This is a genomic window from Flavobacterium xylosi, assembly GCF_042787345.1.
Classification (GTDB): Bacteria; Bacteroidota; Bacteroidia; order Flavobacteriales; family Flavobacteriaceae; genus Flavobacterium; species Flavobacterium xylosi.
Genome location: NZ_JBHZPZ010000016.1, coordinates 1 through 57,671, shown reverse-complemented (window position 1 = coordinate 57,671; position 57,671 = coordinate 1). Strand labels below are relative to the sequence as shown.

Here is a 57,671-nt window from a genome sequence, read left to right as displayed (position 1 = left end):
AATTTATCGAACTGAAATCTGAACATGAGCAAGTAATCCTTTCTCGTGATAAAAAAGTAGCTGAAATTGAAAAAAGAATTAGAGACAAAGAATCTCAAATTTCTAATGAATTATCAAAAGCAAAAAAGGTTAATGATGATTTCGAATCAAAAACTTTAGAATACAACTCTAAAATAGAAATTCTAGACAAAAGACAAACTGAAGTTGACAAATTACACAAAAGCCAATTGCAGCAGCTGGAAGTTATTTCTGGTTTATCTGCCGAGGATGCTAAAAATCAACTGGTAGAAGGTTTGAAAGCGGAAGCTAAAAGCAAAGCAATGTCGCATATTCAAGACACTATTGAAGAAGCGAAATTGACAGCCCAACAAGAAGCGAAGAAAATCATTATCAATACTATCCAAAGAGTTGGAACTGAAGAAGCAGTAGAAAACTGCGTTTCAGTATTCAACATTGAATCTGATGATGTAAAAGGTAGAATTATTGGTCGTGAAGGTAGAAATATTAGAGCATTAGAAGCTGCAACTGGAGTTGAAATCATCGTAGATGACACACCGGAAGCAATAATCCTTTCTTGTTTCGATCCAGTTCGTAGAGAAATTGCACGTTTGGCATTGCACAAATTAGTAACTGACGGAAGAATTCACCCAGCTCGTATTGAAGAAGTTGTTGCAAAAACAGCCAAACAAATTGATGACGAAATTATAGAAGTTGGTAAACGTACCGTTATTGATTTAGGAATACATGGATTGCATCCTGAATTGATAAAAGTCGTTGGACGTATGAAATACCGTTCTTCTTACGGACAAAATTTATTACAACACTCCCGCGAAGTTTCTAAACTTTGTGGAATCATGGCAGCTGAATTAGGTTTGAATGTAAAATTGGCCAAAAGAGCCGGTTTATTGCACGATATTGGTAAAGTTCCAGATGCAGAAAGTGATTTACCTCACGCTTTATTAGGAATGCAATGGGCCGAAAAATATGGTGAAAAAGAAGAAGTTTGTAATGCAATTGGAGCTCACCATGATGAGATAGAAATGAAATCTTTATTATCTCCGATTATTCAGGTTTGTGATGCTATTTCAGGAGCCAGACCGGGTGCAAGAAGACAAGTATTAGATTCTTATATCCAACGTTTAAAAGATCTTGAAGAAGTAGCTTACGGATTCAGTGGAGTGAAAAATGCTTATGCTATTCAAGCCGGTAGAGAACTTCGTGTTATCGTAGAAAGCGAAAAAGTTTCAGATGATAATGCTGCTACTTTATCTTTTGAGATATCACAAAAAATACAAACAGAAATGACCTATCCAGGTCAAGTCAAAGTAACTGTAATTAGAGAAACCAGAGCGGTAAATATTGCGAAGTAAATCCCCTCCCGGCCTCCCCGAAGGGAAGGAGCCTAAATGATTAAAAAAAAAATGATTAGCTTGAGCTAATCATTTTTTTTTATCCCTCCACTTCGGGGAGATCAGAGTGCGGATTCTTTCTGGGATGAAAAGTATTAAGTACTTCCGTTAAAAATTTCCTGTCAAGATGCACATAAATCTCAGTGGTAGTTATCGACTCATGACCCAGCATTAATTGAATAGAACGCAAGTCAGCACCATTTTCCAGTAGATGAGTCGCAAAAGAATGCCGCAAAGTATGTGGACTAATATTTTTATTCAAATTTATTTTGAAAGCTAAATTTTTAATAATTGTAAAAATCATTGCCCGAGTCAATTGTTTTCCTCTTCTGTTTAAGAATAAAGTATCTTCAAATCCTTTTTGAACACTAAGCTGGGTTCTATTATTGTTTTTATAAATTTCAATGAATTTTTTAGTCAAATCCCCAATAGGCACAAAACGCTGCTTATTTCCTTTACCCGTGACTTTTACGAATCCTTCTTCAAAAAACAAATCAGAAATTTTCAAAGAGGCCAATTCCGAAACTCGAAGTCCGCAACCATAAAGCGTTTCCAAAATAGCCCGATTGCGTTCTCCCTCGTTCGAGGTTAAGTCAATAGCCGCAATGAGGGTGTCAATTTCATCCGTAGTTAAGGTATCCGGAAGCTTTCTACCGGTTTTGGGTGTTTCAATCAATTCAAGAGGATTTGTAGTACGGTAATCTTCAAATATCAAATAGCTAAAAAAGCTTTTTAATCCTGAAATAATTCTGGCTTGAGAACGGGGATTAACTTGTTTTGAAACACTATAAATAAATTGTTGCAGCGTTTCTTCTCCTATTTGTATTGGAGAAACTGCAATTTCATTTTCAGTAAGAAATAAACGCAATCTATCAATATCAAAAGAATAATTTTCGATAGTATTCGTTGACAAACCGCGCTCGATTTTCAGATACGATTGATAGTTTTTGATGTATGAATTCCAATCCATGTTCACAAAGTAAAGCTTTTTAAGACATAAAAAAACCTCTTAAATAAGAGGTTTTAAAATATTTTATAAAATAGAATTAGAATCTATAACCAAGACCAACATACAAACCGTTGAGTTTACTGCTAGAATTATCATCGCTTAACTTTAAAAAATTAGTCAAACCCAAATTATATTTTGCATCTATTGATACATTTTCTGTTAAATTATATGAAACTCCGAAATCTAAGCCAACATTGACTGCATTATTTTGATCAGCACTTGTAAAAAAACCTAAATTGGGTCCTGAAAAGATTTTGACACTATCAAAAATTTCATATTTAGCATTAATCAATACTTGTACTTGATTAAAGTCTTTAAGGGAAACATACAGTATTTCAGGTTGCAGATGAAATTTTTCTGAGATTTCTGCATCAGCAAATACCCCTATATAAACACCCTTTTTTGTTTCGGTTCCTGAAACATTTGCATATTTAAATTTAATTGAAGCGAAATCAACTCCTGCCTTTACTCCATATCTAGTGTCTTGGGCATTTGCAAATCCAAAAGCAAATACTGCCGCAGCAGTTAATATAATTTTTTTCATATATTATTCTTATGGTTATTGAATTCAAAAACAAGAGATATATAATCCTACGAATAAATTTTATTTACCCCATTTACCACCACCAATATAAAATCCTAAATGGATTCCCACGTATGTATTTGAAACTGTCCCTCTATTGTTACCATTCATATCTTGTAAAGTAGATTCAGGCACTAGATTATATTCTAGTCCCATTCTAAATTTTCCCCACTCAAAGCCACCTCTTACTAATGCTCCCATTTTACCGCTTGCAGCTATATTTACATTTTCAGTATTACTTGTATCATCAAATTCAACATTTGCAATACTGTAATATCCAACACCACCACCAAGGTAAGGAACAAAAGATTTTCCAGATTTATTAAAATAATAATCATAAGTAGCAACATAAGACCCATTAGCAGAAACTTTGGCGCTTGTGTTAATACCAGAATCATTTACATCTCTGACTATTCCTGCAGCGCCTATCCGTAAACCCACATTCATGTTGTCTTTAATATTGTATTTTGGCTCAATAGAGACGAACAGACCAGCTCCACCTTTTGCAGGAACAAATCCAAAATCTAAACCAACTCTGAATCCACCTTCTTTTTGAGAATATCCATTTGTAAAAACCAAGAATACAGCAACTGCTAAAATTATTTTTTTCATTTTCTGATATAATTAAAATTTAAAATTTTTACTACAAAAATAACAATAAATGTTAAAAATCAAAATGTATTAAAAAAATGTTTTATCCATAAAAAAACCTCCCGAATTGGGAGGTTTATAAATTTATTTCTAAAAATATTAGAATTTATATCCTAAAGAAACTTGAAAAACAGAATTTTTTGATTCCGATTCTCCAAGAAATAGATCTTCTTGTATTCGTGTTAAGCCTAAATTATAACGTGCGCCAAGCATAAATTTTTCAGCAAAATAATAGCTGGCGCCAAACCCCAAACTTACATCAGTTGACTTCACCTGATCTTTAATGTCCTCAGATACTCCGCCAGACTTTGCTTTAGCAGATACCAGAAAACCAATTTGAGGTCCAAATTCAAGACTAAAGGTATTAGCCACATAATACTTGGCCATAATTGGAATATTGATATAGTCTAATTTCAAATCTCCATCATCGCCACCAGATTCCAATTTTACTCCTTGGGCAGAATATAGCAATTCAGGCTGAATGGCAAATTTATCACTTATCATAAATTCTCCAAAAAAACCTAAGTTAAATCCTATTAAAGATTTTGAATTTAAACCATCTTGATCGGTATTAGTAACTGAGGAAACATTCAAACCTCCCTTAACTCCAAAAGACATATCTTCTTTGTCTTGAGCGTTCACAGAACCAAATGTAAAAACTGTTACTAATAATAAAGTAATTTTTTTCATGATTAATTATTTAAAATTTATACATGCAAAGGTAAAAAAAACCAACCTTTGATTTATTGTTAATGACTTAAACTCGTTGACTATCAATATATTAAGATTAAAAACTTACTAAATAACAAAAAGTAAGATTTAATTTTCATTTTTTGGCATGAAAAATGTAATAACACAAGAAACAATTATGATATTTGGTGTTAGTAAATAGCAATTAATAAAAAAAATACTGCCTCAAAATTTTACCAAATAAACTCATTTTCTGTTTATATATATTTCTGACAATTGTTATGTTTCATAAAAATGCGCAATAATTGTCTTAATAGAGAGTTTTAAGTTTAAATAATTAATACAAATTAAATACCATTTTATGAAAAAGACAATCTTATTTACCGTTTTACTTGTTGCAATATCAATGAATATGCAAGCACAATTAGTTAAATTTGGAATTAAAGGTGGAGTAAATTATGCCAATCAGAATGGCTCTGATATCACCGTAAACAGTACGAATTACCAAACAGATGCTATTACAAGTTATCATGCCGGTTTAATTGCTGAAATCAAACTTGTGGATAGTTTCTCTATACAGCCTGAATTGCTGTACTCTACACAAGGTGCTACTTACAAAACTGCAGTGGAAGAATTTCGAAACGAATTAGGCTATTTATCAATTCCTGTATTAGCAAAAATCAATTTGAATAAATTTGTCAGCCTTGAACTAGGACCACAAGCTTCCTTTTTGTTGAGCGAAAGAAACAATGTCAATTTTAAAGACCCTGAAACTTTTGAGTTTGCAGTAGTTGGAGGATTGGGTCTAAATATTACTAAGAATTTATTTATACAAGGACGTTATGGTTTAGGATTGACAGATGCCTCAAAAGATGCACAAGTTAAAAACTCTGTTGTTCAAATTTCAGCAGGTATTAAGTTCTAAGAAAATTAAAATAAATATATTTATTAAAACCGTTCCATAAATTGGAACGGTTTTTTTATTTTTACAAAAACAACCGCAATGAAAATCAGTATCATTAATGGGCCAAATCTCAATCTTTTAGGGAAACGTGAGCCCGAAGTATATGGAAATCTAACTTTTGAAGAGTATTTCACTACTTTACAAATTAAATTTCCTGCGATAGAATTCACCTATTATCAAAGCAACATAGAAGGAGAGTTAATTGATAAAATTCAAGAATTTGGTTTTTCTTTTGATGGAATTATTCTAAATGCCGGTGCTTATACACATACGTCTATAGGTATTGGTGACGCTGTAAAAGCCATAACCACACCCGTTGTTGAAGTGCATATTTCAAATACTTTTTCTCGCGAAAGCTTCAGACATCAATCTTATATTTCGGGTAATGCAAAAGGAGTTATTCTTGGATTTGGTTTGAAAAGTTATGAATTGGCAATACTGTCTTTTTGTAGTTAGGCAACTTAATGCACAATTAATAGGTTTAGGAATTTAACAAAACTTTAGGGGGCTACTTTTTTACTTCGTGTATTTTTGTGAAAGAAAAAACCTTCATGAAAAAAATTACTTCTCTCTTATTTTTATTCTTATCCATTTATTCCAATGCGCAAATCAAAGGAATCATTTCCGACGAAAATGGAAATCCGTTACCATTTGTAACTGTTTTTGAAGAAAACACCTATAACGGAACAACTTCAAACGAGCAGGGAAAATACGAATTGAAGATCCGAAAAACGGGCAGCTATATTCTTATTTTTAAATTTTTAGGTTACCAAACCAAAAGAGAAACCGTCAACATTAAAGAATTCCCATTTCTTTTAAATATAACTTTATCAGAAGAAAACTTCACTTTAAATGAAGTCATAATCAACAAAAAAAATAATCCTGCCATAGCAATTATAAAAAGTGCCATTGCAGCTAAAAAAGAAAATTCGGAAAAAACAGCGCGATACACAGCCGATTTTTATTCTAGGGGATTATTCAAGATCAAGGATTTACCCAAGAAAATAATGGGAATGAAGGTTGATATAGGCGATAACATGGCTTCGAATCTTGATTCAACGGGAAGTGGTATTTTATATTTGTCGGAAACGGTTTCGAAAATAGCTTTTGAAAAGCCCAATAATTTAAAAGAGAAGGTTGTTGCTTCCAAAATTTCAGGAAATAACAAAGGATATAGTTATAATACAGCAAAATCATCTACCTATGATTTTTATAATAATGCTTTAGAGTTTGGAATCAGCATGATTTCACCCATTGCAGATAATGCTTTCAATTATTATAAATACAAACTTGAAGGCACTTTTTTTGAAAACAACCAGCAAATCAACAAAATAAAAGTTATTCCAAAGCGTGATATAGAACCCGTTTTTGAAGGATATATTTATATTGTCGATGATAGTTTTGCAATTTATGCCATAGACCTTGACATAAAAGGATACAGAATGAAAAATGAATTTACCGAGGCAATGACTTTAAAACAAAACTTCAGTTACAATTCTAAAAACAAAATTTGGTCAAAAAACTCTCAAAGTCTGGCTTTTAATGCCGGAGCATTTGGAATAAAGTTTTCTGGAAAATTCAATTATGTGTATACCAATTATGAATTTCCTCTTTCTTTCGAAAAGAAAAATTTTGGAAATGAAATTTTGAGTTTCGAGACAAATGCCAATAAAAAAGAGGATGCCTTTTGGAATACCATTCGGCCAATTCCATTGACAATAGAAGAAAGTAACGATTATATAAAGAAAGACAGCCTTCAAACCATCAGAAAATCCCAAAAGTATATGGATTCAATTGATGCGAAAAACAATAAATTCAAATTTATGGATTTAATAATGGGTTACGATTACAAAAACACTTTCAAAAAACATTCCTTTAAATACAATGGATTATTGGATTTGAGTTCGTTAAGTTTCAATACCGTTCAAGGTTATAGTCTTAATTCCGGTTTTGCTTTCAAAAATTGGGATGAAGAAAAGGGAAAAAACACTTCGATAAGTACCACTATCAATTATGGTTTTTCAGAAGATCGACTGCGAGTTATCGGTGAATACAGACATCAATTTAACAATCAGAATTATGCTGTTTTATCTGTAGCTGGAGGAACAAAAGTAAATCAATTCAATAGCAGTGAGCCTATTAGCAATTTAATCAACTCGATTAGTACATTGTTCTTTAGAAATAATTTCATGAAATTATACAATAAAGAATTTCTACAAATAACCTACAGTCAGGACATTGCAAACGGATTGAACCTTAACGGAAAACTGGAATATTCGCAACGAAAACCGTTATTTAACACCACCGATTATTCTTATTTTAAAAGAAATGAATTATTTTCTTCTAACAATCCATTAAACCCAACCGATTTTATAAATGCTGGATTTGACCAGCATCACTTGACAAAATTTACTTTGAATGCCAAAATCAATTTTGGAAACAAATACATATCACGTCCCGATGGAAAATTCAATATTAGAAATAATAAATATCCAACTCTTTATTTGGGTTATGAAAAAGCATTTGCCGGAAGCGAAAAAAAATATGAATTGGATCATCTGAGCACAAGATTGTTTTATGATGTGACAATAGGAAACAAAGGAAATTTTGCAATGAATCTAAAAGCGGGTAAATTCTTTAATGCTGAGAATATCTCTTTTGTAGATTACAAACATTTCAACGGGAATCAAACGCACATTGGTGGAACAGCACGTTATTTGAATGTTTTTAATTTATTGCCTCATTACTCTAACAGTACAAATGACAGTTATTTTGAAGCGCACATGGAGCATAGTGATAAAGGATATATTATGAATAAAATCCCTTTATTGAATAAACTGAAATCTACAATGGCATTAGGATTCCATACCCTTTCGATACCCAATTCAAAACCTTATTCAGAGGTCTCTATTGGTCTTGATAATCTTGGTTTTGGAAAATTCAAACTGTTTAGAGTTGATTATGTTCGTTCTTACCAAAACGGCTACAAAGGTGATGGTGTTGTTTTTGGTTTAAAAGTCTTAAATGTTCTGGAGTAAATTTACAGATTATTTTATAAATAAAAAACGGAGCAGGTTTTTGAATCTGCTCCATTTTTTTATATTTTATAATTAATAATTAGGTTCAACATGAATCAAAACATGCCCCAATTCCGGCAGTTTTTCTCTTAAGGTGTCTTTCAATTTATGAGCTAAATCGTGCCCTTCTTTCACAGTGATATTGCCATTTACAATAGCATGCAGATCCACATGAAATTTCATACCCGCTTTTCTGATGAAACATTTTTCGGTATCGATAATTCCTTCTACCTGAAGAGATACTTCTCTAATACTATCAATTAAATCATCATAAACATGCTCGTCCATAATTTCTCCAAGAGCAGGCCTAAAAATCAAATAGCTGTTAAACAAAATAAAACCAGCGGCAAAAAGTGCAGCCCAATCATCAGAAGACTCATAGCCTTTTCCTAAAATTAAAGCGACAGAAATTCCAATGAATGCAGCAACAGAAGTTATAGCATCGCTTCTGTGATGCCAAGCATCAGCCTTCAAAGAGGAACTATTGGTCTCTATACTTCTTTTCATTACCACTCGAAAGGAATATTCTTTCCAAATAATTATTGCTCCAAGTACATAAAGAGTCCATGATTTAGGCAAATCATGCGCTGTCCCAATATTATTAATACTTTCATACGCTATGATTGTAGCTGAAGTAATTAAAAAGCCAACGACCAAAAAAGTAATTAACGGTTCCGCTCGACCATGGCCGTAAGGGTGATTTTTATCGGCTGGTCTATTTGAATATTTTATCCCGAACAACACTAAAAATGAAGCAAAAATATCAGTTGTGGATTCAATCGCATCCGCTATCAACGCATAAGAATTTCCGAAAAAACCCGCTAAACCCTTTATAATTGCCAAACATATATTTCCAACGATACTAAAATAAGTAGCCTTTATTGCTGTTTGTTCGTTTGACATGATTGTTGTTAAAATTAGAAAAATTAAAATCGTTTAAATAAACCTAATTGAATGTTTCTATTCAGAATCTCTTAGGTTTACTTAAACAATTTTTATAATGATTTTGAGTTTATGCTCGAATAATGTTAGCTCCAATGGCTCTCAATCGTTCGTCTATACGTTCGTATCCTCTATCTATTTGTTCAATATTTTGAATAGTACTTGTTCCTTTTGCCGAAAGCGCTGCAATCAATAACGAGATTCCAGCACGAATATCCGGTGAAGACATTGTGGTAGCTTTCAACTGTGATTTAAAATCGTGTCCCATAACAACCGCTCTATGCGGATCACACAACATGATTTTTGCTCCCATGTCGATCAATTTATCAACGAAAAACAATCGGCTTTCAAACATTTTTTGATGAATCAAAATATCTCCTCTTGCTTGTGTGGCAACTACTAAAACTATACTCAATAAATCGGGAGTAAATCCAGGCCAAGGTGCATCTGCAATGGTAAGTATGGAACCATCAATATCTGTTTTTACTTCATATCCATCAAGGTGAGCAGGTATGAATATATCATCCCCTCTTTTTTCTAAAGTGATTCCCAATTTTCTAAAAGTATTTGGAATAACACCCAGATTTTCCCAGCTTACATCTTTTATGGTAATTTCGCTTCTGGTCATGGCCGCTAACCCAATCCATGATCCAATTTCGATCATATCAGGAAGAATTCTATGCTCACAACCACCTAAACTATCAACTCCTTCAATAGTCAATAAATTAGAACCAACACCCGTAATATTTGCTCCCATAGAGTTCAACATCTTGCAAAGCTGTTGTAAATAAGGTTCGCATGCTGCATTATATATCGTTGTTCTTCCTTTTGCTAAAACAGCTGCCATCACAATATTAGCGGTCCCGGTTACGGACGCCTCATCAAGTAGCATATCAGTTCCTGTTAATCCATCCGTAGCTTCAACGCCATAAAAATGATCTTCTCTGTTGTAACGGAATTTTGCTCCTAAATTAATAAAGCCTTCAAAATGCGTATCTAATCTTCTACGGCCTATTTTATCTCCGCCAGGTTTTGGAATGTATCCTCTGCCAAAACGAGCCAATAATGGTCCAACAATCATAATAGATCCACGTAGCGATCCTCCCTCTTTCTTAAAAGCTTCTGTTTCTAAATACTGAACGTTTACTTCATCTGCTTGAAAAGTATATGACCCAGACCCAATTTTCTGAATTTTAACTCCTAGATTTCCTAAAAGCGTGATCAGTTTATTGATATCAATAATATCAGGAATATTATTGATTGTAACTTTTTCCGGAGTTAAAAGAACTGCACACAAAATTTGCAATGCTTCATTTTTGGCTCCTTGTGGAGTGATTTCTCCCTTTAGAGGAATGCCACCTTCTATTTTGAAAATTCCCATTTTTTAAAGTTATGAGTTATAAATTATTAGTTATGAGTTAAAAAGTTACGAGTTAAAAGTTAATGCAAAAAAAATTCATAACTGATACTCCTAATTTATAACTGACTTACAAAGGTTTTCTGTTTTGATTTTTGTGAATCGGGTTGGGTTTCCCAGTTTTTAAATTCTTGTTACTCAGAATTTTTGGCTGTCCAACAGGTAAAATTTTATTCGACACCCGTTTATTGGTTCGTAATAAATCTGTAGTATTCAATAGTTCCTCTGTACTTTGAATTAAATTCAATTTTCCATCGGATAGTTCATATAAATGTTCAAAAATAACATCATCCTTTACGGTGTCTTTGTTCCAACTCAAATAGGATTTTTTCATGTGATTCGCAATAACTTTCACTAATGCATTTTTCATTTCGCCTTCCTCCCATTTATTGGCCACATCAATCATGTACTTTATGTTGTTGCCATAATATCTGTATTTTGGGAAATTTTGAGGATATTGCAAGACATCTGGTTTCAGTTGTAAAACTTCACGTGAAGGAATTGGATACGGAGAATCAGCAACTAATTTAAAATCAGACATAATAAAAATCTGATCCCATAACTTATGTTGAAAATCAGGAACATCTCGCAAATGAGGATTTAAACTTCCCATAACCTGAATAATGTATTTTGCGGCTTTGTTCCGCTCCACATCATCTTCAATTATAGTTGCCTGATCGATTAGCTTTTGCAAATGACGTCCGTATTCCGGAATAATCAAATGAGATCGCTCCGCATTGTATTCCAAATGGTGAACAACATCGTTCGAGTTTTCTTTTATATATTTTGAATTCATATTCGAATGTATGTATTTTTGATTTTGTATGCTACTATTCCCGAAGATATATAATCCTTAGAGTGTATCATATAAAATTAATTTCTTATTTTAAAGAGAAACAATACCTTTGATTGTAGAAACTTCCAGGTATTTATCTACTATTTCTTGCGCATCTTTCACAGTGACGTCAACAGATAGACTGGTAAATTTTCCAGTTTTGGATTTAGTGGTTTTTATAACCGCACCCATGCAATCAAATGCCAATTCAACGCGTTCCACGTTATCATCTACAGTTGGCACAATAAATTTAAATAAGTACAATGCTGGCCATGTATTACTCATATCCAACTCCACTTTTAATCTATCGTAAAATTCTTCGGTCTCTTTGTCCATTTTCTTTTAAAAAATAAAGGCAAATATACGGTTTCAAAAGTAAATTATGAATTTTGAATTATGATTTTTTGTCTAATATTATTTTAACAGCAATCAATTTTTTAAATCCCGATAAGTTTAAGTAAATTTGCGCCTTATTTTTTAAAGGTGCAGAAAGAAATCATAGTTATCATTGGCGGTCCTGGAACAGGAAAAAGTACTATCATAGACGGATTGATAGCTAACGGATATTGTTGTTACCCCGAAATTTCTCGGGAAGTAACCTTGGAAGCTAAAAAACAAGGAATCGAACAATTGTTCCTGGAAAAACCGTTGTTATTCAGCGAATTACTTCTGGAAGGAAGAAAAAAACAATTCCAAGATGCGTCCCAGGAACCTCATGATATTGTATTTATCGACAGAGGAATTCCGGATGTTCTAGCCTATATGCACTACATCGGGGACAGTTATCCTGATTTTTTTGATGCTGCCTGCCGGGAACATACCTACTCAAAAATCTTCATTCTTCCGCCTTGGGAAGACATATACATTAGCGATGGCGAACGTTACGAAAACTTCGAACAAGCCAAAATCATCTATACGCATCTTGCTGAAACCTATCAAAATTACGGGTACGAACTCATAGAAGTGCCCAAAGACACCTTAGATAACAGAATTCTTTTTATCTTAGATGAAATTTCTAAATAAATTTCGAATTACAAATTGGGATTTACGATTTTTTTTCATCTAGTATAACTTAAAATCTGATCCCGAAGTTTCGGGACTGTAATCTATGCAAGAAGCAGTAGCTATCCTTCGAAAATATTGGAAACATGATAAATTCAGGTCACTGCAAAACGAAATTATTAATTCTGTTTTAAGCGGTCAAGACACTTTTGCATTGATGCCAACCGGCGGTGGAAAATCGGTATGTTTTCAGATTCCAGCGATGATGAATGAAGGCATTTGCCTGGTAATTTCGCCTTTGGTAGCTTTGATGAAAGATCAAGTCGCTAATTTACAAAAGCGAGACATAAAAGCGATTGCTCTAACGGGGGGTATTCGATCTGAGGAAATGATTGACCTGCTGGATAACTGCCAATTCGGAAATTATAAATTCCTTTATTTATCACCAGAACGACTTCAATCAGACTGGATATTGGAAAGAATAAAAAACCTTCCCATAAACTTAATTACCATAGATGAAGCACATTGTGTTTCGCAATGGGGACACGATTTTCGTCCTGCCTTTTTAAAAATTTCCTCCCTAAAAACACATTTTCCAAAAATACCTTTCTTGGCTTTGACCGCAACGGCAACGCCGAAAGTAAAGGAAGATATCATCAACGAATTAGGATTGCATGAACCACAAATTTTCGAAAAATCATTTGCACGGGAAAATATCGCCTATATGGTTTTTGATGTAGAAGATAAACTTTTCAGAATCGAACAAATACTGAAGAAAAATCCACAGCCTTCAATCATCTATGTTCGAAATAGGAAATCGTGTTTAGATGTTTCCGCGCAACTTCAGTCTTTAGGTTTTAAAGCAACTTATTATCACGGCGGACTTTCGTCCAAAGAAAAAGATAAGAACATGCAGTTGTGGATGAATGAAGACGTACAGGTAATTATTGCCACGAATGCCTTTGGAATGGGAATTGATAAAGCCAATGTAAAAACGGTAATTCACATTCAACTACCGGAGAATTTGGAAAATTATTATCAGGAAGCCGGTCGTGCAGGAAGAAATGGTGAAAAAGCATATGCTGTTTTATTGACAAGTCCTTCCGATATCCTTCAAACGGAGAGCCAGTTTATAAACATCCTCCCCGACAAAAAGTTTCTGAATCAAATGTATGTCAAGCTTTGCAATTATTTTCAAATCGCTTACGGAGAAGGAATCAACGAACAATTCACTTTCAATTTGAATCATTTTTGTTTAAAATATGGTTTTCCTATATTAAAAACATACAATGCTATGCAATTTCTGGACAGACAAGGCATAATTACGCTGTCTCAGGAATTTTCCGAAAAAATCACCATGCAATTTTTAATTCCTTCAAAAGAAGTAATTCGGTATATGAGTTTGAATCCAAATGATGAGGAAATTATCTTGGCAATATTGCGAACGTATCCGGGAATTTATGAGATGCAAACTGCTTTTAATTTAGAACTGATTGCCAAAAAATCGCATCATGCAGCCGCAGAAATACATGCCGTTTTAAAAAAATTGAAAGAGAAAGACATTATTGAATATTATTCGAAAAATAATGATGCCACATTAATTTTCAATGAAGTTCGGGAAGATGAACGAACCATCAGTAGAGTTTCTAAATATTTAGAAAATCAAAATCAATTAAAAAAGGAACAACTCAAAGCCGTAGTTGGCTATATCAGTGAGAAAAAAGTTTGCAAGAGCAAATTAATTTTGAATTATTTTGGGGAAAAAGCCAATACCAATTGTGGTATTTGTTCGTATTGCATCACCAAGAAACAACGAAAACCAGATGTCATTTCACTTTCAAAAGAAATAATAACTTTATTGCAAGCCGAAGATTTAAACTCCAGAGACATTCAAAACAAAACTAAAAATAGTCCGGACGAAGTTATCTTTGTATTGCAACATTTACTGGAAAATAATGCAATACTTGTAAAACCAAACAATAAATATACTTTAAAATCATAATGGAAAAATTACGAATTGTTTTCATGGGAACACCTGAATTTGCAGTAGGAATTCTGGACACCATAATCAAAAACAACTATGAGGTTGTTGGCGTCATTACCGCTGCGGACAAACCGGCCGGTCGTGGACAAAAATTGAAATATTCAGCAGTAAAAGAATTTGCATTAGCAAACAACCTTACTTTATTACAACCTACAAATCTAAAAGACGAAACTTTTTTATCCAAATTAAAATCCCTAGATGCTAATTTACAGATTGTGGTTGCTTTTAGAATGCTGCCAAAAGTAGTTTGGGAAATGCCTTCACTGGGTACATTCAATCTCCACGCTTCCCTCCTTCCTAATTATCGTGGTGCCGCACCCATAAATTGGGCAATCATAAATGGAGAAACTAAAACGGGTGTGACTACCTTTTTTATCGATGATAAAATTGACACGGGAGCTATGATTCTAAGTTCAGAAATCGAAATTAGAGAAACCGAAAATGCAGGACAACTACACGATCGATTAATGGACTTAGGCAGTAAAACAGTTAATGATACTTTGAAACTTATAGAAGAAGGAAATGTGTGTGCTGTTATTCAAGCTGAAAATGCAGACATAAAAACGGCATACAAACTGAATAAAGAAAACTGCAAAATAGATTGGACAAAACCAGCTGCGGAAATAAATAATTTAATACGAGGACTGAGTCCTTATCCGGCAGCCTGGTGTTTCTTTGGAGACAAAAATGAAGAGTGGAATTTGAAAATTTATGATGCAAAAGTTATTTCGGAAGGTCATTCCTATGCAATAGGTCAATTGATTTGTACCAAAAAAGAAATGAAAATTGCGGTAGCAAATGGATTTATTCAAGTATTAAATTTACAATTTCCTGGAAAAAAAAGGATGACGACGGCCGAATTACTGAACGGAATCTCTTTTACTGAAAATGCAAAAGCCTATTAACCTCAGTAAAATGGGAGTTTATCGATGATTTTAGCACTTAAAATAGTGCTTTATGAACAAAAAAAATAAGTTATCAACAAAACGAGCTAAAAATAGAGAAAACACTTGCAAGGAACGTATTTCCTACTAAATTTGTGTATTAACAATTTTTTTTAACCAACAATTAATAACTATTCATTATGAACAAATCAGAATTAATCGATGCTATGGCTGCTGATGCAGGAATTACAAAAGCTGCTGCAAAATTAGCTTTAGAGTCATTTTTAGGAAATGTAGGCGGTACTTTGAAAAAAGGTGGAAGAGTATCTTTAGTAGGTTTCGGATCTTGGTCAGTTTCAGCTAGAGCTGCTAGAGACGGTAGAAATCCTCAAACAGGAAATACGATTCAAATCGCTGCTAAAAATGTTGTGAAATTTAAAGCTGGTGCAGAATTAGAAGGAGCAGTAAACTAGTTTAAGTTTTCCAATATAATAAAACCTTCCACAGGAAGGTTTTTTTATGCACTTTAACGACTTTATTTGGTGTTTTGACAAATTTATTCTTAAATTTAAGTAACAAAAAATAGCGTCATGATCTCAGAAAAGTTAAGAAAAGGACATCTACTTATTGCAGAGCCTTCTATAGTGGGCGATCTATCATTCAATAGATCCGTAATCTTATTAGCAGATCATAATAAAGAAGGATCTGTTGGTTTTATTATAAATAAGCCATTGAAATATACCATAAATGATTTGATTCCAGAAATATGCGCACGGTTTAAAATTTATAATGGAGGTCCGGTAGAACAAGATAATCTGTATTTTATACACAATATTCCTAATTTAATCCCAAACAGTATTGAGATATCAAATGGGATCTATTGGGGAGGTGATTTTGAATCTACCAAAGCACTAATCAACGACGGAAAAATCAATAAAGATAACATCCGTTTTTTCCTTGGTTATACCGGTTGGGATGAAAACCAATTAGAAAACGAAATGTTAGAAAATTCATGGATTATTACTGAAAACAATTACGAAAATAAAATCATCGGAAAATCCGCAACTCATTTCTGGCAGGAACAAATAAAAGAATTAGGTGGTGAATACCTTATATGGTCAAATGCCCCTGAAAACCCTTATTTGAATTAATTTACGCTTATCATTTCATTAAGCATTTGCACTAATTCACTTGCCACTCTGGTAGTAAAAGTCTTCTTGCGGTATTTTGTAATAGGCTGTATACCCTTTATTACATTTGTTATAAACAATTCATCTGCTTTCTGAAGGTCAAATGGAGAAATTGCCTCTTCAACCACTTCTAAGTGATCCATTTTTTTTGCCAATCCCAAAATTTGTTTTCGCATAACACCATTCAAACAACCTTCTGAAACTGGCGGAGTAATTAGTCTATTTCCAATTAGCATAAAAATATTCCCTTGTAATGCTTCAACGACATTTTTACTGTCATTCAATAAAACACAATTATCCAAGCCATTTTCATTAGCATAAATACTTCCTGTAATATTGATGATTTTATTGGTTGTTTTTATCGAAGAGAGCAATTGCTTCGTTACATAAAAATCTTTGTAAAGATCCACTTCATAATCCCCTTGTTCAATAGAATAAAAAGTACTTTCTAATGGTACTGCATGAATCAAAAAGGAAACATTATTATTCTTCGGCAAATAATAACCACCATCATTTCTATAAATGGTTATCCTAGCGCGAGATGAATGAGATAATTCATTAATTTTTATCAGCGATAGAATCTGTTCTTCAAAATATTCCATCGTGAAATTCATGGGTATTTCCATTCGAATCACCCGCATAGAGGACATTAATCTAAAATAATGATCTTCTAAAAATAGAATTTTATTGTTTATTATTTTAACCGTTTCAAAAACAGCATCGCCATATAAAAAGGCGCGATTTTGTGTCAATATATTAGCGTCTTGAGACACTATAGTTCCATTAAAATTAATCATAAAAAAGCCCTAAATTTTGTTTAGGGCAAATATAAGTCATAAAATAGGATTAAACTATACAGATCCGATGAGATGTTTCAAATCTGAAATTTGATTTTCCCAAAGTTGTGTAGCTTCATCAACTTCGTCTTTATCTGCAAAGTCAACCACCATCAGGGAAACATCTTTTGTCAACTCATCAACCAAGATGTGCAACTCAAAAAAGTATTCGGTATCTTTATTATTTTCATCTATCCATTTAAATTTTACCTTCTCACCCGACTTTTTAGAGGCAAGTCTGGCTTTTTCTTCGGAGTCATTCCAAATAAAAGTAAAAAATTCACCACGAGAATTTACATTATCAGCAAACCATTCCGATAAACCGGATGGAGTCGATATATATTGATATAACAATTGAGGAGATGAATTTATGGGGAACTCGATTTCGTAACGTACTTTTTGATCCATGAGCTACATTTAATTTTTCTGAAATATATAGAATATAAATCCGAAAAAAAAGCATTTTTAAAAATATTTTTTTTTATTTAAAAAACACTTGCAAGCTGTATTATTATTTTTATATTTGCACCCGCATTCAGGGATGGTTATCCACCCTCAATCATGGCGAGATAGCTCAGTCGGTTAGAGCGCAGGATTCATAACCCTGAGGTCCCGAGTTCAAATCTCGGTCTCGCTACCAAAGCAAAAACCCTAACATCAATATGTTAGGGTTTTTTGTTTAAATAAATTTCTCACTGAGTGAGAAATTTGAGTGAGAAATTTAAAAAAACAGCATGCTATAACCCTCATAATGTAAATAATACGATACCAAACCTCAGGTATATTATTACTATTTTTTTTCTAAGGAAAAATGTAATACGATTTTGAAGTGTTTTTATTGCATCTAAAGAAAAAAATACTACACTTTTAAAGTAATCCACTTTTGCATCTTTGGTCAATTCAAATTGGAATTTGGTGGTCATTATCACTGGAATTTGCATTACAAGTCGCCAAACATTTTTCTGAATTTGAAAATGTCGTTCCTGACATTTAAGTTGGTCCCATTTTCTTATTCTTTTTCCTTTAAAAAATCATGATGCAAAAATGTTTTATGCTTAAAAAGCTTTTAATGAACCATTAGGAAAAAGAGAATTAAGAACTTTAAAAGCATTTGAACGAACAGGAATAGCAGATGCACAAACTGCTAATTCAGATAAAATACCTGTAAGTACTTTCAAAAACCTTATGTTTTAGATTTGCAAAATACTTTTTTAGAAAAAGATTTGGAACAGACAATATTATGCGATTTAGAAAAATTCATTCTCGAACTAGGCAAAGGTTTTTTTGTTTGTAAAACGCCAAAAACGGATGATTATAGATATCGAAGATTTCAATTTAGATTTGCTTTTTTACCATAGAAAAACTGAAACAATTAGTAGCCCATAGAATTAAAATTAGGGGAATTGCAAGCCAAACACACAGGTCAAATGGAATTATATCTCAAATGGTCAGACAAATAAGAAAAACAAGAAGGAGAGAATACACCAATAGTTTTAATACTTTGTGCCGAAAGTAGCAGAGAACAAATCGAATTGCTTGAAATGCATAAAGAGGGGATAATCATAAAGTAAAAAAACGCTCGAATTGACCACTATATTTCGGTTATTACTAAACGGGCACAGAAAACAAAAATACAAATATACCTAATATCGCAAATGTAAACCACCACAGAACAGGAAATCAAACCAAAGTATTGCTGAAAGATTTTTTTAAATGTTTTGTGAAGATTTTTAATATAATTTCGCTAACTTTATATGAATATTTGTAGAGTACGAATGAAAAAAATTAAGATAATATTAATCATCACCCTTGGCATTTTATTGATGCCAAATAATGGCTTTGCGTGCGGAAGAAATAAAATTAAAACTGAAAAAAACTGCTGCAAAAAAGAAATTACCTCCAAAACAGAAAAAAAATCTTGTTGCGATAAAAGCGATAATTGCAAAAAAGAATGTCGCGGCAAATGTATGCATTTTTCCTGCACAGCTGTTTCGATTCTTCAGTTTAATATAATCAATACTTTTGATATTGATTTCAAAAATAACAATTTCAGTTATTCTACCAAAAAACTAAAATTTCATAAATCGGAAACCATCGTTTCTTCTGGTTTCTATTCTATTTGGATTATACCAAAAATAAGCTAAATTCCAATTATGACAGCCATAATTATGTCAAATTGAGAGCGATTTCACCTTGAGATTATTTATTTTTCTCGCTGATTACAATTATTAAATCATAGTTTAATTACTATAATTTAGTTTTTTTATTTAGAGTTATTCAAACAGAACATTGGCAAAGACTTATTAAAAAAATAATAAAGTGGATATCAAATAAATTGCAAAAACATTGATAGCAATACTATATTGTTTTAAGTAGCAATCGCCAATCCACGGATTAGAAATACTAAAATACCAACAAATCAATATTAACCATTTACAAACGTAGGTTGATCTAACAAAAACAATTAAAAATCATTATTGTAATTCTCTATTTTATGAATTGTAACAAAGTAGCAGATATAATCAAGTTAAATTTTAAAAAATGAAAAAATGAAAACATTAATTATCGTACTAAGCGCATTCTTAGCAGTAAATTCGTTGGCGAAAGCTCAAGAGCTCCCACAACCTCCAAAAAAGGAAGCTCAAAAAGTAACTTACACTTGCCCTATGCATCCAAATGAGGTAAGTTCAGATCCCGGAAAATGTGCCAAATGCGGAATGGAAATGGTAAAAACTACTGAAAAAATTGATACCCATGCTACAAAAGGAAGTCAACCTATGAGTCTAATTGTGACTAAATATGTTTGTCCAATGGACGGCACAACTACTGACGAACCCGGGAAATGTTCTAAATGTGGAATGAAATTGGTGAAAACCACCGAGAAAGTTGATACCCACGCTACAAAAGGAAGTCAACCCAAGAGTACAATTGTTACAAAATATGTTTGTTCAATGGATGGCATATCTTCCGACAAACCTGGAAAATGTTCTAAATGTGGCATGGAAATGATAAAAACTACAGAGAGAAAATACGACCACGCTGTAAAGGGAAGTCAAGCTCGCAGCTATATTGTGACAAAATATGTTTGTTCTATGGATGGTACAACTTCCGATAAGCCGGGTAAATGTTCTAAATGTGGAATGGATATGAAAGAAATGAATGAGCAAAAAATGGAAGAAAACCACAAACATTAATTATAATAATTACGAAAATTCTTAACATATACATAATGAAAAATATAATCCTTTCCGCCATTGCGATGGCATTCGTATTGGTTTCCTGTAACCAAAAAGCCAAAGAAACAACAACAGATGATTCCCATGAGATGGGCAATGACAGTACTATGATGGATAATGACAACACAATGATGAACGACAAAACTAAAACAATGGAAAATCAAGAAAAAATGTATGCTTGTCCAATGCACCCGGAAGTGCAAGGAAAACTGAATGACAAATGCTCAAAATGTGGGATGAAACTAACAGAGCCTGTTCCTGAGAAAACGGAAGAAAACAAATAAAAATTATAGTTTCAAGATTAGAAAATTAGGCAGCGATAGAAATTTTTAAATAAGGTAGGATTTATACAAGTTAAAATTCACCTTTAATATATAGTTAGTATTTAGTAAAATTAAAATGCATTTACAAATAGAGCAGTTTATTTAACACCAATGTTTTACAATAGAAGACAAGCAATGATAAAAGAAACAGAAAAAATTAGTATACGGAAAGCAGCGCCACGACTAATGCAAATCATGCGTGTGCTGGCCCGGCATAAGTTTCTGCGAAGCTTGATAGGCAAGAGGAATTTACCACCGCCAAAAGAAGTACGGGAAACTTTTGAGGAACTGGGACTGGTCTTTATCAAATTCGGACAAGTGCTTGCTATGCGGCGAGATCTGCTTCCGGCTGATTATATCAAAGAGTTGGAACTGCTGCATGATGACTTGCCGGCTATGAGCATTAGCGTGGTAAAGTCAACAGTAAAAACCGAACTCGGCAGCTTATTAACGAAGTTGTTTTCATCGTTTGGCGAAAAGCCGATAGCCGCCGCCACCATCGCCCAGGTACATGAAGCAACTATGCACGACGGACTGAAAGTAGCAGTGAAGGTGCAACGACCAGGCCTTAAAGAAATAATTTCAACGGATATTGCGGCGCTTACTTACCTGGTATCGCTGGGAGAGAAACTCTTTCCAAAGCTTCGTGCATTCGACCTGCCTGTTGTAGTGAAGGAATTTGCCATCACGCTGAACCGGGAAACCGATTTCAATCGGGAAGCCCGTTCTATGATGCTCTTTAAAAAATCACTGGCAAATATTCCTGAGCTCTGGATTCCGGATGTTGTGAAAGAATGTTCGGGAAGAACCGTTCTCACAATGGATTTTTCTGAAGGCAAACGCATAGACCACTACGCTAAGAAGCACCCCGAAGCGATGCCCGATTTAATGAACACCTTAATTAAACTGACACTGCAATCCATCTTCGAAGAAGGAAGTTTTCACGCTGACCCACATCCGGGTAATGTTTTTGTTTTGCCCGATGGACGGCTTTCCCTGCTCGATTTTGGAAACACAGGTGAGCTTGATGAAGCCATGCGTGAATCATTAATACTCCTGCTGGAAGCAGTAGTTAAAGGGGATGCGAAGGCAGCAACTGAAGCCTACCTCGAAATGGCAGCGGCCAATGAAGAAGTAAACCATGAAGCGCTTTTAGTGGATATGAAGGCAGTGCTATATGATATGCACAGTGGTGACATGGAAGCTGTTTCAATCGGCGATGCCTTCGATTCGCTGATGAGTGCCGGAACTCGGAACGGGGTTCACAATCCTCCCGAGTTTGTTCTACTCACCCGTACTTTCATCATCCTGGAATCATTAATACGCCAGCTTGCCCCCGAACATAACTATATGAAATCTTTTCGTGAAGAGATCTTACGTCTCACTAAGCAGCACTTTTCACCCCACCAGATTAAGGATAAGACAATCAAACTTGCCCGTGAAATGGAACGCCTGATAATGGATGCACCTGGCGATACAAGACGAATACTCCGGCGTATCGCCGAAGGTAATCTGGGTCGGGTTCAGGCTCCTACATTGGAAAAACTGGCAGTTGGCTTAAGCAGTAATATAAAACAACTTGCAGGTGCCATTGCTTTGGCGGCATTTGTGGTAAGTGGAACAATATTATTATTCAGTAAGATGGGTGGCTGGCATCATCTCCTAGGCGTAACAATGATTATCATAGGAATTTTAGGTACAATTATTGGCCGAATCGGAACCTGGTTTAGAGATCGTGGCAAACCTTGACATGTCGCACTAAAACCGAAAAGCATTGCTTACTATTGATGTTATTGCGACAACTTTTTCCAAACCCAACTACGGTTTATACAATAGTTGGTAAGGGAAAAATGTTGGTTATGATAGTGGATTTTAATAAAACTAGTACCAGATGAATATTATTCAATATTTAAAATTAATTTAAAACTAAAAATTATGCATTATTACGACGGAAATTTTGTAGGAATGCATCTTATATAGTGGATTATAAGGGTTTTATTTCTTTTTTGGATTTTTGTAACACCATGGAATATTCCGGGGCAGAGATCAAAAAAAGATTCCCCTCTGGATATTCTTAAAAAATGCTTCGCCAATGGGGAAATCACCAAAGAAGAATATGAAGAATTTAAAAAGATTTTAAATTCTGAAAATTAATTTAAAATCAAATAAACGCAAAACAACTTGGTTTTGCCTTCGGGCTTACAGGAGCACTGATTTATTTAGGTTACATGATAGTAATGTCAACAGCGGGAAAAGAAGGCAATATTGTCTTTTTCAACAGCCTCTTATAATGCCTAAACACCACCAATATTATAAGAATAGACGTTTCGATATTAGAGGATTTCTTTTGTATTATTCAATCATTTATTTTAGATTGGCTTGTAAGAGCTTGTTTTGGAGTATTTTATAGTGTTCAAAATAATACATTATTAAATAGGTTTCCTGTCTGATTTAAAATAAAAAAAAGAGTAAACTAATACAAATATTTTAAACAATTAAACATGAAAAATATAGCAGTTATAGGATACGGTGTCATCGGCAAAAGAGTGGCCGATGCCATTAACATACAAGACGATATGAATCTAGTTGGAGTTTGTGATGTAATAAGTGATTGGCGCATACAAAATGCCATTAGAAAAGAATATAATATCTATGCGGCAACCAACGAAGCCGAAAAACAAATGAAGTCTTCAGGCATTTCGGTACAAGGTAACTTACAGGATTTATTAGACAAAGTGGATCTCGTGGTCGATTGTACGCCAAAGAACATAGCGGCAAAGAATGTTGAAATATATAAGAAGCAAGGGATTAAATTTATTGTTGAGGGTGGCGAAAAACACGAAACTACTGGGCATTCATTTAATGCAGAAACCAATTATGAATCAGCTTTAAACCTAAATGCAACACGAGTAGTTTCTTGCAATACAACTTCCATCTTAAGAACACTTGGCGCATTGAAAAGAGCGGATTTATTGGATTATGCACGAGGAACATTGTTAAGAAGAGCAACCGACCCTTGGGAAAGTCATTTAGGAGGTATTATGAACACAATGGTACCTGAAAGAGAAATTCCAAGTCATCAAGGACCTGATGCACAAAGTGTCGATCCCGACTTGAATGTCATTACTTCGGCTGTAAAAGTGCCAGAAACTTTAAGCCATTTGCACTACTGGAATGTAAAATTAAAAAAGCAGACCACAAAAGAAGAAGTGCTAAATGCTTTTAAAACATCAAGCCGCATCAAACTAATTCAATATGACCAAGGTTTGGTTTCCAATAACACCATCAAAGAAATGTTTTTGGATATGGGCAGACCTTGGGGAGATATGTATGAAGTTGCCCTTTGGGAAGACATGCTGAAAGTGGTTGGAGATGAACTTTTCTATGCCTACGTGGTAGACAATCAAGCCATCGTAATCCCAGAAACGATTGATGCTATACGAGCACTAACTGGAATTGAAACCGATAGTCAAAAATCTATCTCTAAAACTAATAAAAGTTTAGGAATCAATTAAATGCTTTTGAGATGAAAACAAATAAAAATATAACAGAAATTTTAGGTGATAAATCATCCTTCTATTTGGATTACGTTTGTGAAAAAATTACTAAAGATGAATTGCAAACCCCAAGCAAACTGAGCCTTGATGAGGTTTTTTTAAACAGCAACAGAAACCCACAAGTATTGCGGAGTCTATCCCAATTGTACAAGCACGGTAATCTTTCCGGCACAGGCTACTTGAGTATTCTTCCTATAGATCAAGGTGTTGAGCATAGCGCTGCTTTTTCTTTCTATAAAAATCCGGAATATTTTGATCCAGAAAATATTATAAAATTGGCGATCGAAGCTGGCTGCAATGGTGTAGCTTCAACATTTGGAGTTTTAGGACTGAATGCTAGAAAATATGCTCACAAAATACCGTTTATTGTAAAGTTGAATCACAATGAACTTCTTACGTACCCAACCAAATATGACCAAACATTGTTTGGTAAAGTTAAAGCCGCTTGGGATATGGGAGCTGTTGCCGTAGGTGCTACAATCTATTTTGGTTCAGAAGAAAGCAACAGACAACTCAGCGAAATAGCTGAAGCTTTTGAAGAAGCACATAATTTAGGAATGGCAACTATCTTATGGTGCTATCTGCGTAATGATGGATTCAATAAAGATAAAGTTGATTATCACGCTGCTGCTGATCTTACAGGGCAAGCAAACCATTTGGGAGAAACCATTCAGGCTGATATTATCAAACAAAAGTTACCAACAAATAATTTTGGTTTTAAAAATATCGGTTTTGCTAAATATGACGATGCAATGTACAAAACACTCACCACTGACCACCCTATTGACTTGTGCAGATTACAAGTGGCTAATTGCTATATGGGCAAAATCGGGTTAATCAATTCGGGTGGTGGATCTAATGGCGAGTCTGATTTGGTTGAAGCCATCACGACCGCAGTGATCAATAAGCGTGCAGGTGGTTCTGGTTTGATTCTAGGTAGAAAAGCATTTCAACGCCCTTTTAAAGAAGGTGTTGACCTATTGCATACTGTGCAAAGCGTTTATCTTGAAAAAAAAATAACCATAGCATGATAAAGTATAAAAAGTTGAACTGACATTATAAATTCGGAAACTATAAAAGTTGCTTAACTAATACTGCGGTTTTTATTTGCATATCCAGTTTCATTAGGTTATGATGTTACTCCGGCCAGTAATGACAAAAGCAAAGTATTCAATGGTCAAAGTTTTTCGTTTATATCAATTAGTAAATTTCCTGAATTGCCAAAAGATAAAGACACCCAAAACACGATTAAACTCATTGATGTACTTTGGTTTCAAAAAGGAACAAACAATATCATCGGTGCATTTGAAGTAGAAAAAAGCACCAGTATTTATTCAGGTATTTTACACCTTTCTGATTTATATTTTAGTATTTTCGATGGGGAAGAGGTATATTACATCATCTTTCCGGACATTCGCGAAAAAGATGTGATACAACAATTGAATAGACCCGTTATTAAAAATTCAAAAATGAACATCAAATACATACTGTTTTCAGAATTGCGAAACCAATGCGATGCGATTTGCAAATTTGGTTCAGATTATTCCATTATGAAAAAATCGCAAAATCAATTTAAAAATGAAACTAACAAATAACATAGACAAATTAGGGACAATCGGTCTCTTTACAACAGCCATATTTTCACCGTGCTGCTTTCCTCTTTTTGCATTCGGAGCCGCAACATTAGGATTGGGTAGTTTTGAGCTGTTTGGCGGATGGACAATGTGGATTTTTCTTGTCATGATCATGATTTCAGTCATCGGACTATTCATTTCATATCGAAAACATCGTAGCGTTTATCCTTTATTGATCACCATACCATCGGTCATATTAATTTATTATGGATACTATTTTAGGGGCAACCCTTATTTTATTTACACAGGTATGTTTGGGGTATTGATAGCAACCGGAGTAAATTATTATAGAAATAAATTGGATGATACCTGCAATACTTGTGTAATCTACAACGGGAAGCCAGTCGAACTAAAATCAACCTTAACTTGCCCAAATTGCGGATATAAAAAAGACGAGATAATGCCTACTGATGCTTGCCAATTCTTCTATGAATGTAGTAATTGTAAAACAGTTTTAAAACCCAAACAAGGAGATTGTTGCGTTTTTTGTAGCTATGGAACTGTAAAATGTCCACCTATACAAGCAGGAGATAAATGTTGTTAATACTATTTAATGTAATAGATAAACTAAATGATTAAAGGAAAAAAAGCAAAATGGATTAGAAAGTCTCACCGATATTTAGGAATATTTTTAGGTCTTCAGTTCTTAATGTGGACCATTAGTGGTCTGTATTTTAGTTGGTCCAATATTGATGACATTCATGGCATGCAATTTCATAAAAAAGGAATTATTGCTGAGTCGTTTTCGGGTTTAATAAGCCCTTCCCTACTCCATCCTTTACTAGCAATCCAATCCATAGAATTAAGGGAGATTAATAAGAACCCTTTTTATTGGGTTAATGGGAAGATGCTTTATAATGCCAAGACGGGAAAATTAAAAAAGGGTATCTCTAAAGAAGAAGCATTGGTAATTGCAAAAAGAAATATTGTTTCAGATATAACAGTAAAAAAAGTTCAACTCATTAAAGAAGTAGGGAAACATCATGAATATAGAGAGCATTTACTGCCAGCCTACGTTATATCCTATCAGGAACCGAATAATTTAAAGGTCTATATTTCGACAAATGATGGTGCTTTTCAAACGATTAGACATCGCGATTGGAGATGGTTTGATTTTTTATGGATGACCCATACTATGGATTATGAGGGTAGAGACAATATGAATAATATTGTTTTAAGAGTCTTTTCATTATTGGGGTTGATAACCGTTTTAAGTGGTTTTTTACTTTGGTATATCTCATCGCCTACTATTAGAAAAATTTGGAGGAAAATAAAAAAATAATTTAAAATAATAAAAAACAGTAAAATCAATTTAAAATCAAAAACCATGAAAAAAGTAATTCTAATACATTTCTTTATTTTACAAGCTTTAGTAATTTCGGCACAAGAAAAAGTTCAAATAAAACTAACTTCTGCAAGTCCATCCGCATCATTTGAACAAGAATTAGGCAGCACAATGATCAAAGTTTCTTACAGCAGACCACTAGCAAGAGGCAGAAAAATATTTGGTGAAGTAGTCCCTTTTGAAAAGCTCTGGCGAACTGGCGCTAGTGATTGTACTACAATAACTACCAATGAAGATATTGTGTTTGGAAATACTACTTTAAAAATGGGTAGTTACTCAATATTCACAATACCTTCAAAAAAGGAGTGGACAGTAATTGTAAATACAGATACTACATTACATGGAGAAACGGGATACGATGCCAAAAAAGATATTTTTCGTTTTACAGTTCCAGTAGAAAGCATACCCAATTTTTATGAAACATTTACAATCGAAATAAATGACATTAACAGCAAAGGAGAGGGATTTCTAAAAATAATATGGGAAAATTCGATGGTGAAAATTCCATTAAAAAGCAAAGCAGATGAAACTATTTTAGCAGTAATAGATAAAAACATTATTAAAGAAAAAAACCTTGATGCCAATTTATTATTTCAAGCAGCAAACTATTATTACAGCACCAACAGAGATTCCAAGCAAGCAATAGTTTGGCTTTTAGAAGCTGAGAAATTAGATCCAAAGAATTTTTACTATCCTAATTTAAGACAAAAAATAGCAACGGACCTAAAAGACTATCCTAATGCCATTGAAGCAGCAAAAAAAGCTTTATCTATAGCTGAATTAAAAAAAATGAAAAGTGCAGAAGCATTAAAAAAACAAATTTTAGAGTTGGAGTTACTATTGAAAAAATAATTAATTTAAAAAAAAAATATGGAAATGAAACACACAACAGAAGAGCATTCAAAAGAATTAAGTTTGGCTATGTACAAGAAATTAGCGATTATGATAGTGTTATCATTTATAACGATGTACATACTAATGTATTCAATGGTAGATGTTTTTGCCAATGTAATACCCAATATAAACCAATTTTACATGGCTGGACTGATGACCATGCCGATGCTCATAATTGAACTTCTAGTAATGGGTAGCATGTATGGAAATAAGAAATTAAATATTTCACTGCTTGTGATTGGTTTCATTGCTTTGATTCTATTTTTTGCAGGTATTAGGCAACAGACGGCAGTTGGGGATAAAGAATTTTTAAAATCAATGATACCACACCATGCTGCAGCAATATTAATGGGAAAAGAGTCATCGGTTACCGACCCTGAAATTAAGGAATTAATTAAAAATATTATTACCAGCCAACAGGCAGAAATTGAACAAATGAAAGCAAAGCTTAAAGAATTAGATAAATAAAATTAGAATTAGTAAATCAATTTAAAATCAAAAAAATGAAAAGAATAATAGTATTATCATTAATGGAATTAGGACCATCAGGTTATCCGTTTGAGGCCGTCAGCTTTGTAATCAATTAATAGACAATGGGCAGCATTAAACTAAATAGTATTCCATATTCAACAGAACCCGAAGCGGTGATTGCTGCTTTGCAGTCTGATGGTGAAAGCGGATTATCTTCATCTGAAGTGGAGAAACGCTTGAAAGAATATGGAACCAATACAATTGAAGAGAAAAAGAACAAGAGCCTTAGGCTTATTTTTCTAGATCAACTTAAAAGTCCAATTGTGTGGTTACTTGTTTTTGCTGCTGGCTTATCTTTTTATTTTGGAGAATGGGTGGATGGTATTGCTATCCTTGCGGTGATACTGATTAATGCGCTTATTGGATTTTACATGGAGTTCCAGGCAAGGCGTTCCATGAATACACTAAAAAAATTATCTGCCGTTCCCGCCAAAGTGTTGAGGAATAAAAAATTGGAAGAAATAAATGCCGAAGGTATTGTTCCGGGTGATGTGGTTTATATTGAAGCCGGAGATATGATTCCTGCGGATGGTAGAATTTTTAATGCCTCACAAATGCAGATTGACGAATCGGCATTAACAGGCGAATCTGTTCCTGTTGAAAAACAAATAGAAAAGTTGGAAACAGACACCACTCCGACTGAACGAAATAACACGCTCTATAAGGGAACTTATGCTACAAAAGGCAACGGCTATATGGTAGTTACGGAAACCGGAATGGATACCGAACTTGGAAAAATTGCACAAATGGTACAAACAGCAGAACAAGCTGCTACACCCTTAGAAAAGAAACTGGAAGATTTTAGCAAAAAATTGATTTGGATAACAATAGCATTAGTAATCGTAATCTTTATTATAGGGCTTCTGAACGGGCAAAAGCTACTTGAAATGCTTCAAACTTCCATTGCGCTTGCTGTTGCGGCTATACCCGAAGGATTGCCAATAGTAGCTACAATGGCATTGGCACAGGGAATGATGAAAATGGCAAAATACAACGTGATTGTAAAAAAACTTTCGGCTGTTGAAACACTTGGTGGAACCAATGTAATATGTACTGATAAAACAGGTACACTTACGCAAAATAAAATAGAAGTCAATACAATTATTACCCCTGCTGATAATGCAGAAGCTTTAGAAATTATTAATCGAATAGCCGTTTTATGCAATACAGCAGAGTTGCAAAACAACAATGGTGCTGTTAAAGAAATTGGAGACCCTCTTGAAATCGGGTTGCTAAAATTTGCTTTGAAAAATAATTTTAATATTCAGGATTATCGAATTCAATTTCCTAAAATAAAAGAAGAACCTTTTTCTTCCGAAACCAGAATAATGGCTACGCTTCATCAGTCTGAAAAGGAACTTACTTCTTATGCTAAAGGAGCTACAGAAGAGTTGCTAATGCGTTGTAATCGTATTTTAGAAGCGGAAGGTATAATCGAACTGAATGATGATAAAAAAGAGCTTTGGATGCGAAAAGCCGAAGACCTTGCTAATTCAGGATTAAAGGTAATTGCTGGTGCATATAATCCAACGTCTTCAGACAATGAGATGGCTGTAAACCTTGTGTTTGTTGGATTGTTTGGAATGATTGACCCGCCAAGAGAAGAAGTATTTGATGCAATCGAGGAATGTAAAACAGCAGGGATCAATGTAATAATGATAACTGGGGATCATCCAGCCACTGCTAAAAATATTGCTCTTGAACTTGGCATTGCTAGTAAGGATAACTTTAAGGCAATGGTAGGAAAAGAAATGACCGATTACGAACATTTGACGGTACCGGAAAAATCAAATTGGTTGGATACAAAAGTTTTTGCAAGAGTAAGCCCTAAACAAAAACTGGACCTTGTTGCTGTTTTACAAGAAAGAAAAAACATTGTGGGGATGACAGGTGATGGAGTAAACGACGCTCCGGCATTGAAAAAAGCCGATATCGGTATTGCAATGGGGTTAAGAGGAACGCAGGTTTCTCAAGAGGTGGCAGACATGGTGCTAAAGGACGATTCTTTTTCATCTATTGTAATAGCTATTAGACAAGGGCGTGTTATTTTTGAGAACATACGAAAGTTTGTGATTTTTCTTCTCTCCTGTAACTTAAGCGAGTTATTAGTGATAGCATCTGCATCAGTATTTAGCCTTCATTTTCAATTATTACCTATTCAGATTCTTTTTATAAATCTTATAACAGATGTTTTACCTGCCCTTGCTTTGGGAGTAACGGAAGGCAGCCCGGATATAATGCAGAAACCACCAAGGAGCATTGACGAACCTATTATTGATAGAAAAAGATGGATTACTATTTTCTTTTATTCAATTGTTATTGGAGCTGGTAGTATAGGTGCAGTTTTTTTTAGTCATTATACGGTTCATAAAACGGAAACATGGAACCCGGAACTTTGTAATAATATTTTATTTTTTACGCTAATCTTTTCACAGCTTCTTCATGTACTGAATATGAGTAGCAGTTCTTCCTTTTTCAAATCAGAAGTACTCAGAAGCAAATATGTATGGGGTGCGATTGCTCTTTCGATAACCATTTTAATTAGTATGTATATGATTGAACCAATGAGAAAAGTGTTATCGCTTTATGAGATGTCTATCTATGATTGGCTTATTTCAATTGGAGCAGGTATTGTTTCATTAATAATAATTCAGATTGGTAAGAAATTAAATATTGCACAACAATGAACAGCGTAAATAAAAGCATTTCCGTTTTTGGTTTATATTCCTTATTCATGGGAACTGCTCTGTTGTTTTTAGCAGATATTGTGTTACCTATAGTAGGTTTACCTATCTCTAAAGAACCGTGGCTTCACTTACTCGGTTATGTTTTGATATGTTAACTATACTACTATTTGCGATCCGCCTTAAAGGAAATATTGATTTTGCGCGGTACACTATGCATACAAGATTATTCGCCCCACTGGTAGTCGTTTTCTTGATTGTAACAGGCAAAGCGCATTGGCATTTTTTATCTTTTGGAATTGTAGATGGATTGGGTGGAATTTAGACATGGATGGAGTTACAGAGAAATAAAGAAAACAACATTAAGTAATAGACGCGATAATTACAGTATTTAAATGGAAAAAGTAATCATCAACAATCATTCAAGACAAACCAATTGGTACGTCATAACAGGCGGACCAAGTTCTGGGAAGACTACCACTGTCAATATACTTCGAGAACGAGGTTATATTACAACCATGGAGCATGCCCGACATTTTATTGACACACAACGGCTAAAAGGAAAAACTATTGAAGAGGTTAGAAAAAACCAACGGGAATTTCAATTAGGCGTTTTAGACATGCAAATCGAGCAGGAGAATGAAATTGCTCCACACGTCCTTGTTTTTCTTGACCGGGCAATTCCTGATGCACTGGCCTACTATCGTTTTTTAAATCTTTCCATAGATGACAAACTAACGGATGCATTAAGAAATGTTTCATATAAAAAAGTTTTTATAATGGATTCCCTTCCTTTAAAAAATGATTATGCCAGGACTGAAAATGCAGAAGCACAAAAGAAAATTCATGCCCTGATAACAGCCGTTTACGAATCCTTGCCTTTTCCCGTTGTACATGTTCCAGTACTTCCGGCAGAAGATCGGGTAGATTTTATTTTGAAAAATATTTAATGATCAATGTAAATAACAAAACTTGTTTCAAGTGTAAAATTTAGACTAAAAGAAAATAATAATGATAAATTACTTCATAACCTGGGCACTTAAAAACCGCATTATCGTTTTGCTCATTGCAGCAGCAGTTACGGCTTACGGCATTTATGCAGTAAAAAACACGCCAGTTGACGCTATCCCCGATTTGTCAGAGAATCAAGTCATCATTTTCACAGAATGGATGGGACGCAATCCGCAAATCATCGAAGATCAGATTACCTATCCTTTGGTAAGTAATTTACAAGGTATTCCTAAAGTAAAAAACATACGTGCCAACAGTATGTTCGGAATGAGTTTTGTTTTCGTGATTTTTGATGATGATACGGATATTTATTGGGCAAGAACAAGAGTTTTAGAACGATTAAATTATGCCCAACGACTTTTGCCCGAAGGAATCATACCTACACTTGGTCCGGACGGAACAGGATTGGGTCATGTTTATTGGTATACTTTAGATGCTCCCGGTTATGATTTAGGAGAACTTCGTGCTTTGCAGGATTGGTATGTTCGTTTTGCTTTACAGACTGTTGATGGCGTTAGTGAAGTAGCTTCTTTTGGAGGTTTTCAACGACAATACCAAGTGGTAGTTGACCCTAATAAACTGCGTTATCATAACATTCCATTAATGGAGGTTGCTGGAAAAATTAAAGCAAACAATAATGATGTGGGCGGGAGAAAATTTGAGCAATCAGATATTGGATATATCATTAAAGGATCTGGGTATATCAAAAACATAAAAGAAATTGAAAATATTCCGCTTAAAACCATTAACTCAGTTCCTGTTAGAATAAAAGATGTTGCTACTGTTCAAATGGGAGGAGAACTGAGGCTTGGCATTATTGATGAGAATGGTGAAGGAGAAAAAGTAGGAGGAATTGTCGTGATGCGTTATGGAGAAAATGCAAAAGATGTAATAGGAAGAATTAAGGAAAAATTACCGGATATCGAAAAAGGCTTGCCTCCCGGAGTGAAATTTAAAACGGCTTATGACCGCGCCAACCTCATCGATGCGACCATAAGCACATTGAAGGAAGCGGTAATAGGAGAAATTATAGTGGTTGCCATCGTTCTGTTCATCTTTCTGCTTCATGTAAGAAGTGCATTGATAGTCGTAATTACAATTCCAATATCTGTTCTTATTTCATTTATTATGATGAGTTGGTTTGACATCACCTCAAATATAATGTCCCTTGCAGGAGTTGCTCTTGCCGTTGGTGATTTAGTGGATGCCGGAATTGTGATGGTGGAAAACGCTATGAAATCAATAAGTGGAGAAGAAGATTAATTTTTTTAAAGATAAAACAAACCAAATGTTATCAAACGAAGAAAGAGAAAAGAAAATTGAAGCATCATCTAAGCTGATCGGGAAAGCCGTGTTTAATTCCATTCTGATTACATTGGTATCATTCAGTCCTATACTATTCCTTACAGGGCAGGAAAATAAACTATTTTCACCTTTAGTATGGACCAAAACCTTTGCTATGATTGGCTCTGCCTTCGTAGTTGTATTTCTTGTTCCGGTGCTGATGACCATGTTTCTAAAGGGAGATGTGCGCCCTGAAAGTAAACATCCGGTATCCCGTTTTTTCCTTTGGATGTATAACCCGATAATCCGTTGGTGTTTGAAATGGAAAAGAACAACTCTCGCATTAAGTATGGCATTAGTATTGGGGAGCATTCCTCTGGTACTCAGTCTTGGAACTGAATTTATGCCACCGTTAGATGAAGGATCACTGCTTTTTATGCCTGTTACCCTACCCGATGTTTCCAATTCCGAAATAAAACGAATCATGCAAGTACAGGATAAATTGATTATGACAGTACCTGAAGTTCAAAATGTTCTTGGAAAAGCCGGAAGGGCAAACACAGCCACAGATAACGCACCGATGAATATGATTGAAAGCATCGTACTATTGAAACCACGATCGGAATGGAGAGAGGGTTTTTCCAAAGATGATATCATTAACGAGTTAAACTCAAAACTACAAATTCCGGGAGTTATAAACGGTTGGACACAACCCATTATCAATCGGATTAACATGTTGTCAACAGGAATCAGAACAGATGTGGGGATTAAATTATATGGACAAAACATTGACACGATCAATAAGTTGGCTCAACAATTTAAAAAAGAATTGGAAGGATTAGATGGTATAAAAGATTTGTATGTGGATCCCATCGTAGGAGGAAAGTACATTGACATAAAAATAAATAAAGAAGAGATTGGCAGATATGGTCTTTCCGTAGATGATGTAAACATGTTTATCGAAACAGCCATTGGAGGAATGAATGTTACCACTACAATCGAAGGCCGCCAGCGGTTTTCTGTCAATGTGCGTTTTGCTCAGGATGCCCGTGATGAAATCAATAAGTTGAAAATTTTGCCATTACAAACCATGGAATATGGTTCCATACCGCTTTCTGCCGTTGCTGATATCAGTATTACCGAAGGGCCTCCCATGATAAGTTCAGAAAATGCGATGTTAAGAGGAACGCTGCTGTTTAATGTTCGCGAAAGGGATTTAGGAAGTACTGTAAATGATGCCAAAAAGAAACTCGAAGGAGCGATTAAAAAATTGCCAAAGGGGTATTTTTTAAGTTGGAGCGGTCAATATGAAAACCAAGTAAGGGCGCAGGAGCGATTGAAAATGATTATTCCCTTTGTGTTACTCATCATTATGGCTATCCTTTATTTTACATTCCATACTTTCAGGGAAGTACTGATAGTTCTTTCAGCCATTCCCGTTGCCTTGGTTGGTGGAGCTTACTCGCTGTATTTCTTCGACGTTAATTTTTCGGTTGCCGTTGCCGTTGGTTTTATTGCCCTATTTGGAGTTGCAGTAGAAACAGGGATATTAATGCTGGTTTACATGAATAATTCAATACATAAAAAGGTAAGTAAGATTACTGCCGAGAATAAATCAATGACAAAACAGGATATCGAAGATGCCATTTATGAGGGTGCTGCTTTAAGGTTAAGACCAAAGCTGATGACCGTTATGGTTGATATTATTGGCTTAATGCCTGTTTTATTAGCCACAGGAACGGGTAGTGATGTAATGAAACCAATTACAATTCCATTTGTTTTTGGACTAATAACCTCAACTTTGTTTGTGCTGATTGTATTGCCTGTATTGTATGCCTTAGTTAGAGAATACGAATTAAAAAAACACGGTAAACTAATAGTAAAGGAGTTTGAGGATTAATTCGAAAAAAAACAATAAATAAAAGATAGTTGAAATGAAGATAAAGAGTCAATATTATTTCGTTTTAGGTTTGATTTTAAGCTGTAGTACTGTTAAGGCACAAACACTTTCGTTGGATGAAGTTTTGACCAATATCAAAACAAATAATCCACAATTGAAAATGTATGATGCCGATATACAGAGTATGGATGCAGCGGCAAAAGGAGCCAAAAGTTGGATGGCACCACAAGTCAGTACGGGATTTTTTATGACCCCTTACAATACCCAAATGTGGAAGGCAGATGAAATGAGCCCCGGGATGGGGAATTACATGATTGGTGTTACACAAATGATTCCGAATGCTTCCAAACTAAAAGCCGATTTTAATTATATGAATACGATGTCTTCGGTCGAAGCCGAAAACAAAAATTACACCAGTAATCAATTAAATGCTATTGCAAAAACGAATTATTATCAATGGCTGATATTAAATAAAAAAGTAAAAATTGCAAAGGATAATTTATTGCTTTTAGAATATATGATTAAAAGTATGGAAATACGATACCAGTACAATATGGATAAACTGCCAACGTATTATAAAGCAAAATCGCAATACAGCATATTAGAGAATATGATAGTAATGTTACAAAATGACATCGCTCAAAAACGAATTATGCTCAATACGTTGATGGCAAGAGATAAAAACACCGCTTTTGAAATAGATCCTATTTATAAATTAAATGATTATGACATCGTAAAATCAGACTCCACAGCACTTTCTCAAAATCGAAGCGATGTTAAGGCTATTGAAAAAACAATTTATTTAAATCAATTGAAAATAAAAGCCGAAAAGACAAAATTATTACCTGAGTTTGGTGTCAAGTACGACCACATGTTTGCTTTTGGTGAAGACCCAAACCAATTTACATTGATGCTTATGGTTAATATTCCTTTTGCACCATGGTCAGCGAAAATGAATAAAGCCAACATCAATAGTTTTCAAATAAAAAACGAAAGTCTGAACTTTCAAAAACAGATGATTCTGAATGAAGCTTCAGGGATGATTTCAGGGATGAATATAGAACTGTCAAACTTAAAAAAACAGTATGACATTACTGAAAAAAAAATCATTCCAGCATTAAGAAGAAACTACGATACCAGCATTATAGCATGGCAAAACAACACCGGAGATTTATTCGTTGTTCTTGACGCTTGGGAAGCATTCAACATGGCGCAAATGGATAGTTTAGATAAATTGCAAGCCATTCTGAATACACAAGTAGAAATTGAAAAACAACTGGAAACCAAATAACTATGAATCGGTACTTAAAATATAGTTTAATCGTTATAGTGATTTCCATTATTGGATTTGCAATCTATTACTTCGCAATAAGGTCAAATGAACCCATAAACAATCAGCATCAAAAAGAACTATATACTTGTTCGATGCACCCACAAATCATTCGGGACAAACCAGGAAACTGCCCTATTTGCGGAATGACTTTAGTAAAAAAACAAAGCTCGAAAAGTACTTCAATCGAGAATCTTTTAAAGCGTACCGATAACTTTATAGTGGGTAATTATAAAACCATCACACCAAAAGATACCATTATAAACAGCGAAATAAATTTGCCTGGAATTGTAGCATACGACCCCAATTCCTCCGTAAATATTGCGGCAAGAATGAGTGGCAGAATAGAAAGAATGTATGTCAATTATAAATACCAAAAGGTAACTAAAGGGCAAAAACTTTTTGACATATACAGTCCTGAATTACTCACCGAACAGCAAAACTTCATCTATTTAATCACCAATGATAAAGAGAATCAATCAATCATTAAAGCATCAAAGCAAAAATTACTGCTCTACGGAATGACGCTTAATCAAATAAATGCATTGGCTTCCGCCAAAAAAGCAAATCCGGTAATTTCGATATACAGTCCCGCTTCCGGAATTATTCAGGGAACGGAAAGCATGACCCAAAGTAAAGAGGGCAGCATGCAAAACTCTAATATAACTACTGAAGCTTTAACCATTAAAGAAGGAGATTACATTAAAAAAAATGAAGTCGTTTTTAAATTAGTAAATACCGATAAAGTTTGGGGTGTTTTTAATGTCTTACAAGGGTATAACAGTTTAATTAAAATAAACCAGCCTATCCTTATTTCGTCAGAATTTAACGAAAATGAACCTATAAGGGCTAAAGTAAATTTTATTGAAACACAATTCAACCAAACGGACAGAACCAATAGAATTAGAGTTTATTTAAATAACAGTTCGCTAAAGTTACCCATTGGTTTACGATTACAAGGCGTGGTGAAAACAAATCCGACAAAAGGGATTTGGCTGGAAAAAGAAGCTTTGGTAACCATTGGAAATAAAAAAATAGTTTTCATAAAAATGGATAATGGTTTTAAAGCAAAAGAGATAAAAACAGGAATGGAGATCAATGATTTTATCCAGATAATAGACGGTATTTCGGTTGAAGATACAATTGCTAAAAATGCACAATATTTAATTGACAGCGAAAGTTTTATTAAAACAGACTAAAACATGAAAGCATTAAAAAACATTAGTATCTTATTTATACTATTTACAATAGTAATGGCTTGTAATACTAAAAACAAAGAAGACCGTAGCAAACATCCTGCAAAAGAAAGTGTTTACTATACTTGCGCTATGGATCCGCAGATAAGGGAAAGCAAACCGGGAAAATGTCCTATTTGTCACATGACCTTAACACCAGTAAAAAACGATGAATCAGCAGCTAACGAAATAGCATTGAGTGACCAGCAAATAAAATTGGGTAACATCACTATGCAAACGATAACAGAATCAGGAAATAGTTTAGAAGAAACCTATACGGGTGTTTTAACGATCAACCAGGAAAAAATTAAAACCATATCCTCCCGGGCGATGGGACGTATCGAAAAGCTGTATTTCAAAACCACAGGGGATTATATTAGTAAAAACGTAGCGGTTTATCAATTATACAGCGAAGATATTGCGATAGCCAAGCAAGATTATTTCACAGCCTATAAACAGCTTGCAATGCCAGGAGATTTTGGAAAAAATGCTAAAACGATGCTAAATGCAGCCAAACAGAAACTATTGTTCTTTGGTTTGTCCAACACCCAAATTGAAAGTATAAAAAAGAGCAATGAAATTTCTCCCTACACTACTTTCTACAGCACATCCAGTGGGTATGTTACGGAAATAATAGCCACAGAAGGCAGCTATATCATGGAAGGGTTGGCAATACTTAAATTAGCGGATTTAAATACTCTCTGGCTTGAAGCACAAGTGAATGTAAACTATGCAAAAAGCTTAAAAATTGGACAAAATGCAAAAATTTCATTTACGGATTATCCCGATAAAACAATAAATGCCACAGTTTCATTTATTAACCCGGAAATAAACCCAGATAGCAGATTGCTTTTAATCCGTATGGAAGTCCCAAATCCAAACTTACTGTTAAAACCCGGTATGCAGGCAATGGCAAAATTAACACAACCTAATGTGAAAGGATTATTCCTTCCAACGGATGCTGTTATAAGAGAAGAAAACGCCTCTTATATATGGATTGAAAAAAGACATGGCGTATTTGAAAACGTTATGGTAGAAACGGGAATGGAAACCAATGGCATGATAGAAATTAAATCAGAAATAGATCCTGCCAAAAAAGTGGTCATTACGGGTGCTTATGCAATAAATAGCGAATACAAATTCCGTAAAGGAACCAATCCTATGGAGGGACACGATATGTAATATTCAAAAAAAATTAATCTCAATTGGGTTCTGTGGCATCAACCAATCTAATTATATCATCCTATATTGGACAGTACCTTATCATATGCAAACACTAGGCTGTTAGCTGTATCGAAATTTTATATGTTATAGTATCTAAATATTAATATAGTGGAGTGAGAAAAACACCAATAAAAAGTAAATATCAGAATTCATAAAAATTTAAATAACTAGTAATCATACACATATATAATTAAAAAAGAATAATTTTAATTTTCATAACCCTGAGGTCCCGAGTTCAAATCTCGGTCTCGATACACACAAACCATTAAAATCCAGTTGTTTAATGGTTTTTTATTGGGATTGTATTTTGAAAATATAGACTTTAAAGCACTCAAGTGAGGAATGGAGTGAGGAACGGGAGTGAGGAATTTCATAAATCGTGATACAAATTTTAATAAACATCAAACAGAAAAGTATAAATGAAATATAATTTTTCATTTTAATAATTTGAACTTTAGCCAAATATTTTAATTTCCAAACTATCAAATTTAAAAATCTAAAAAATCCTATTTAATCTACTCGTCATATTGTTTTTGAATTGTAAAAATCTTCCGGGGATTATTATCTACATATTTGTAAATTAACCCCATAATATATTGATTGCTTTTGTAAAGTGTAACATAATCCTTTATTTCTGAAGGATCGGTGATTGCAATATCAGAAGTAATGTACCCCATCCCGTAAAAGTGGCCATTTTCTACCCAAATGCAACTGCGTTCATCTGTAGTTCTACCTTTATCAATAATGGCAAAACTGGTCCTGCTACTCAGTAAAGATTTGATCGCATTTTCGACTTTTTCATTATGAATTTCTACATCAGGCAAATTAACAAAATCACATGCCTGTATATTTGTTTTATTTTCTGTCGTGCAATAGTGACAAAATCTAGAATCCAAGTCAAACTGTTGCGCCAAACTCTGTAATACATTTATACCTTCATGTTTTTGACTGAAATGTTCAATAGAAGATTGAAACTTAGTTAGTTTTCCAATTGCTAAATATTTATATCCATTTCTTGCTTCATATTGGTAAAGACCATATTTAGGCTCAAAGCGTTTGAGTGCACGATTGTATGCTGGCCTTAGTTTTTTGATTTCTGTACATTCCAATACTAGTGCCATTAATTCAGTAGCACAAATTTCAAATGAAATACTGTGAATCTCGCGTAAAAAATTTTGTCTTTGTGAACTTATATTATTGCCCGTGAAATGAGAGGCTACTCGCTTTTTAATATTAATCGCTTTTCCAACATAAATAACCGTTTTCACTGCATTATAAAAATAATATACACCTGATTTTTCAGGTAATTTAAGAAAATCATCCGGGGGCAAATTCGGGGGCAAACGTTGATCTTGTGCCGTTTTTTTGATCATTTTATCAATTATACCCTCTTGATCACATGCTAATAATCTAGAAAACAATATAGCAGTTGCATCTGCATCACCTCCAGCACGATGTCTATTCTCTAGCGGAATATCCAATGATTTACATAATCTTCCCAGACTATAAGACGCAATACCCGGAATAATTTTTCTTGTAGCTCGAACGGTACATAATTTTTTTGCCGTCCATTTAAACCCCGCTTCATTTAATTGATGGTGAACAAAGGAGTAATCGAAATTAACATTGTGCGCTACAAAGACACGATCAGTCAGCAACTGAAGTACTCTCTCTGAAATATCATCAAAAATAGGCGCATCTTTTACTAACTCATTATTAATGCCTGTTAATGCAAATATGGGCAAAGGAATGTCTTTTTGTGGATTAACAAGGGTTTCGTATCGTTCAATAACTTCCTCACCATTATGTATGACTATTGCAATTTCAGTAATTCGACTTCCACGAGCATTTCCACCAGTGGTTTCGATATCTACTATGGCATATTCCATCTTTTTCATTGTTGTTTATTTTTAAATAAATCTCTTTCGCTTTTGCACTTTACAGACTCATTCTGTGTCTAGGTAGATTAATTTCATGTTCTTGTGGATAAGGTGCTCTCTGAGTGCTACTGACATCTTCCTTAATTTGTTGTTGTGTTTTATATTGATCCTTGGTGTCCATGTAACGAGGATCAGGAACAAAGGGCATTTTAGCCATTTTTAGTATTGTAATTGTTGGAAAATGATAATCAACTTCTACTACCCCCAGTAACAGATAACATCCTCCACCCAGAAAAGGATATTGAAGCAGATTATCTGGAAAATGTACTGTATCAAAATATGTGCCTTGATTATCAATCCATGTACCGAAATACATAGTCCCTCGTTTTGTGGGAACTTGTTTTCTTGAAATAAGATAAGCCAACATCTTAACTTGTTTTTTGCGATGAATTAGTAAATTTTTGGCCATTACATCCCCTCGATATTTCGTTTGAAGTAAGTCAAAAACTGTACACGAAACCGGAAAGCTTAATAGTTCAATTTCATCAAAAGCATCTTCATAAATAGAACGTTCTAAATTGGGAAGTTTAAACTCCTTTACCGGCTCTTGCAGCAACATCAGATTCTTATTCTCAGGTTTTAAGTTGTTAAGCAACAAACTTGCGGTGACTAATAGTTGGTTTTTATTTTTTCCTGTAAAACTAAATGCTCCTATGAAAATCAATATTTTAATACTTTCTAAACCCATTGGAATGCGATTAATGAAATCTTCTAAAGATAAAAAGTCTCCATTTTTCTCTCGATCTGATTCAATAAACAAAGCCATTTTACTATCCAAACTAAGTACATGCATGAAACCAAGATACACATCCGTTCCATATACATTGGTTTCATAATTGCTTTTATTAACACATGGATTATGGATCGTAGCACCAGCCATTCTGGCTTCATGAACATAAACCTCTGTTCTGTAAAATCCGCCTTGATTGTTGATTACTGCAACCATAAATTCTATGGGATGATATACTTTCAAATATAAACTTTGATAACTTTCTACTGCATAAGATGCAGAGTGTGCTTTACAAAAAGAATACCCTGCAAAGGATTCTATTTGACGATAAATTTCTTCGCTCAATGCAGCAGGGTGACCGTTTTGAGCACATGAAATAAAAAAATCATCTTTTACTTTTTTCAGTGCTTCCAGTGATCGTCCTTTTCCGGACATAGCACGTCTCAATATATCTCCGTCGGCTGCTGGTAATCCACCATAATGCAATGCTATTTTGATGACATCTTCCTGATACACCATAATGCCATACGTTTCACCTAACTGCTCTTTAAAAACGTCATGAAAGTATTCAAACTGGGTGGGATTGTTATGGCGAAAAATATATTCCTTCATCATTCCCGATTTTGCCACACCGGGACGAATAATGGAAGAAGCAGCAACCAAAGTTTTATAATTATCGCATTTGAGTCTTCGCAACAATCCTCTCATTGCAGGACTTTCAATATAAAAACAGCCAATAGTGTTTCCCTGCGATAAATGACTATTGGCTACTTTTTCGTTTTTAGATATCGAAGTATCTCTGATATTTACCCGAATCCCTTTATTTTTCTCAATAAGTTTGACACTATCATCAATGTGACCTATACCCCTTTGACTTAAAATATCGAATTTTTCAAAACCAATATCTTCTGCTACATGCATATCAAAAAGGACAATTGGAAAACCTTTGGGTGGCATTTCCAGTGGTGTGTAATTCGTTATGGGTTCTTCAGAAATCAAAATACCACAAGAATGCATACTCCGTTGATTGGGATATTTTTCTAACATCATGCCGTAATTTTGAACAAATGTCACAATACTATTCTTTTCATGAAGTTTCATGGGATTTTTTGCCAGCAAGTCTAATTCTTCTTTCGGAAGTCCGAATACTTTTCCAACTTCCCTAAAAATAGATCGGTATTTAAATTCGACATTTGTCCCACAAAAAGCGACATGATCTTTCCCATACCGATTGAAGATATATTCCAAAATAACATCACGTTCTTTCCAACTCCAATCAATATCGAAATCAGGTGGACTTTTTCTGTTTACGTTTAAGAAACGCTCGAAGTATAAATCAAGTTCCAATGGGCATATATCCGTAATTCCAAGACAATAAGCAATTATACTGTTTGCACCACTACCTCGACCAATATGCATAAAGCCCCTGCTGTTACTATACCGAATAATATCCCAGGTTATCAAAAAGTATCCGCTAAATTCTAACTGATCAATAACTTTAAGTTCCTTCGCAATGCGTGCTTTTGCCTGAATGTTATTTTTTCCATATCGCCATAGAAGTCCTTGTTGAGCCAATGAGGTTAATAAAGCGATATCACTCTGGCGATTATTGGTATAAAATTTTTTGTTTTTTGGTGTTTTAAAATCAAATAAAAAATTACATTGATTGATTAATTGTTCCGTGTTGTGAATAATTTCGGGATATTCAGCATAGAATGATAAAAGAGACTCTAAAGGTTGAAAAACTTCAGAAGTTTTACAATAATCCGCATCCGTTAGTTTTGATAAAAGAACATTTGAATCTATTGCTCTTAATATTTTATGAAGATTAAATTCTTTTTTGGTTCTAAAAGTTACGGGTTGCAACACCACCATTTTGTTTATTTTACTTTTAAGTTCTAAAGAAAAAAGTTTGGAAACTTCCTCTGGACGAATACCAATAAATTCATTGTCACGAAGAGTTTCAGGTGCATTTTCTACAGTATAAATAATAAAAACGGAATCGAATTCTGGAGCGTGAATAGGCAATGATTCTTCACTGAAATTATAAGTAGTAAGAAACCGATTCATTTCTGCTAGTCCATCTGCATTTTTAGCTAAGCCTATGTACCGCATTGCATTTTCAGCACGAAATTCGATACCTACCAAAGGTTTGATTCCTTCAGCATCACAGCCTTTTATAAAATCATAAATTCCAGTTACAGTATTGATATCGGTTAATGCCATCGCTTTTACACCACAAGTTACGGCTTGACTAATCAGGTCTACAAGTGGAATAGTGCCGTAACGCAAGGAATGAAAAGAATGACAGTTGAGATACATGAGGCACTTTTTATTTAGGTTTTTATACTTTTCGTTTTAAAATTTCATCTTTGTTATTGGGTTTAAATGATGCTCCCGCACAACGCATGACCGCATCAAAACCATAACGAGATTTAATTTTATCCATGGCAGCATAAAGGGATAACATTTCCTCCGTATCTTCAAAAAGATTAATCTGGTAAGTACCCCTCACAAGCCCACTAAAACGAATTCCAATCAAACGCAGTCTCATGCGTCTCTGATACAATTTATCAAATAGCTCAATAACATTTGTAGTGAGTATATGATCCGCAGAGGTGTAGGCTATTTTACACTGTTTGGTTTCCGTGTCGAAGTTGGCATACCGAATTTTAACTACAATTGTGGAAGTCAACCACTGTTCTGATCGCAATTGAAAAGCGAGTTTTTCGACCATTCCCATCAGTATCGATTTTAATTTGGCTAAATCAATAGTATCTTGAGAAAATGTATGTTCCGTAGAAATTGATTTTCGCTCCGAGTACGGTTCTACCGGATTAGTATCAACACCATTGGCTTTTTTCCAAATATCAATACCGTTTTTCCCAATCATTTGTTGAAGTACTTCTACAGGCATTTCAGAGAGGGTTTGTATGGTCCGTATGCCTATTCTTGATAAAAGTCGAAAAGTAACATCACCAACCATAGGGATTTTTTGTATCGATAAAGGATTTAAAAAGGACTTTACCATGTGCTCCGGTATTTCAAGATTCATTTTCTGTTTTCCTTCTCCCGTACCAATTTTTGAAACTGTTTTGTTAACTGACAAAGCAAAAGTTAAAGGTAATCCGGTTTCTTTTGTTATACTTTTGGCCAGTTCGCTAGTCCATTTGTAACTACCATAAAATTTATCCATACCAGTAATGTCAAGATAAAACTCATCGATACTGGCTTTTTCCACAACAGGTGCTTTTTCCTGAATAATTTCAGTTATCGTATGAGAATACTTGGAATATAATTCCATATCCCCCTTCATCACTTTAGCTTGTGGACAAAGTTTAAGTGCCATATTGATAGGCATCGCAGAACGCACACCAAAACGACGTGCTTCATAGGAACAAGAAGCTACAACGCCACGATCACCACCACCAATAATCAGAGGTATACCTTCCAATTGAGAGTTAGTAATTCTTTCGCAGGATACAAAAAATGTATTCATATCGAGATGTACAATAGCCCTTGTCATTTTCTTTATTTTGTAGGCTACAAAATTAGCACAGATACTAACTTTTTTGCCTATCTTTGTTGTTATAAATTATAACAAAATAGTTATGTCCTTATTTTCAGACAATATCAGAGCTTTAAGAGTTAAGAGTAAAATTTCTCAGGAAAAATTAGCCGAGCATTTGCAAATTACCAGAGGACGGTATGTAAAATACGAGGATGGTACCTCTGAGGCACCGTATGAAATATTGAAAAAAATTGCCTATCATTTTCATATCAGTATTGATTTATTACTGTCTGTGGACATTCGTAAAATAGATTTTCAAGATTTAATTAATTTAGAAAACAATCGAATTATTTTACCTATTCAAATTGAGCCCAATGGAGATAATAGTATTGAAATTGTAACTCAAAAAGTTAAGGCGGGTTATTTGAGTGGATATGCTGATCCAGAATATATTGAGAGTTTACAACAAATTTCATTACCTTTTTTAGGATCAGGTAAACACCGTGGGTTTCCTGTTGAAGGTGATTCGATGCCACCACATGAGGAAGGTTCAATAATTGTGGGACGCTACGTTGAAAATATTGGACAGGTACAAGATGGTAAAACCTATATTCTAATTACTAAAAATCATGGTATGGTTTATAAGCGTTTGAATAAAAACAAAAAAAACGCTTTGGTTTTGGAATCTGATAATAGGTTTTATCCTAATTATGAAGTAAAGTTTTCTGAAATTTTAGAAATCTGGGAATTCCAATGTAATATTGGACGAAATGATAACAAACAGCCACTAACCGAAATTGAAAGTTTAAAAGAAATTCTATTAGAATTAAAAAGAGAAGTTTCAGAAATTAAAGAAAATACTATTAATTAAATTTTAGCATAAATTCAGGTTTAACGATTCAAATCTCAAAAATTTTGAAAATAAAAAAAATATTAAAATAAGTTCTTTAACCTTTATAAATTTTCATTAATTCAGCTTAAAATTTTAATATTAACCGTGCACGAATCCGTACACGATTACTTAATTTTCAAGCTCTGTAACAGTATATAACTCGGTGTTTATTTGGTGAAAATATCAAATTCATAACCCTGAGGTCCCGAGTTAGAATCTCGGTCTCGCTACCAAAGCAAAAACCCTAACATCAATTGTTTAATAGTATTTTTTTGTTTAAAATTTGAAATATTCCGCAGACCTCAACCCTAGTAGTGACGTAAAGGAGTGATGTTTTGCTCCAAATTCTCATATTTCCAACACCATTTCTTCAACAAAAGTTAATAACTATTTATTGTTAAAAGCTAACAAGGAATTTCATTCTTGAGTAATTTTGATATCAGTTATAAAATCCGTGTCCACAAACCTAATAAATCCCGCTTTCTCAGATTTAAAAACCGGACAATGCAAGAAAGTACAAATAAGAGTATAAAACCCTAATAAATAAATAAATGTCCCGCTTAGACGAAACCCGCAACCTACCACTTTTCCAAAAAGCAGAATTGATTTATCAATTAGTAGAAAGCTTAGTAGCTTCGCTTCCTGAAGAGGATGCCTACATACAAGACACAAAACACTTTATGCGTGAGGATGCCATGATTATTTCTGCGAAAATTGCTGGTGCAGAAGGTGGCGATTTGTACAGCATCCGCATGCAAAAAGCGGCAATAATTAGAGAACATGCCATGCATTTGTATGTGCAGGTAGGCAGTTTGCGAATGCATAAAAACTATAAAGAATTAGAATACATCCAACTCATTCGCAAAGAGTTAAACGATTTTAGGCTATTGTTTATAGAATGGGTAGCCCGTTTTGACACCAATAATCATATCTGGGACGATTGGGGATTATTCAATCCTCCAGGGGCTATTCCGCCAAGCGAGCAAGACTTCGATAGTGAAAATGATTTTGACTTCAATGCTTTTTTTGAGGACGATGAAGAGTACTATATTGTACTTACCAAATAAAAACAGATCATCTACATAAACTAAATTTCATGGATTCTGATTCATTTATTTTCTGCCTCGAAGCCGTTTCCGATATAGAAACTGCCACCACTACCGAAGTGGTTAAAAACTTAGAGCAATTGGCCCTTGAGAAAGGTATTGCCAGCATTTATAAAACATGCGATACTATTGAAGGATTAGAAGAAAGTTTAAATGCATTGCTTTACGAGGACCATAATTTTAAGGACTATGAAATAATCTACTTAGTCATGCCAGGAGAAGGAAACAACATATGCATCAATGACTATTACTATAGCTTAGAAGAAATAGCCGAGCTCTTTGAAGGAAAAATGACAGGGAAAATTTTGCATTTTGCCAATGCAAAGGTATTAGACTTAAGCCAGGAAGAGGCCCAATATTTTTTAGACATTACTGGAGCACGTGCCGTTTCAGGTTATGGAGCAACATTTCATAAATTGACCAGCAGTGCCCTAGACAAAGCGTTCTTTAGCTTATTTGAAGAACAAGATAATGTTGTCGAAATTGTAGAAGAATTACATCAAAAACATTATGCTCTTTGTAAACTACTCGATTTTAGATTGTATTATTAAAAATTAATCTTCCTCGCCTGCGCGCGCGTAAGGTCATTAACATTAAGAGATTTTAGATTGAAGATTAACGATTGCAGATTTCTAATTTGGTGTTGGTAAATATGATATTATCAATTTTACGGAATCTATCACATCTGAAATTAAAAATTGTTAATCAGAAATCAGCAATCATTTTATCTGTTTTTCTTAACTTAACCCGCTGGGTGTAATTAGATTTAATTATTAAAAATTACAAATTTTATAGTTAATACTTATTGATTTTATCATTTCGAGGAACGAAAAATCGCATTTTGTGAATTTATCATGTGATTCCTTCCTCCTCTGTCGGAATGACAAAATAACAACTTTTGTTATTTTTAAATAATTGCACCCAATGGGTTAACTTAATGACATTGAAGGCACTCTGCCGAATTTTAAACTTAATTAATAACTATAGGTATTTGCTCTCGCAAATAATCTAACGGCACAAAAAATACTATCATGATTAGCATTATTATCTAAAATCAAGGATTAAGCTATAGAAATTCCTTTAGCCAAGTAAATTTCCTGCACCGCATTTATGAGGGCTAGGCCTTCGCTGAAAGGACGCTGGAAAGCTTTTCGCCCCATAATCATCCCAGCTCCACCTGCCCGTTTGTTAATCACAGCCGTTTTTATGGCTTCGGCCAAATCACTTTCCCCTTTTGACTCTCCTCCTGAATTAATCATACTAATACGTCCAGAATAACAATTCAGTACCTGATAGCGGCATAAATCTATGGGATGATCACTGGCTAATTTAGTGTACATATCCGGATTTGTTTTAGAAAATTTTACAGCCGTAAAACCACCGTTATTGGTTGGTAACTTTTGTTTAATAATATCCGCCTGAATGGAAACACCTAGATAATTGGCTTGACCGGTAATGTCAGCTGCTGTATTGTAATCGAAACCATCTTTTAGAAAAGCATCATTTCTGGAATAGCACCAAAGAATAGTGGCCATACCCAAATTATGTGCCTCTTCAAAAGCCTTTGCGACTTCTATGATTTGCCTGTCCGATTCGGAAGAGCCAAAATAAACGGTCGCTCCTACAGCCACAGCACCCATATTCCAAGCGTCGCGAACACTCGCAAACATGATTTGGTCGTATTTATTAGGATAAGTAAGTAGTTCGTTGTGATTTATTTTTACCACAAATGGAATTTTATGCGCATATTTTCTACACAACATTGCCAATCCGCCCATAGTAGAAGCTACTGCATTACAACCGGCTTCAATGGCTAATTTGACAATGTTTTCAGGATCAAAATAAATGGGATTTGGAGAAAAAGAACTTCCGGCAGTATGCTCAATCCCTTGATCTACCGGCAAAATTGAAATATAACCCGTGCCTGAAAGCCTTCCATGATGGTATAATTGAGTCAAGCTTCGAATCGCTTGCGCATTTCGATTACTTTGCAAAAAATAAGAATCTATATGAGAACTATCAGGCAAATGAATTTGATCTTTCAAGATTGTTTTACAGACATGATTTAACAAAAAGTCTTTTTCATCGCCTAATAAAGCTAACAATTGATTTATATCTTTCACTTTTATTTGAATGGGTTACTAAAAATATAAATAAACTTAATTGCTTAATCCTTTTTATAAAATGGGTAATCCGTATATCCTTTCTCGTCCGCTGTGTAAAACAAATCCATATTGAGTTCCTGAGATAAGGGCCAATTATTTTTGAATCTTTCAACAAGATCGGGATTATTAATAAATGGCCGCCCAAAAGCTACCAAATCCGTAAGTCCACTTTCAATAACTGCTTCGGCAGTTTCTTTATCATAGCCTCCACAAAGGATAATGGTGTTTTTAAAATTGTTTCGAATGAGTTTTTTAATTTCCAAAGGAACCGGAGGGGCTCCCATAGCCGAGTGATCCACAAGATGGATATAGGCAATGTCCAATTTGTTGAGTTCCCTAGACAAGTAATCATAAGTGGCATCAATTTCAGGATAATGAGGCATATCACTGGCCACCCCGTAAGGTGATAAACGAATTCCTGTTTTTTCTTTTCCAATGGCATTTGCAACGGCAGCAACAACTTCAATCACAAAACGGCAACGATTCTCAATACTTCCTCCATAATTATCTTTTCGAAGATTACTTATCGGTGAAAGGAATTCTTCTAGAAGATAACCATTAGCCGAATGTAGTTCAACTCCGTCAAAGCCAGCAAACAAACCATTTTCTGCCGCGGCAACATATTCTGTTCTGGCATGTAAAATTTCTTGTGGAGTCATTTCTTTTGGAACAACAAAATCTTGCAACCCTTTTAAATCGGTCCACATTTGTCCTGCAGCTTTTACAGCAGACGGGGCTAGTATCTGCAAATCTTTATGCATATTCAGCGGATGGCTGATTCTCCCGGAATGCATCAACTGAACTATTATTTTACCTCCGTTTTTATGGACTGCCGTTGTTGTTTTTTTCCATCCTTCCACTTGTTTCTCACTAAACACACCCGGAATCCGGGCATATCCAAGACCATTAGGGGATGGCGATGTTCCTTCCGTTATTATCAATCCGGCACTAGAACGTTGTGTATAATATTCTGCCATCAGTTCGTTAGGAATATTATCAATTGCTCTGCATCTTGTCATTGGTGCCATAACAATTCCGTTTTTCAATGCAATGGAGCCAACTGTTTTTGGTGAGAATAATTCGGATGTCTTCATGTTTTTTTTCTTAAATAGTTAGTATAAAGATATTTAAAATAAATTCAAAAAGGATGATATTTTATAATAAATCGGATAAATCAATACCCTTTTTTGTCAATATTGAAGAACAATAGGATTGTATTCCCCGGCAATTCAGATAAAAATACTTTTCGTTTTTCTGGGAACCAAAACCAAAAAGATTACCCCCTTTCCAATCAAGCTTTTTTTATTTATTGCGTACACTAGAGGAACATTTTATAAAAACAATCTTTGTTTTTTATATAAAATTTTACTTACTAAATAATTTAAAATATGTAGTTCACCGATTATTTATGCTTTTAAACTGTTAAATAAAACAAAAAACATAATTTTAAAGTCACAATACAGCTGCTTTTTTAATCTAATTCATTTTGTAATAAAATATATACCGCAATTAAATTATGAAAAAACTATACTTTAAAAACATAAATTACAAATGGTACTGTTTACTATTTTCAATACTATTCTTTGTTGTAACTACTCAAATGGAGGCTCAGACATTGACATCTCCACAGGTTCCATTTATGCAAAGGACTTCGGCAGCCAATCCAGCCCAAAAGATATATAACGTAAAGGGTGATTTTACATTGTTAGGTAATACCAACTTGAGCCTTTCAACTTATAATGCCACTACTGACAATCAGAATAATGAGATGAGATATGTTGATATTGATGGCGACTCAAACACTTTAAATTCGTCTATGGCTACTCTTGAACTCTCTAATGGAGGCGAGAATGGTGCCAATCAAAATTGTTCTAACATTCTTTATGCCGGACTCTACTGGACCGGTAAATCTGATGATGCAAATGAAACTTTTGTTGCCAATAGAAGAATATCAACAACCCAGACTTGTCCAAATACTGCTTATACGATGACTGTCAGCAGAGGAGGCAGTTCTCCTTATTATCCAATTTATACCTTTTCGGGCTATTCTCACAGCTATGCTTTTACCTTTACAAATGCAACAACGGGTGCATCTATTGTCACTCTTAGTATCGATGGTGGTGCTGCAGTTAACGTTGCCGTTTCATACAATAGTGTTGGAATAGCCACATTTACTATGCCATATACATCAAATGCAAGTTGGGGGCCAATATTTACCATTACAAGTCTAGTACGAAACGTATCTACAAGCTTAACTTTAGGGCAATATCAATCTACCAGTTCTGCTGGCATCGTACTGTCTCCATCAAAAAATTATGATAAAAAGGTAATCTCTTTAAAAGGTCCAGGTTCTTCTGCTTATACTTCAATCACAGCAAAACTTAATGGATCAAATTCAGAAATCAGATTTCCAGGGTCATCTAATAGCGGTATATTTATAGGGTATCAAGATGTCACCGCTTACGTCAAAGCACACGGATCTGGCGCCTATATGGTTGCCGATATCGCTTTGATTGAAGGGAATAATGGATCTGCTGATGCGCAACATCCAGGCTACTCAGGAGGTTGGGGCATGATTGTTATTTATGATAATCCAGCTATGAAAAGTCGTGCCGTCACTCTCTTTGATGGTTATGCTTTTGTAAATGGTCAACTTGCAGGAGGCGGCGAATTTGGAACGATTCCTATTTCAGGATTTACAACTGTTGGATCAGGACAAGTAAATATGAAACTGGGAGTAATGGCAGCTGAAGGAGATGTAGCCTTAACAGGAGATTATTTAGCAGTGCAAAAACTAAATGCGAATCCTTCGAGTTATCCGGGAAGCTATTCAATATTATCTCACCCAAAGAATGCAACAAATAATTTCTTCAATTCTTCTATTTATCCGGTTCCTGCTGCAGGTACGAGTAATCCAATTTCACAAAACAATACAGGTATTGACCTTAGTATGTTTACCATCCCAAATGTGGGAAATACGGTGATAGGTAACAACCAAACTTCTACCACTTTTAGATTTGGCTCCACTTCTGAAGTATATACCATATTTGCTTTTGCCATGTCAGTAGATGCCTATATCCCGGAACCGAAAGGATTAATAAGCGTAACATCTATTAATAATGTTACCAATCCTCCTATTTTAAATGCTTTGCCTGGACAAACAATCAATTTTTCCCTCAATATTACTAATGAAGGTTCTGAAGCTACGAATAACACCATAATTGCGATCCCAATTCCGGCAACCGCAATTTTCAGTACTGGAGCAACTATTGTATATCATACTTACCATGGCTTTACCACGACCAATACTCCCTATTTTGATTCAGCATCAAATAAAATTATTTGGAATTTAGGCACATTACCTATAACGTCTGGTCATCCTGAATATGTTTATGCTGATTTAAGCTTTACCCTGAATGTTACAACAGATTGCGCCATTATATTAAGTGCGGGTTGTAGCCCTGAAGTTTCTTTAGAAACAGGAATCATAACGGGCACAGGTGCTACATCTGGATCTTCCTTTACGAAATATTTTTTTCAGGGGTATGATTCAACCTCTTGTCATTTGCCAATTGATGGCTCGATTAAAGTAGCTATAGATGCAAGTTCCTGCTTATCAAGTATGGCTGGATCTGATCAAATAACTTCTTGTGGAGGAGAATCTGTTACATTGGGGGCATCAACAGGAAAAACTGGAGTATGGTCCATTATTAATGGGCCTGCCGGAGGTGGAGAAATTTTTTCAAATAACACAAGTCCAAGTTCAACATTTTACAGTACTAATCTTGGGGTATATACTTTAAGATGGACTACCAGTTGCTCCACAACAGATGATGTGATTGTCACTTTTACACTATGCAATGTTGTGAATTTTGATGGAATTGATGACCATATCAACTTTAAAAATAACTTTAATTTAAACAACGGTAATTTTAGCGTAGAAGCTTGGGTAAAATCGAATGATGCTAATGGTACTAATCAAACTATTATTTCTAAACGCTTAAGTACGGGTTCAGCTGATGGTTATGATTTAAGATTAGTAAACAATAAAATTTCATTCAATTGGAACAATAATTCTGTAATCGCCACTCATGCAATTGATACTAACAGATGGTATCACATAGGAGTTACTTTTGACGGAACTAACTACAAATTATACATTGACGGATTATTAGAAAAAACCGCTTCAGGCACAAACCCAACATTGAATAGTGTCGATTGTATTTTGGGTGCGATGGCCCAAAACAATACAACTCCCTATAATTATTTTAATGGCTATATTGATGAGGTGCGAATATGGAATGTTTCTTTGACAGTTGATCAAATACGTCAAATGATGAACCAGGAAATCGTAAATGACGGTAGTGGCAATATAAAAGGAGCAATTGTACCCAAAAACGTCAGTGGATTAAGTTTGACTAATTTGGAAGGTTATTTTCAAATGAATCGAACAAGTGATATCCTCAACGGTTATTTAGTAGATAAATCAGGCAACTCCAAAAATGGAAAATTGAAAGGTATTTATGTACAAGAACCAGACACTGCCCCAATACCATATATCTCTGTAGCTAATGGAAGTTGGGAAACAGATGCCACTTGGACTAATTATCCTGTTTGGGATGTACCTAATAGTATTGGCATAGATGGCACAACAAAAATAGATTGGAATATTGTAAAAACGGCACATAATATCACTTCTAATTTCAATAAGACTGTTTTGGGATTAGTAGTGACTAGCAACGTATTAAGTGCGGCAAATAATTCAAAAATTGAAGTTTCCAGTTATCTAAAACTGAATGGCAAAATAGATTTAATAGGCAAATCTCAGTTAATTCAAACTATGGAAAGCGTTTTAGATGTTTCAAGTACTGGATCGATAGAAAGAGACCAACAAGGACAATCCAACAAATACAATTATAATTATTGGAGTTCTCCCGTTAGTCCTATAAATTCAACGGCTAACAACCTTGATTATACTGTTGCCGGTATAATGAAAGACGGAACTACATCAACACCCCAAAACATAAATTGGATTAGTGGCTATGATGGATTGCCTGGCTCCCCTATTAGCTTAGCGAGATACTGGATATATAAATTTGATAATTCTGCCAATGCTTATGCTAACTGGTCACAAATAAATGAAACAAGTGCGCTCAGAGTTGGGCAAGGGTTTACACTAAAAGGAAGTGGAGCGTCATCAGGAACTCAAAACTACACCTTTGTAGGGAAACCAAATAATGGAACAATTGCTTCCAATAGTGTTAGCGCCGATCAACTGCTTTTAACCGGAAATCCATATCCTTCTGCACTGGATGCCAATGCTTTCATAAATGACAATTTGGCTTCTATGGATGGCACATTGTATTTCTGGGAACAGTTTACAACAAACGATACCCATATTCTACGGGATTATCAAGGTGGTTATGCCGAAAGAAATTTAACCGGTGGAGTACCTGCAACAGCAGGAGGAGTGGATTTTATAAGTGGCCAAGGCTCTAGTACTAAAGGTATTCCAAATCAATTTATTCCTGTGGGACAAAGCTTTTTTGTATACGGAAATGTAGGTTCAGGAGGTCCTATTACTTATAAAAATACTCAAAGAGGTTTCCATAAAGAAGATGAGACAGGGGTTTCTAATAGCATGTTTAAATCAACCGTCAAAGACAAGAAAGAGAACATTTTGAACAATAATAATGACATTATAGAAAAGGATACTTACAAAAGAATTCGTTTAGGTTATAATTCCAATAATAATTATCATCGTCAGGTATTGTTAGGATTCATGGAAGAAAAAGCAACTTCAGCTATTGATAATGGTTATGACGGATTTAATTTTGATTACTTTCCTAATGACATGTATTTTTTGAATGATGAGGATCAATTAGTAATTCAAGGGGTTGGCTACTTTGACAAAAATGACTCTTACCCTATTGGAGTCAAAGCGGATACCGAAGGAAAAGTAAAATTCATGATTGATGGACTTGAAAATTTCGACAAAAATGAAAAAATGTTTATTTATGACTCGGAAAATGACACTTATAATGATATCCGAAAAAAACAGTACGAAGTTTTGATTCCAAGCGGTGAAAACAACGATCGTTTTTCATTGTGTTTTAAACAAAAAACCAAAAAAGAAAAAGAAGAAACCAAGGGAGAAAAAGACAAAAAAGAAAACACAAAATCCGATGATATAAAAATCACGCGTCTTCAAGGGAAAAATGTTCTTGAGATTAATAATAAATCAATGGATACAAATCTTCAAAAAGTAACTTTATATAATATGAATGGCCAATCAATTGCCACTTGGGAAATTCAAGACCAATCGCAACAAAATATCGAGCTGCCAATAAAAAATTTAAATCCGGGTGTATATATTGCGAGAATTCAAACCGCAAATGGAGATATTAGCAAAAAAATAATTATCCCTTAATTTTACAAACCAACCTTTATAGAATCAAAAAACTGTCATGAACGACAGTTTTTTTTTGGCCCTTATTCAATGTAAAAAAAATGTCTGAAAATAAATTAATTTTCCTTAAAAAAAAGTATTTCATCGACAGAAAAAATACTTTAATCGAAAATACGTTTTCAAAACACAACAATAACTTTTAAACACTTAACTTTAAGGTAGATAAGCCCAAAATCTATATTTCATATTAAAAAAAATTATGTCGAGAATTAAACTATAAAATTGTTTGTAGCCAATTTCCTTTTTTTTAAAATGAAACAGTACACCTACACTAAATATTATTCTACTTATAAAATCAATCTAGTTTCAACTATGTGAATTTTATAAGAGCATTAACTGTTTGATTCTAAATCGTAGGTGTCATGAAAAAAAAATACTTCTTTATAATTCTATTGTTTCTAAGTAGTCTTTATAGTTTTGGGCAAACAATAACAAGTTTTACTCCAACTAATGCATGTTCAAATTCAGCCACTACGGTAATAATAACAGGAACCAATTTGTCAGGAGCTCTAAGTGTGGATTTTAATGGAACAGCAGCCACAACTGTTACTGTAAATAGTGATACCCAAATTACCGTTATTTTACCCAATGGTGCAGTAACTGGAAAAATTAAGATTACGACCTCATCAAGTAATGGCACAAGCGTTGATGACTTCACTGTAATACCCAATAATACAATTGCTTTATCATCGGCAGCTGGTACAGATGCACAAACCAAATGCATTTCTACTCCTATTACAAATATTACGTATACAACAACCGGTGCTACTGGCGCAACTTTCTCAGGTGTACCTTCAGGTGTAACTGCTAACTGGGCTGCCAATGTGGTAACGATTAGCGGTTCACCATCAACAACTGTTGGTTCGCCATTCAGCTATACAGTAACTACAACAGGCGGTTGTACAACACCTGCGGTAACTGCAACAGGAACTATTACGGTAACACCGAATAATACTATAACTCGTACATCTGCTGTGGGAACCGATGCACAAACAAGATGTATCAATACTGCAATTACCAATATCACCTATTCTACCACTGGTGCAACAGGTACTACTTTTAGTGGGTTGCCAACAGGTGTTACAGGTAACTGGGCTGCCAATGTGGTAACGATTAGCGGTTCACCATCAACAACTG

General features: G+C 34.4%; 50 protein-coding genes, 1 tRNA gene and 1 pseudogene (1 of these 52 running past the window's edge). 35 read left to right on the top strand and 17 right to left on the bottom strand.

What is annotated here, in order from left to right; translation table 11 throughout:
• Positions 1–1,370, top strand: the 3' portion of a protein-coding gene (gene rny, locus ACFX5E_RS13070) for a ribonuclease Y (RefSeq protein WP_379855600.1). 193 nt of this gene lie to the left of the window's left edge; 1,370 of the gene's 1,563 nt are visible here — the last part of the coding sequence; the start codon falls outside the window, past its left edge; it ends in the stop codon at positions 1,368–1,370.
• A gap of 79 nt (positions 1,371–1,449) precedes the next feature.
• Here the strand turns inward: rny and xerD are convergent, their stop codons facing one another.
• From xerD to ACFX5E_RS13050, 4 genes are all read right to left on the bottom strand, one after another.
• Entirely contained in the window at positions 1,450–2,379 is a 930-nt protein-coding gene (gene xerD / locus ACFX5E_RS13065; protein WP_379855599.1) for a site-specific tyrosine recombinase XerD, read from the bottom strand.
• Positions 2,380–2,455: 76 nt separating this feature from the next.
• Positions 2,456–2,962 carry an outer membrane beta-barrel protein gene (locus ACFX5E_RS13060; RefSeq protein ID WP_379855598.1) on the bottom strand — a complete coding sequence of 169 codons (507 nt, stop codon included), beginning with the start codon at positions 2,960–2,962 and terminating at the stop codon, positions 2,456–2,458.
• 60 nt (positions 2,963–3,022) lie between these two features.
• Entirely contained in the window at positions 3,023–3,613 is a 591-nt protein-coding gene (locus tag ACFX5E_RS13055; protein WP_379855597.1) for a hypothetical protein, read from the bottom strand.
• Positions 3,614–3,751: 138 nt separating this feature from the next.
• Positions 3,752–4,342: a porin family protein gene (locus ACFX5E_RS13050; RefSeq protein ID WP_379855596.1), complete on the bottom strand. Its 591-nt coding sequence runs from the start codon at positions 4,340–4,342 to the stop codon at positions 3,752–3,754.
• A 361-nt stretch (positions 4,343–4,703) separates the two neighbouring features.
• Between ACFX5E_RS13050 and ACFX5E_RS13045 the strand changes: the two genes are divergently transcribed.
• From ACFX5E_RS13045 to ACFX5E_RS13035, 3 genes are all read left to right on the top strand, one after another.
• On the top strand, positions 4,704–5,267 hold the full coding sequence (locus ACFX5E_RS13045) for a porin family protein (RefSeq protein WP_379855595.1): 564 nt from the start codon (positions 4,704–4,706) through the stop codon (positions 5,265–5,267).
• 78 nt (positions 5,268–5,345) lie between these two features.
• The gene (gene aroQ / locus ACFX5E_RS13040; protein ID WP_379855594.1) at positions 5,346–5,762 is read left to right on the top strand and encodes a type II 3-dehydroquinate dehydratase; all 417 of its coding nucleotides are present in this window, start codon (positions 5,346–5,348) and stop codon (positions 5,760–5,762) included.
• A 95-nt stretch (positions 5,763–5,857) separates the two neighbouring features.
• Positions 5,858–8,344, top strand: coding sequence for a DUF5686 and carboxypeptidase regulatory-like domain-containing protein (locus ACFX5E_RS13035; RefSeq protein ID WP_379855593.1), 2,487 nt, complete (start codon positions 5,858–5,860; stop codon positions 8,342–8,344).
• 72 nt (positions 8,345–8,416) lie between these two features.
• Here the strand turns inward: ACFX5E_RS13035 and ACFX5E_RS13030 are convergent, their stop codons facing one another.
• The 4 genes from ACFX5E_RS13030 to ACFX5E_RS13015 all read right to left on the bottom strand — a co-directional run bounded on the left by ACFX5E_RS13030 (position 8,417) and on the right by ACFX5E_RS13015 (position 11,913).
• On the bottom strand, positions 8,417–9,286 hold the full coding sequence (locus tag ACFX5E_RS13030; RefSeq protein ID WP_379855592.1) for a cation diffusion facilitator family transporter: 870 nt from the start codon (positions 9,284–9,286) through the stop codon (positions 8,417–8,419).
• Between the two features lie 109 nt (positions 9,287–9,395).
• Complete coding sequence (murA, locus tag ACFX5E_RS13025) at positions 9,396–10,706, bottom strand: UDP-N-acetylglucosamine 1-carboxyvinyltransferase (RefSeq protein WP_379855591.1); 1,311 nt, start codon at positions 10,704–10,706, stop codon at positions 9,396–9,398.
• A 106-nt stretch (positions 10,707–10,812) separates the two neighbouring features.
• The gene (locus tag ACFX5E_RS13020) at positions 10,813–11,538 is read right to left on the bottom strand and encodes a DUF4290 domain-containing protein (RefSeq protein ID WP_379855590.1); all 726 of its coding nucleotides are present in this window, start codon (positions 11,536–11,538) and stop codon (positions 10,813–10,815) included.
• Between the two features lie 90 nt (positions 11,539–11,628).
• Positions 11,629–11,913 (bottom strand): DUF493 family protein, encoded by a 285-nt coding sequence (locus ACFX5E_RS13015; RefSeq protein ID WP_379855589.1) that lies wholly within the window; start codon positions 11,911–11,913, stop codon positions 11,629–11,631.
• A gap of 147 nt (positions 11,914–12,060) precedes the next feature.
• Between ACFX5E_RS13015 and ACFX5E_RS13010 the strand changes: the two genes are divergently transcribed.
• The 5 genes from ACFX5E_RS13010 (at position 12,061) to ACFX5E_RS12990 (ending at position 16,658) form a co-directional block, all read left to right on the top strand.
• Positions 12,061–12,600 (top strand): AAA family ATPase, encoded by a 540-nt coding sequence (locus ACFX5E_RS13010; protein ID WP_379855588.1) that lies wholly within the window; start codon positions 12,061–12,063, stop codon positions 12,598–12,600.
• Between the two features lie 85 nt (positions 12,601–12,685).
• Positions 12,686–14,581, top strand: coding sequence for a RecQ family ATP-dependent DNA helicase (locus ACFX5E_RS13005; protein WP_379855587.1), 1,896 nt, complete (start codon positions 12,686–12,688; stop codon positions 14,579–14,581).
• The gene (gene fmt, locus ACFX5E_RS13000) at positions 14,581–15,528 is read left to right on the top strand and encodes a methionyl-tRNA formyltransferase (RefSeq protein ID WP_379855586.1); all 948 of its coding nucleotides are present in this window, start codon (positions 14,581–14,583) and stop codon (positions 15,526–15,528) included. Before ACFX5E_RS13005 ends, fmt begins: the two co-directional genes overlap by 1 nt.
• A 179-nt stretch (positions 15,529–15,707) precedes the next feature.
• Positions 15,708–15,980 carry an HU family DNA-binding protein gene (locus ACFX5E_RS12995; RefSeq protein ID WP_379855585.1) on the top strand — a complete coding sequence of 91 codons (273 nt, stop codon included), beginning with the start codon at positions 15,708–15,710 and terminating at the stop codon, positions 15,978–15,980.
• A 117-nt stretch (positions 15,981–16,097) separates the two neighbouring features.
• A complete protein-coding gene (locus tag ACFX5E_RS12990; RefSeq protein WP_379855584.1) occupies positions 16,098–16,658 on the top strand; it encodes a YqgE/AlgH family protein in 561 nt (186 codons plus the stop codon).
• Here ACFX5E_RS12990 and ACFX5E_RS12985 read toward each other — a convergent pair.
• Positions 16,655–17,494, bottom strand: coding sequence for an aminotransferase class IV (locus ACFX5E_RS12985; protein WP_379855583.1), 840 nt, complete (start codon positions 17,492–17,494; stop codon positions 16,655–16,657). The two genes, ACFX5E_RS12990 and ACFX5E_RS12985, sit on opposite strands and share 4 nt — an antisense overlap.
• Positions 17,495–17,548: 54 nt before the next feature.
• A complete protein-coding gene (locus ACFX5E_RS12980) occupies positions 17,549–17,941 on the bottom strand; it encodes an START-like domain-containing protein (RefSeq protein ID WP_379855582.1) in 393 nt (130 codons plus the stop codon).
• A 155-nt stretch (positions 17,942–18,096) separates the two neighbouring features.
• On the opposite strand from ACFX5E_RS12980, the gene ACFX5E_RS12975 reads away from it, so the two are divergent.
• Positions 18,097–18,173 (top strand) — tRNA-Met (locus tag ACFX5E_RS12975).
• Positions 18,174–18,588: 415 nt separating this feature from the next.
• On the opposite strand, the gene ACFX5E_RS12970 is transcribed toward ACFX5E_RS12975, so the two are convergent.
• A complete protein-coding gene (locus ACFX5E_RS12970; protein ID WP_379855581.1) occupies positions 18,589–18,711 on the bottom strand; it encodes a hypothetical protein in 123 nt (40 codons plus the stop codon).
• Between the two features lie 597 nt (positions 18,712–19,308).
• Here ACFX5E_RS12970 and ACFX5E_RS12965 point away from each other — a divergent pair.
• From ACFX5E_RS12965 to ACFX5E_RS12870, 20 genes and pseudogenes are all read left to right on the top strand, one after another.
• Positions 19,309–19,677, top strand: a complete 369-nt coding sequence (locus ACFX5E_RS12965) for a hypothetical protein (protein ID WP_379855580.1) — start codon at positions 19,309–19,311, stop codon at positions 19,675–19,677.
• Between the two features lie 405 nt (positions 19,678–20,082).
• Positions 20,083–20,727: a heavy metal-binding domain-containing protein gene (locus tag ACFX5E_RS12960; RefSeq protein ID WP_379855579.1), complete on the top strand. Its 645-nt coding sequence runs from the start codon at positions 20,083–20,085 to the stop codon at positions 20,725–20,727.
• Between the two features lie 35 nt (positions 20,728–20,762).
• Positions 20,763–21,053 (top strand): heavy metal-binding domain-containing protein, encoded by a 291-nt coding sequence (locus tag ACFX5E_RS12955; RefSeq protein ID WP_379855578.1) that lies wholly within the window; start codon positions 20,763–20,765, stop codon positions 21,051–21,053.
• 174 nt (positions 21,054–21,227) lie between these two features.
• On the top strand, positions 21,228–22,841 hold the full coding sequence (locus ACFX5E_RS12950) for an ABC1 kinase family protein (protein WP_379855577.1): 1,614 nt from the start codon (positions 21,228–21,230) through the stop codon (positions 22,839–22,841).
• A 752-nt stretch (positions 22,842–23,593) separates the two neighbouring features.
• Positions 23,594–24,607: a type II glyceraldehyde-3-phosphate dehydrogenase gene (locus ACFX5E_RS12945; RefSeq protein WP_379855576.1), complete on the top strand. Its 1,014-nt coding sequence runs from the start codon at positions 23,594–23,596 to the stop codon at positions 24,605–24,607.
• A gap of 11 nt (positions 24,608–24,618) precedes the next feature.
• Positions 24,619–25,680: a class I fructose-bisphosphate aldolase gene (locus ACFX5E_RS12940; RefSeq protein ID WP_379855575.1), complete on the top strand. Its 1,062-nt coding sequence runs from the start codon at positions 24,619–24,621 to the stop codon at positions 25,678–25,680.
• A gap of 186 nt (positions 25,681–25,866) precedes the next feature.
• Positions 25,867–26,244 (top strand): hypothetical protein, encoded by a 378-nt coding sequence (locus ACFX5E_RS12935; RefSeq protein WP_379855573.1) that lies wholly within the window; start codon positions 25,867–25,869, stop codon positions 26,242–26,244.
• Positions 26,228–26,557, top strand: a pseudogene (locus tag ACFX5E_RS12930) (MerC domain-containing protein); the annotation flags it as partial. The gene ACFX5E_RS12935 and the pseudogene ACFX5E_RS12930, both read left to right, overlap by 17 nt.
• A gap of 51 nt (positions 26,558–26,608) precedes the next feature.
• On the top strand, positions 26,609–26,827 hold the full coding sequence (locus tag ACFX5E_RS12925) for a GDCCVxC domain-containing (seleno)protein (RefSeq protein ID WP_379855621.1): 219 nt from the start codon (positions 26,609–26,611) through the stop codon (positions 26,825–26,827).
• Between the two features lie 27 nt (positions 26,828–26,854).
• Positions 26,855–27,565, top strand: a complete 711-nt coding sequence (locus ACFX5E_RS12920; RefSeq protein ID WP_379855572.1) for a PepSY domain-containing protein — start codon at positions 26,855–26,857, stop codon at positions 27,563–27,565.
• 45 nt (positions 27,566–27,610) lie between these two features.
• Positions 27,611–28,480, top strand: coding sequence for a DUF2911 domain-containing protein (locus ACFX5E_RS12915; RefSeq protein ID WP_379855571.1), 870 nt, complete (start codon positions 27,611–27,613; stop codon positions 28,478–28,480).
• Positions 28,481–28,504: 24 nt separating this feature from the next.
• Positions 28,505–28,990: a DUF305 domain-containing protein gene (locus tag ACFX5E_RS12910; protein WP_379855570.1), complete on the top strand. Its 486-nt coding sequence runs from the start codon at positions 28,505–28,507 to the stop codon at positions 28,988–28,990.
• A 125-nt stretch (positions 28,991–29,115) separates the two neighbouring features.
• Positions 29,116–31,740, top strand: coding sequence for a cation-translocating P-type ATPase (locus tag ACFX5E_RS12905; RefSeq protein ID WP_379855569.1), 2,625 nt, complete (start codon positions 29,116–29,118; stop codon positions 31,738–31,740).
• Complete coding sequence (locus ACFX5E_RS12900) at positions 31,737–31,895, top strand: hypothetical protein (RefSeq protein WP_379855568.1); 159 nt, start codon at positions 31,737–31,739, stop codon at positions 31,893–31,895. Before ACFX5E_RS12905 ends, ACFX5E_RS12900 begins: the two co-directional genes overlap by 4 nt.
• 237 nt (positions 31,896–32,132) lie before the next feature.
• Positions 32,133–32,687, top strand: a complete 555-nt coding sequence (locus tag ACFX5E_RS12895) for an AAA family ATPase (RefSeq protein WP_379855567.1) — start codon at positions 32,133–32,135, stop codon at positions 32,685–32,687.
• A gap of 61 nt (positions 32,688–32,748) precedes the next feature.
• Complete coding sequence (locus ACFX5E_RS12890; protein WP_379855566.1) at positions 32,749–34,011, top strand: efflux RND transporter permease subunit; 1,263 nt, start codon at positions 32,749–32,751, stop codon at positions 34,009–34,011.
• A 25-nt stretch (positions 34,012–34,036) separates the two neighbouring features.
• The gene (locus tag ACFX5E_RS12885; protein WP_379855565.1) at positions 34,037–35,932 is read left to right on the top strand and encodes an efflux RND transporter permease subunit; all 1,896 of its coding nucleotides are present in this window, start codon (positions 34,037–34,039) and stop codon (positions 35,930–35,932) included.
• A gap of 34 nt (positions 35,933–35,966) precedes the next feature.
• The gene (locus ACFX5E_RS12880; protein WP_379855564.1) at positions 35,967–37,223 is read left to right on the top strand and encodes a TolC family protein; all 1,257 of its coding nucleotides are present in this window, start codon (positions 35,967–35,969) and stop codon (positions 37,221–37,223) included.
• Positions 37,224–37,225: 2 nt separating this feature from the next.
• A complete protein-coding gene (locus tag ACFX5E_RS12875) occupies positions 37,226–38,461 on the top strand; it encodes a heavy metal-binding domain-containing protein (protein WP_379855563.1) in 1,236 nt (411 codons plus the stop codon).
• Between the two features lie 3 nt (positions 38,462–38,464).
• The gene (locus ACFX5E_RS12870) at positions 38,465–39,679 is read left to right on the top strand and encodes an efflux RND transporter periplasmic adaptor subunit (protein ID WP_379855562.1); all 1,215 of its coding nucleotides are present in this window, start codon (positions 38,465–38,467) and stop codon (positions 39,677–39,679) included.
• A gap of 248 nt (positions 39,680–39,927) precedes the next feature.
• Here ACFX5E_RS12870 and ACFX5E_RS12865 read toward each other — a convergent pair whose 3' ends face one another.
• The 4 genes from ACFX5E_RS12865 to dinB all read right to left on the bottom strand — a co-directional run bounded on the left by ACFX5E_RS12865 (position 39,928) and on the right by dinB (position 45,917).
• Positions 39,928–40,095 carry a hypothetical protein gene (locus ACFX5E_RS12865; protein ID WP_379855561.1) on the bottom strand — a complete coding sequence of 56 codons (168 nt, stop codon included), beginning with the start codon at positions 40,093–40,095 and terminating at the stop codon, positions 39,928–39,930.
• A gap of 141 nt (positions 40,096–40,236) precedes the next feature.
• Positions 40,237–41,619, bottom strand: a complete 1,383-nt coding sequence (locus ACFX5E_RS12860) for an exonuclease domain-containing protein (RefSeq protein WP_379855560.1) — start codon at positions 41,617–41,619, stop codon at positions 40,237–40,239.
• A gap of 40 nt (positions 41,620–41,659) precedes the next feature.
• A complete protein-coding gene (locus tag ACFX5E_RS12855; RefSeq protein ID WP_379855559.1) occupies positions 41,660–44,713 on the bottom strand; it encodes a DNA polymerase III subunit alpha in 3,054 nt (1,017 codons plus the stop codon).
• Between the two features lie 22 nt (positions 44,714–44,735).
• Complete coding sequence (gene dinB, locus ACFX5E_RS12850) at positions 44,736–45,917, bottom strand: DNA polymerase IV (RefSeq protein WP_379855558.1); 1,182 nt, start codon at positions 45,915–45,917, stop codon at positions 44,736–44,738.
• An 85-nt stretch (positions 45,918–46,002) separates the two neighbouring features.
• On the opposite strand from dinB, the gene ACFX5E_RS12845 reads away from it, so the two are divergent.
• The 3 genes from ACFX5E_RS12845 to ACFX5E_RS12835 all read left to right on the top strand — a co-directional run bounded on the left by ACFX5E_RS12845 (position 46,003) and on the right by ACFX5E_RS12835 (position 48,451).
• Positions 46,003–46,773 carry an XRE family transcriptional regulator gene (locus ACFX5E_RS12845; protein ID WP_379855557.1) on the top strand — a complete coding sequence of 257 codons (771 nt, stop codon included), beginning with the start codon at positions 46,003–46,005 and terminating at the stop codon, positions 46,771–46,773.
• 572 nt (positions 46,774–47,345) lie between these two features.
• Entirely contained in the window at positions 47,346–47,861 is a 516-nt protein-coding gene (locus ACFX5E_RS12840; protein WP_379855556.1) for a hypothetical protein, read from the top strand.
• A 29-nt stretch (positions 47,862–47,890) separates the two neighbouring features.
• Complete coding sequence (locus tag ACFX5E_RS12835) at positions 47,891–48,451, top strand: DUF6642 family protein (RefSeq protein WP_379855555.1); 561 nt, start codon at positions 47,891–47,893, stop codon at positions 48,449–48,451.
• A 510-nt stretch (positions 48,452–48,961) separates the two neighbouring features.
• On the opposite strand, the gene ACFX5E_RS12830 is transcribed toward ACFX5E_RS12835, so the two are convergent.
• Together ACFX5E_RS12830 and ACFX5E_RS12825 are read right to left on the bottom strand one after the other, a co-directional pair.
• A complete protein-coding gene (locus ACFX5E_RS12830) occupies positions 48,962–50,023 on the bottom strand; it encodes a class I fructose-bisphosphate aldolase (protein WP_379855554.1) in 1,062 nt (353 codons plus the stop codon).
• Between the two features lie 44 nt (positions 50,024–50,067).
• The gene (locus ACFX5E_RS12825) at positions 50,068–51,159 is read right to left on the bottom strand and encodes an alkene reductase (protein ID WP_379855552.1); all 1,092 of its coding nucleotides are present in this window, start codon (positions 51,157–51,159) and stop codon (positions 50,068–50,070) included.
• Positions 51,160–51,581: 422 nt separating this feature from the next.
• Here ACFX5E_RS12825 and ACFX5E_RS12820 point away from each other — a divergent pair, with 422 nt between their 5' ends.
• Together ACFX5E_RS12820 and ACFX5E_RS12815 are read left to right on the top strand one after the other, a co-directional pair.
• The gene (locus ACFX5E_RS12820) at positions 51,582–56,495 is read left to right on the top strand and encodes a LamG-like jellyroll fold domain-containing protein (protein WP_379855551.1); all 4,914 of its coding nucleotides are present in this window, start codon (positions 51,582–51,584) and stop codon (positions 56,493–56,495) included.
• Between the two features lie 401 nt (positions 56,496–56,896).
• A partial coding sequence (locus ACFX5E_RS12815) for an IPT/TIG domain-containing protein (RefSeq protein WP_379855550.1) occupies positions 56,897–57,671 on the top strand: 775 nt, incomplete at its 3' end.

Coding starts and splice junctions, on each gene's coding strand:
- ACFX5E_RS12915 (WP_379855571.1), top strand. CDS start 27,611: ATGAAAAAAGTAATTCTAATACATTTCTTTATTTTACAAGCTTTAGTA.
- xerD (WP_379855599.1), bottom strand. CDS start 2,379: ATGGATTGGAATTCATACATCAAAAACTATCAATCGTATCTGAAAATC.
- ACFX5E_RS12955 (WP_379855578.1), top strand. CDS start 20,763: ATGAAAAATATAATCCTTTCCGCCATTGCGATGGCATTCGTATTGGTT.
- ACFX5E_RS13030 (WP_379855592.1), bottom strand. CDS start 9,286: ATGTCAAACGAACAAACAGCAATAAAGGCTACTTATTTTAGTATCGTT.
- fmt (WP_379855586.1), top strand. CDS start 14,581: ATGGAAAAATTACGAATTGTTTTCATGGGAACACCTGAATTTGCAGTA.
- ACFX5E_RS12910 (WP_379855570.1), top strand. CDS start 28,505: ATGAAACACACAACAGAAGAGCATTCAAAAGAATTAAGTTTGGCTATG.
- ACFX5E_RS12840 (WP_379855556.1), top strand. CDS start 47,346: ATGTCCCGCTTAGACGAAACCCGCAACCTACCACTTTTCCAAAAAGCA.
- ACFX5E_RS12865 (WP_379855561.1), bottom strand. CDS start 40,095: ATGAAATTCCTCACTCCCGTTCCTCACTCCATTCCTCACTTGAGTGCT.
- aroQ (WP_379855594.1), top strand. CDS start 5,346: ATGAAAATCAGTATCATTAATGGGCCAAATCTCAATCTTTTAGGGAAA.
- ACFX5E_RS12835 (WP_379855555.1), top strand. CDS start 47,891: ATGGATTCTGATTCATTTATTTTCTGCCTCGAAGCCGTTTCCGATATA.
- dinB (WP_379855558.1), bottom strand. CDS start 45,917: ATGACAAGGGCTATTGTACATCTCGATATGAATACATTTTTTGTATCC.
- ACFX5E_RS12885 (WP_379855565.1), top strand. CDS start 34,037: ATGTTATCAAACGAAGAAAGAGAAAAGAAAATTGAAGCATCATCTAAG.
- ACFX5E_RS12875 (WP_379855563.1), top strand. CDS start 37,226: ATGAATCGGTACTTAAAATATAGTTTAATCGTTATAGTGATTTCCATT.
- ACFX5E_RS13020 (WP_379855590.1), bottom strand. CDS start 11,538: ATGAATTCAAAATATATAAAAGAAAACTCGAACGATGTTGTTCACCAT.
- ACFX5E_RS12900 (WP_379855568.1), top strand. CDS start 31,737: ATGAACAGCGTAAATAAAAGCATTTCCGTTTTTGGTTTATATTCCTTA.
- murA (WP_379855591.1), bottom strand. CDS start 10,706: ATGGGAATTTTCAAAATAGAAGGTGGCATTCCTCTAAAGGGAGAAATC.
- ACFX5E_RS12990 (WP_379855584.1), top strand. CDS start 16,098: ATGATCTCAGAAAAGTTAAGAAAAGGACATCTACTTATTGCAGAGCCT.
- ACFX5E_RS13005 (WP_379855587.1), top strand. CDS start 12,686: ATGCAAGAAGCAGTAGCTATCCTTCGAAAATATTGGAAACATGATAAA.
- ACFX5E_RS13055 (WP_379855597.1), bottom strand. CDS start 3,613: ATGAAAAAAATAATTTTAGCAGTTGCTGTATTCTTGGTTTTTACAAAT.
- ACFX5E_RS12945 (WP_379855576.1), top strand. CDS start 23,594: ATGAAAAATATAGCAGTTATAGGATACGGTGTCATCGGCAAAAGAGTG.
- ACFX5E_RS12890 (WP_379855566.1), top strand. CDS start 32,749: ATGATAAATTACTTCATAACCTGGGCACTTAAAAACCGCATTATCGTT.
- ACFX5E_RS12880 (WP_379855564.1), top strand. CDS start 35,967: ATGAAGATAAAGAGTCAATATTATTTCGTTTTAGGTTTGATTTTAAGC.
- ACFX5E_RS12950 (WP_379855577.1), top strand. CDS start 21,228: ATGATAAAAGAAACAGAAAAAATTAGTATACGGAAAGCAGCGCCACGA.
- ACFX5E_RS12855 (WP_379855559.1), bottom strand. CDS start 44,713: ATGTATCTCAACTGTCATTCTTTTCATTCCTTGCGTTACGGCACTATT.
- ACFX5E_RS12870 (WP_379855562.1), top strand. CDS start 38,465: ATGAAAGCATTAAAAAACATTAGTATCTTATTTATACTATTTACAATA.
- ACFX5E_RS12965 (WP_379855580.1), top strand. CDS start 19,309: ATGAAAAAAATTAAGATAATATTAATCATCACCCTTGGCATTTTATTG.
- ACFX5E_RS13035 (WP_379855593.1), top strand. CDS start 5,858: ATGAAAAAAATTACTTCTCTCTTATTTTTATTCTTATCCATTTATTCC.
- ACFX5E_RS12995 (WP_379855585.1), top strand. CDS start 15,708: ATGAACAAATCAGAATTAATCGATGCTATGGCTGCTGATGCAGGAATT.
- ACFX5E_RS12920 (WP_379855572.1), top strand. CDS start 26,855: ATGATTAAAGGAAAAAAAGCAAAATGGATTAGAAAGTCTCACCGATAT.
- ACFX5E_RS13060 (WP_379855598.1), bottom strand. CDS start 2,962: ATGAAAAAAATTATATTAACTGCTGCGGCAGTATTTGCTTTTGGATTT.
- ACFX5E_RS12940 (WP_379855575.1), top strand. CDS start 24,619: ATGAAAACAAATAAAAATATAACAGAAATTTTAGGTGATAAATCATCC.
- ACFX5E_RS12980 (WP_379855582.1), bottom strand. CDS start 17,941: ATGGATCAAAAAGTACGTTACGAAATCGAGTTCCCCATAAATTCATCT.
- ACFX5E_RS12905 (WP_379855569.1), top strand. CDS start 29,116: ATGGGCAGCATTAAACTAAATAGTATTCCATATTCAACAGAACCCGAA.
- ACFX5E_RS12825 (WP_379855552.1), bottom strand. CDS start 51,159: ATGAAGACATCCGAATTATTCTCACCAAAAACAGTTGGCTCCATTGCA.
- ACFX5E_RS12860 (WP_379855560.1), bottom strand. CDS start 41,619: ATGAAAAAGATGGAATATGCCATAGTAGATATCGAAACCACTGGTGGA.
- ACFX5E_RS12960 (WP_379855579.1), top strand. CDS start 20,083: ATGAAAACATTAATTATCGTACTAAGCGCATTCTTAGCAGTAAATTCG.
- ACFX5E_RS13015 (WP_379855589.1), bottom strand. CDS start 11,913: ATGGACAAAGAGACCGAAGAATTTTACGATAGATTAAAAGTGGAGTTG.
- ACFX5E_RS12985 (WP_379855583.1), bottom strand. CDS start 17,494: ATGATTAATTTTAATGGAACTATAGTGTCTCAAGACGCTAATATATTG.
- ACFX5E_RS12820 (WP_379855551.1), top strand. CDS start 51,582: ATGAAAAAACTATACTTTAAAAACATAAATTACAAATGGTACTGTTTA.
- ACFX5E_RS13050 (WP_379855596.1), bottom strand. CDS start 4,342: ATGAAAAAAATTACTTTATTATTAGTAACAGTTTTTACATTTGGTTCT.
- ACFX5E_RS12895 (WP_379855567.1), top strand. CDS start 32,133: ATGGAAAAAGTAATCATCAACAATCATTCAAGACAAACCAATTGGTAC.
- ACFX5E_RS12845 (WP_379855557.1), top strand. CDS start 46,003: ATGTCCTTATTTTCAGACAATATCAGAGCTTTAAGAGTTAAGAGTAAA.
- ACFX5E_RS13045 (WP_379855595.1), top strand. CDS start 4,704: ATGAAAAAGACAATCTTATTTACCGTTTTACTTGTTGCAATATCAATG.